Raw genomic sequence first — 56452 nt, 5'->3', positions numbered from 1 at the left:
CGGTACGGGCAAACAGCGTGTAGACATCAGCAATGCCGCCGTTGGAGATCCAGGTCTTCTCGCCGTTCAGCACGTAGCTGCCACCATCCAGCGCCGCAGTCATGGTGGAATTGGCCACATCCGAACCCGATTGCGGTTCAGTCAGGGCAAAGGCTGAAATCGCCTTGCCCGCCTGCGTCAAAGGCAACCACTCCTGCTGCTGCGCCTCTGTGCCAAACAACGAGATCGCCCCGGTGCCCAGCCCCTGCATGGCAAAGGCAAAATCCGCCAGCCCGTCATGGCGCGCCAAGGTCTCGCGGATCAGACACAGCGTGCGCACATCCAGCGGCTCGCCCGCCATGGCTCCGGAATGCTGCGTCCAGCCGCCCGCACCCAGTGCGGCCACCCGCGCCCGGCAGGCGGCATCGGTGTCGGAATGATCCATTCCCGCCAGCTGTGCTGCAGCCCAGGCTTCCAGCTCCTCCGCCAGCGCCCGGTGCCGCTCCTCAAAAAACGGCCAGTTCAGAAACGTCCTGTCCGCCATGATGCGGCCCTCCCAGTTTCATCTTTCCCCAAATACTCATATCCCGCCGCCCGCCAGGAAGCCTTGCCGCCAAAAGGGCGCTCCCACACTCTCCTCCGGCGCAGGCCCCAGCGATGTCACATTTCAATCGCCCTCAAACAGCGGCTTTTCCTTGTTCACAAAGGCATGAAAGGCACGCTCGAAATCTGCCGTCTGCATGCAGATTGCCTGCGCCTGCGCCTCCGCTTCGATCGCCTGTTCAATCGACATCGACCATTCCTGCGCCAGCATGGTCTTGGTCATCATATGGCCAAAGTTCGGACCTGCGGCGATCCGCTCTGCCCATGCCTGCGCCTCCGCTTCCAGTTCATCCGCCGCGACCAGCTTGTTGTGAAAGCCCCAGGCGTATGCCTCATCCGCGCTCATTGACCGGCCCGTATACAGAAGTTCCGCCGCCCGCCCCTGGCCGATGATCCGCGGCAGGATGGCACAAGCGCCCATGTCGCAGCCCGCCAGCCCGACACGGGTGAACAGAAACGCGGTCTTGGCCGCAGGCGTGGCAATCCGGATGTCCGAGGCCATGGCGATGATTGCACCGGCCCCAACGCAGATCCCGTCAATTGCCGCGATCACCGGCTTGCCACAGGTCACCATCGCCTTGACCAGGTCCCCGGTCATCCGGGTGAAGGCCAGCAGCTCCTTCATGCTCATGCCGACCAGCGGCCCGATGATGTCATGCACATCGCCGCCGGAACAGAAATTGCCACCGTTGGAAGCAAAGACCACCGCCTTGACGCTGTCGTCATAGTGCAGATCACGGAACCAGTTGCGCAGCTCTGCGTAGCTGTCGAAGGTCAGCGGATTTTTCCGGTCCGGCCGATCCAGCGAAATGATGGCAATGCCCTCTTTGATCTGGCACAGAAAATGCACAGGAGTCCGGTTTACCTTCATCGCTTGCCTCCGGCTTCCAGCCGCCGCGCCACCGCTTCCAGGCTTTCGGCAATGCCTTGCGCCTCATCCGCCGTCAGCCCGTCAAAGGCGGCGTTGATCCAGCCCTCATGCGCCTCGGCCTGACGCGAAAACTCGGCCTGGCCCGCCCCCGTCAGCCGCACCAGATTGGCGCGGCGGTCACCTTCGACCTTCTCGCGCTGCACATGCCCGTCCTCGACCAGCCGCTCGACGATGCCTGTGACATTGCCGTTCGACACTTTCAAAACGCCAGACAACTCACTCATCTTGAGCCCTTTTTCGTGCTGCATCAGGGCCGCCATCACGTCAAACCGCGGCAGCGTGGTTGCAAAATCCCGCCGCAGGTTCTCGCGCACGTCGCTCTCCACCGCCTTGGTGGCCTTCAGCACCTTCAGCCACAGGCGCAGCCGATCTTTTGATGTCGTGCTCAAATTTCCCCTCCCGACACACTCATTGCGTGCCCATTGATCGAAGCCGCGCCCTTGGATGCAAGGAAAACCGCCGTCGCGGCCACTTCCTCCGGCGCGATCAGCCGCTGCATCGGGTTGCCGCCTACCACCATATTCAGCGCCTTCTCCCTCGGGATGTCATGCCGGCTCATCAGCCCGGTGATGGCTGTTTCGGCCATCTCGGTATCGACAAACCCGGGGCAGATCGCATTGCAGGTGATCCCGCGCTTGGCCACGCTGTGTGCAACAGACCGTACCAGACCCAGCACCCCATGTTTGGACGCGGCATAGGCCGGGATATATGCTCCCCCCTGCAACGACGCCGTGGAGGCAATTGCCATCAGCCGCCCGCCCGGCTCCATGCCCGCCCGCAAGGCGGCCCGAAAGGTCAGGAAGGTGCCGGTCATATTCACCGTCAGCGTGCGCTGCCAATCCTCAAGCGCAACATCCTCGATCCGCGCGGCAACACCGGTGCCGGCATTGGCAATGACCACCTCATAGGGCGCATCAAACAGCGCCTCCACCTGCCCCTCATCCGTCACATCCGCCACACGGATCTCCATCCCCGGCCTGTCCGCCGCCGCCTCCAGCGGCGCCCGACGACGGCCCGCAATGGTGACATGGCAGCCATCGGCAGCAAAAGCCTGCGCTATTGCCCTGCCGATCCCGGTGCCGCCGCCTGTGACCAATACTCTGCGTGTCATGCCCGGATCACCTCCGCTTCACGGTCCGCCAGCCGCCAGGCCTGATCCCGGCCCGCATGATAGGGCAGCGGCCAGCCGCCATGCCGGTCACCGATCCGCGCGGCCTCGTGCAAGGTCCAATAGGGATCTGCCAGATGCGGGCGCCCCACGCAGACCAGATCCGCCCGCCCCGCCATCAGGATCGAATTGGCGTGATCCGCCTCGTAAATATTGCCCACCGCCATGGTGGCTATTCCCGCCTCGTTGCGGATGCGGTCGGAAAACGGCGTCTGGAACATCCGGCCATAGACCGGCTGTGCATCCATCGACGTCTGCCCGGCTGAGACATCTATGATATCCGCCCCGGCGAGGCCAAAGGCCTTGGCGATTTCCACGGCCTCCTCTGGCGTGACGCCTGCGTCACCGACCCAGTCGCTGGCAGAGATCCTGACCGACATCGGCTTATCCTGTGGCCAGACCGCACGCATCGCCTGGAACACCTCCAGCGGGTAGCGCAGACGGTTTTTCAGACTGCCGCCGTATTCATCCGCCCGAATGTTCGATTTTGGTGATATGAAGGAGGAAATCAGATACCCATGCGCCGCATGAAGTTCGATCATGTCAAACCCGGAACGCTCTGCCATCTGTACTGATGCAACAAATTCATCTCGAATTTGATCCATTTCACTTCGCGAAATTTCCCTCGGCACCGGGTTGTTTGCCGACCACGGAATGGGCGACGCGGAAACCGTTTCCCAATTGCCTTCCGGCAGCGGCGCGTCCATCACGTCCCAGCCCAGCTGGGTCGACCCCTTGCGACCCGAGTGACCGATCTGGCAGCAGATTTTCGCACGGGTCTCTGCATGTACAAATTCCGTCAGCCGCGTCCAGGCTGCCTCATGTTCCGGCGCATAAAGCCCCGGACAGCCGGGCGTGATCCGCCCCGTGGCCGAGACACAGGTCATTTCAGTATAGATCAGCGCCGCCCCGCCTTTGGCACGTTCGCCGTAATGGATCAGGTGCCAGTCACCGGGACATCCATCCACCGCCTTGTACTGCGCCATGGGCGAGACCACGATGCGGTTCTGCAGCTCCATCCCCCGCAGTTTGTACGGGGCAAACATCGGCGGCCGCACCGGCGCATCCGCAGAGGCGCCGGCCTTGTCCTGAAACCATTTCTCGGCGCTTTGCAGCCAGTCGGCATCCCGCAGCCGCAGGTTTTCATGGCTGATCCGCTGCGAGCGAGTCAGCAGCGCGTAATTGAACTGCACCGGATCCATGTCCAGGTAGCGTTCGACCTCCTCGAACCACTCCAGCGAATTGCGCGCCGCCGATTGCAGCCGCAGCACATCCAGCCGCCGCTCTTCCTGGTACCGTTCAAAAGCCTGCTCCAGCGTCGGCTCGGTGCTGACCAGCTCTGCCAGAGCGATGGCACTGTCAAAGGCCAGCCGCGACCCCGACCCGATGGAGAAATGCGCCGTCGCCGACGCATCCCCCAGCAGCACAATGTTCTCATGGTACCACTTTTCGCACAGCACCCTGGGGAAATTGATCCACACCGCCGCACCGCGCAGATGCGCCGCGTTCGACATCAGCGCATGGCCATCCAGATGATCGGCAAAGATCTCCTCGCATGTGCGGATGATCTCCTCCTTGCTCATGCGCTCGAAACCCCAGGCCTCCCAGGTCTCGGCAGAACATTCAACAATCACCGTCGCGGTGTCGGCATCGAACTGATAGGCGTGAATCCACATCCATCCATGCTGGGTCTTTTCGAAAATAAAGGTGAAGGCATCGTCGAATTTCTGATGGGTGCCAAGCCAGATGAACTTGCAGGGCCGCACGTCGATTTCCGGTTTAAAATGATCCGAAAACTCATTGCGAACATTGGAATTTAATCCATCGCACCCGACGACCAAATCATAGTCACTTTGATAGTCGGCCGCCGATTTCGCCAGGGTTTCAAACTGCAGATCCACGCCCAGTTCCCGCGCCCTGTCCTGCAGCAGCAGCAGCATCTTCTTGCGCCCGATCCCGGCAAACCCGTGACCGCCCGACACCGTGCGAGTGCCATTATGAACCACCGCAATATCATCCCAGTAAGCAAAGCTCTCACGGATCGCCGCGGCGCTTTTGGGGTCGTTCTCCGTCAGGTTCTCCAATGCGTCATCAGACAGCACCACCCCCCAGCCGAATGTATCATTCGCCTTGTTGCGCTCAATCACCGTGACCTCGGCCTCCGGCTGGCGCAGCTTCATTGAGATGGCAAAGTAGAGACCCGCAGGCCCTCCTCCCAAACAGGCGATTTTCATGATCATCCTCTCCCGCTCAGCGCACGTCCTTGCAGATCAGGATAAGCAGCTTGAAAGTAATTTCAAGCATAAAGTTTTAAGCTTGAAGTAACTGGATACACATGCCTTCACAGCCCCGTCGCAGAGGCACACCATGCCTCTGGCAACCGGCCAAGCAGCATCACAGGCTGCGCAGATACTCCATGACCGCTGGCCGCACCGCCTGATCGCCGCGGTGGCGGGCGTCCGCGATGATCTTGCGCAGCTCGCCCAGGTCCACCCGCAGCAGCAGCGATTTCACCGGCCCGATAGAGGCCGGACGCATCGACAGGGTGCGGATGCCCATGGCCGCCAGACAGACGGCCTCGACCGGGCGGCCCGCATCCTCGCCGCAGAAGCTGAGCGGCGTACCGGAAATCTCGCAGCGCTCCACAATCCGCTCAATGAAGCTCAGGAAGCTCACATTCAGCGTATCATAGCGGCGGCGCACCCGTTCATTCTCCCGGTCGGCAGCAAAGAAGAACTGCTTCAGGTCATTGCCCCCGATGGAGATAAAGGCCACCTCGTCGAAGAATTTCTGCGGTGCATAGGCCAGCGACGGCGTCTCAAGCATCGCGCCGACCTTTAGGTCGGCAGGCAGAACGTGGCCCAGAATGCGCTCCCGCTCGATGGTCTTATCAACCTCAGCCTTGGCTGCCCTATATTCTTCAAACTGCGCCACAAAGGGGAACATGATCGACAGGGGGCGCCCTTCGGCAGCCCGCAGCAGCGCCTGCAGCTGCATGCGCATGATGCCCGGCTTGTCCAGCCCTACACGGATAGCACGCCAGCCCAATGCCGGGTTCGGCTCATCCGTCGGCTTCATATAAGGCAGCACCTTGTCCGACCCGATGTCCAGCGTCCGGAACACAACCGGCTTGCCATGCGCCGCATCCAGAACCCGCTTGTACAGCGCCACCAGTTCCGAGCGTTTGGGCATCTGGTTGCGGACAAGAAACTGCAATTCCGTGCGGAACAGCCCGACCCCTTCGGCACCGGACGTATCCAAAGACGGCAGATCCGCCATCAGCCCGGCATTCATCACCATGTTGATGCGCTGGCCATCCGCAGTGACAGCCGACTTTTCGCGGATTGAGGCATAGCGCTCTTGCGCCTTGGTGTGCATTGCGATCTTGTCGCGGAAGGCGCCGACGACCGTGTCATCCGGGCGTAGATGCACCACCCCCTGGTCGCCGTCGACCATGATATGGTCGCCGTTCAGTGCCTCTGTGGTAACCCGCTTGGCATTGACCACCAGCGGAATAGCCAGTGCCCGCGCAACGATGGCCGCGTGAGAACCAACAGAGCCCTCCTCCAGAATAATCCCACGCAAACCGCGGCCATACTCCAGCAGATCTCCGGGGCCGATGTTGCGGGCAATCAGGATCGGATCGTCAGGCAGTTCAGCACCGGTATTGGCCCCCTGCCCGGTCAGAATCCGCAGCAGCCGGTTCGACAGGTCATCCAGATCGCTGAGACGTTCGCGCAGATAGGCGTCCTGCACCTGGCTCATCCGGGTGCGGGCCTGGGACTGTTCCTTCTCCACCGCCGCTTCGGCGCTCAGGCCACGGGCAATGTCTTCCTCCATCCGCCGCATCCAGCCCTTGGAGTTGGCAAACATCCGGTAGGCTTCCAGAACTTCCAATTGCTCTTTGTCGCCGTTGCGGGACACTTCCAGCATCTTGTCGACACCCACCCGCAGCTCTTCCACCGCATCCTTCAGCCGCTCCAGCTCCCGGACAGGATCATCAGCAATCGGATTGGTCACGATCACCCGTGGTTCATGCAACCAGACATGGCCTTCTGCCGCGCCCTCCTGAGCAGAAACACCATGTATCAGAACCGCCTGCTGGTGCAGCGGCGATAACGCCGCACCATCACCGACAAAGGCACCCAGCTCGGTCATCTCGGCGATCACCATCGCCACAACTTCCAACGCATAAACCGCGTCAGCGGAAAACTCGCGCGCTTCCTTGGATTGCACCACCAAAACGCCCAGCATCTCACCCAGGCGCTGCACCGGCACGCCTAGAAAAGAGGAAAACCGCTCTTCGCCGGTTTCCGGCATATAACGAAAGCCCTTGGCGTTGGGCGCATCCGGCGTGTTGACCACCTTGCCATATCTGGCCACCCGACCAACCAGACCCTCGCCGATTCGCATCCGGGTCTGGTGCACCGACTCGGTGTTCAGGCCTTCGGTGGCGCACAGCTCCAGCGTCTCGTCATCGCGAAACAGATAGACCGAGCACACTTCGGTTCCCATGCTGTCAGCGATCAGATGGGTGATCTTGTCGAGCCGCGCCTGACCAGCGTCATCACCCGCCATTGCCTCGCGCAAGCGGACCAGAAGCTTTCTGCTCTCGGATTCCGTATTATCGGCCATTTCCACCCTCTCCCGAGGTTTCTTCCCTGTAGACTGCCGCCCTGTCTGCTTCTCCAGGAAGAAGCTCCCCCCAGAGTAGTACGCCAGTGTTCTCTCCTCCACCCACTTGTCCCACCCCGGCGGAAAAAGTCCAAGTGTTTTTGCAGCATTGCCTGCAATCTAGCCATCCTGCAGCAGCCTGGTGCGAAAAACAGGTCGCCGCAGGGCAAACACAACAAAGGCGCCCAGAAGGCGCCCTTGCAAGGTTCATAATTTCCTTTCCAGCTAAGCGTTTAGCCGGCTTTTTCCAGTTCAAACGCATCATGCAGCGCCTGCACGGCCAGCTCCATGTATTTGCGGTCGATCAGCACCGAAATCTTGATCTCAGAGGTGGTAATGACCTTGATGTTGACGCCTTCATCCGACAACACCTTGAACATCTTTGCCGCCACGCCGGACTGCGAACGCATGCCGATGCCGACCACCGACACTTTGGCCACATCAATGTCGGCCAGCAGTTCAGCATAGTTCAGCTCGCCCTGCTCCTTGATCGCCAGCAGCGCTTTTTCGGCACGCGCCACCTGGTCGGTCGGACAGGAGAAGGTCATATCCGTGCGGCCGTCTTCCGAGACGTCCTGCACAATCATATCGACGTTCACACCCGCTTCGGACAGCGTGGTAAAGATGGTCGCCGCAATACCCGGGCGGTCTGCCACCGACTGCACGGTCAGCTTGGCTTCGTCACGGGAATAGGCCACACCGGCCACAACATTGGATTCCATGATTTCCTCCTCGTCGCAGACCAGGGTTCCGGCCTCGTCGGACTGTTCCTCAAAACTCGACAGCACGCGCAGCTTCACCTTATAGCGCATTGCCAGTTCAACCGAGCGTGTCTGCAGCACCTTGGCCCCCAGCGAGGCCAGCTCCAGCATTTCCTCAAACGCAATCTTGTCCAGCTTGCGCGCCTTGCCGCAGATCCGCGGGTCGGTGGTATAAACGCCGTCCACATCGGTGTAGATGTCGCAGCGTTCTGCCTCAAAGGCTGCTGCAAATGCTACGGCGGTGGTGTCAGAACCACCACGGCCCAGCGTGGTGATGCGGCCCTCGGGACTGATGCCCTGGAAACCGGCCACAACCGCCACTTTCATGCCTTCGGCAAACTTGGCGTTGATGTTCTCCGGCGGGATCTCCTCGATCCGGGCCTGGCTGTGCGCCGAGGTGGTCTTGAGCGGCACCTGCCAGCCCTGCCAGCTGCGCGCCGGGATATCCATCTCCTGCAGCGTCAGCGCCATCAGGCCTGCGGTCACATTCTCGCCCGAGGACACAACCGCGTCGTATTCGCGCGCGTCATACAGCGGCGAGGTCTCACCGACCCAGCCAACCAGTTCGTTGGTCTTGCCGGACATCGCCGATACGATGACGATCACGTCATAGCCCTTGGCCACCTCAACGCCCACACGTTTGGCGGCGCGGCGGATGCGGTCAAGATTGGCGACTGAGGTGCCGCCGAATTTCATCACAAGTACGGGCATGCGGAACGGGTCTCCCTGCGCTTGCGGGTTTCAGTCCCGAGCCTCATATGCGAGCGGCCCCCCAAGGGCAAGAGCATGCGCGCCTTACAGACAAGTAAGCTGCAGCCCCGCCCAGAAATTCAGTGCGGCAAAGCACCACAAGGCGCCGCTGACGCAATTTCTGGCAAACCCGCAGACTGCAGGGCAGCCCGCTGGCAGCATCCTTCAGGCGCGCCAGAACCGCAGGGTCAGGATCGCATAAACAGCCATCAGCTCCAGCCGCCCGATCAGCATCGCACCGCTCAATATCCACTTTGCCGGGTCGTTCAGGGAAGAGAAATTGCCCGCAGGTCCGATGATATCGCCCAGGCCGGGGCCGATATTGGCCATCGCCGTTGCAGCCCCGGAAACTGCCGTCACAAAATCCAACCCGGTCAGCGCCAGCATCCAGGCGACAATGCCCAGTGTCACCACAAAGAACATGAAAAAGGAGATCACCGAGCTGAGAACATCAGCATCCACCGGGCGGCCTTCATACCGCGTCAGGAACATCCCATGCGGCGACCGGATGCGCTGGATCTGCACCTTGATCGAGGCAAACAGCAGCTGGTACCGGAAAATTTTCACGGAACACGCCGTCGACCCCGCACAGCCGCCAATCAGCCCCGTGAAGAAGAAGATCATCACAAGGAAACTGCCCCACTGCATATAGTCCGCACTGGCATAGCCGGTGCCGGACATGATCGAGGTGATATTGAACAGCGCCGAACGCAGCGCCTCCTCGCCCCCATGCGGGCGGGCGTAGTACAGAACCCCTGTCGCCACTGCGACCAGCAACCCCAATGTCACCATGAACCCGCGGATCTGACTGTCGCGCAGCAAAGGGGTACCGTAGCCATTGATCAACTGCACATACCGCACAAATGGCAGCGCAGCCAAAATCATGAAAACAGAAGCGGCATATTCCACCGACCCGGAAAAGGCGCCAAAGGAGGCGTCGTAATTTGCAAAACCGCCGGTTGCGATGGTCGTCATCGCATGTACCAGCCCATCAAAGGGCCCCATGCCCATCATCATGTAAACCAGCATGCAGGCCATCGTCAGCGACACGTAGATCAGCGAAATCTGTTTGGCGATCGCCTGTGCACGGGGCAGAATTTTCCCAAAGGTATCAAAGCTCTCGGATTTGAAGATCTGCATCCCGCCAACCCGCAGCTCAGGCAGGAACACCATCGCAACCACGATGATGCCGATGCCGCCCAGCCATTGTAGGATGCCGCGCCACAGCAGCAGCCCACGCGGCAGATCATCAAGACCCGAGATCACGGTGGAACCGGTGGTGGTCAGCCCGGACATCGCTTCAAAGAATGCATCGACAAAGCGCAGCTCGGTTGCGCCCAGCATCAGCGGGATCGCCCCGAACAATGGCAGCGCCAGCCAGACCGTGGTGGTCAGCAGGAAGGTCTGACGGATGCTCAACCCCTCCTTAACACCGTTGGCGCAGCTCAGCGCCAGCAGACCGCCCACCAGAATGGTGAACACTGCGCTTTCCAGAAACACATGCCATTCCCCCCGGCCGTCATAAAGATCGACCAGCAGCGGGAACACCATCATGGCCCCCAGAATAACGACCAAAAGGCCGATGACATACCCAACCGGGCGCAGATCCAACATGCGGCGCAGCGTTGGCCCGCAGCGCCGCAAGTGTCAAGTCTGCGGTCTTATTCGTCGCTGTCGCCGGTGCCCGCAGCGTTGCGCGTCGGCATCTGCGGCGGCGTGGCGGGTTTGCGCGGCCGTTTTTGCGGTGTGTCTTTCATATTCTGCGCCTGATCCGCAGCGCTGCGACTGCCTGCTGAAACGCTAGAAGGTTCAGCAGGCGTAGCCTGAACAGCAGCAGCTTCGGTCCGGACTGCCGCTTTGGCAGCAGCGACAGGCTTTTCAGCCGAACCCGCTTTGGCTGCCGCATGTTTCACCGTTTCTGCCTGGCCTGCCGGTCCACCGGCCTGCGGCTTGGGCTTGGTAGCCGCCGCACTGGTTCCGGGCTTCAGCTGCTTGCGGTCAGGCGCCGTGCGGACAGCAGCCTGGCGGGCAGAGGTCTTGCGGGCAGCCGACTTGCGCTGCACCGGTTTTCTTGGCTGTGTGCCGACCTGCTTTTCCGCTACAGCATCCGCCGCAGCATCCGGCTTCTGAAGGTCTTGCGGAGCGGCCTCAGTTTCGCCCGCCGCTGCTGACATTCCCGCCTGCAACAGGCGCCGCTGAGCCTCCAGCATGGACCGGGCCAGCCGCATCTGCTGATAAGGCGCCTGCAGCGCGGCCTCAGCCGCCTGACGCCACAGCTTCACCTGCATACCGGCCGCAATTCCCGCCCATTCATGCATTCTTGCCGGCAGCCCGGCCATCTGATGTTTGCTCATCATCGGAATCTCCCTGAAATTTTGTGCTAGACGTGCTCCGGAACATGCTGCCCTGTTCGGACAACAACGACGGGAGCAGGCGCCGGAGAGCCTCCGGGCCGGATGCAGCGGAATTCGAGCCGTCCTTTTGCAGACACCAGCGCACAAGCTCCCTCCTCCGATGGAAGGTCTTTCCAAAGGAGTCCCAGAGCAGGCTAACATGGGTTTCTGCACAGCAGCATAAAACTTGCAGCAATGCAGAAATTGCCGCGGTTCAAACAGCCGCCCGCCTCATTTCCAGGCAAATTTTCAGGCAAATCCGGCGGGGTTTACCCCTGGTGGATCAGAGTCGAGAACAGCTTGGGATCCAGACTCATGGATTTGAACAGCGCACCTTGCGTCAGCACGCTGACCGCATCATGGCTGTGCAGGCTTTCCTGATGGCTTGCCACCACCCGGAAGTCACCGATCCGCGCATCGCCCTGCAGGGCTTGGCAGAACAGCCGCGCCGCGTCTTCGACAAAGATCGGATTGGCCGCGTTCAGCTCGGCAAAGGCCTGCTCATCCTCGCGTTTCACCATCACCTGGGTCTCGGTCGGCACCGCCTTGCGGCACAGTTCGATCAGGTCCTCGAACCACAGACAGTCGCTGCCCGGCACCGACTGCACCGAAATCCGTGCCACTGAGCGTTGCGAGTGCGGAGTTGCCAGCTGTCCACGCGCCTGGCGGGCATGCTCTGACAATTCCAACGAGCATGGGCAGGTCGAGGAATAGACATAATCCAGGTGCATGATCTTCTCACGCACACCGTCATGATCCACCAGTTCCAGCGCAAAGTCGTAATATTGATAGCCGCTCAGCCCCGAGCGCAGACTATTCACCCGCACCGGAAAGGAAAACCGCATCTGGATGCGCGCATCCGGGCTGTCCAGATCGCTCAGATAATCGTCCAGCGCGCTGGCCATCACCTCAAAGCTAAAGGTGCTTTCCGCGTGTTTGTAGAAGGTCCGCATGATCCGGGACATGTTGATGCCCTTCTTGCCCGCGTCCAGAGACACGGTGCCGGTCACGCTGGTTTCCAGCGTCAGATCACCGTCGTCGCGCGTATGAAACCGGATCGGCAGGCGGAAGTTCGAAATACCCACATGCTGGATCTGCTCCTTGGCGCCGCGGATCAGGCTGGTCGGCCCGTTCTGCAAATCCGGCAGCGTCGCACGATAGGTCTCATCCGACTGGAAGCCTTCAGGATATTGCCGCGACAGCTCGGGGTAATTGCCGACTTCACGGCCCGGCAGCAGCCGCGCCACCGCCGGATCCAGCTCGGCGACTTCGGTTTCCGTCACAGTTCCGGCCCAGGCCCGCAGCACCTTCAGCGCCGCAGCCGCATCCTCGCGGTCCGGCGCCTCGGCAGCGTCGCGGTTATGAATGTTCATCGGCACATCCCCCAGTGATACGGCCCATATAGAGACCGGCAGGCCACTCTCATATACTGTTACGCGGCAATTTTCAAAACGGATCCGCCATTTGCGGCAGTACCGGCGCCTTAACGGACCCCCAGCACCTCTGCAAGGGCTCGCAAGCGGCGGGATCGTGACTTGTAATGAGGGGTGACCAGTACGTAGGGGCGTGGCATTTCCAGCGCAGGGCCGTCCAGCCGGTGCAGCCTCCCTGCTCCGGTTTCGCTCTCCACCACCTGCTCCGGCAGCAATCCGATGCCCAGCCCCGCCTGCACCAGGGCGACCACCGATGGCACCGACTGCCCAATGGCCACCGCAACAGCATTTTGGCGCACAATCCCGTGCTGCTCGAAATAGTGCCGCCAGCCCGGCACCGACGTGATCGTCTCGCCCCAGCTCACTTCCACCAGCGGCGCTGTCCGGATCTCCATTTGGGGCTCCATGCCAACCGGCACCAGCCGGTCGGCAAACAGGTCCTGTGTCCGGTGTTCAGGGTGCTCACCGCCATAGGTCAGACGGGCGTCAATCCCCTCTGCTTCCAGGTCAATCCGGTCATCCTCAATCCTGAGCCGCACAGTCACATCAGGCCGTGCCTCTGCAAAGGCCTTCAGCCGCTGCGGCAGCCACAGAAGCGCCAGAGCAGGCGTGGCGGAAATCACCAGCGGCCGGCGAGAGCCGCCATCGGTCAGCGCCTCGGTGAAACTGGCGATCTCGGCCAGCGCTCCGGCCGCCTTCTGATAATACCCGCGCCCGGCATCGGTCAGCCGCACCCGGTTGGCCCGGCGGGTGAACAGCTTGAGGCCCAGCCAGTCCTCCAGGTTCTTCACCTGCATTGACACCGCAGCAGAACTGACACCCAGTTCCGCCCCCGCAGCCGAAAAGCTGCCGGTGCGGGCGGCGCATTCAAAGGCGCGCAGGGCGTTCAGTGGTGGCAGCTTCATAGTGGCACATTGTAAGAAATTCTTATGCTCGCCAAGATATTTTATAGTGGTCAGATCACGACCCAGCACGCAGGTTTCCGACAAACCTCAGGAAACACCAAGGAACACCCGATGCACGGCATTCTCGATCTCGACCGTTACCCGCTCGACCGCCCCGGCACGCCAGAATGGCAAGCCCTGGTGGACCGCTGCCGCGCTGAGCTGGCAGCGGACGGTATGTTCAGCCTTGCCGGGCTGATGAAACCGGACGTCGCCCAGAGTGCTGCCGATGCGCTGAAGGGAAAGTTCGAAACCGAAAGCTTTCACCACAAGCGCTGGCACAACATCTATTTCAAGGACGCAGTCGACGGCCTGGCGCCGGACCACCCGGCGCTACAAAAGGTCGAGACCTCGAATTTCACCCTTTGCGCTGACCAGTTCCCGGACTCGCCGGTGTTGCGGCTTTATGACTGGCCGCCTTTTGCCCAGTTCCTGGCCGCCACCATGGACAAGCCTGCGCTCTACACTATGGACGATCCGCTGGCGCGGCTGAACATCATGTCCTACGGTGCCGATCAGGCGCTGAACTGGCATTTCGACCGCTCCGAATTCACCACAACCATGCTGCTGCAGGCTCCGGACGAAGGCGGCGAGTTCATCTACAGCCCGGAACTGCGCACGGACGATGACCCAAATTACGAAGGGGTTGAGCGGCTGCTGGCGGGGACTGATCCGAACATGCGCTCAATCACCCTCGATCCCGGCACTCTCAATATTTTCCGCGGCAAGAACTCGCCCCACCGGGTCGGCACGGTAAAAGGATCAAAGACACGGGTGATCGCGGTTTTCACCTTCTATGAAAACCCCGGCGTGCGGTTCTCGGACGAGGAAAACATCGGCTTCTACGGCCGGGCCTCCTGACCCGGCATCTGTCCCAAAAAAGAGAGGGGGCTGTCTGCCCCCTCTTGAGCCTGCGGCTCAATTCACCCCCGAGGATACTTTCGGCCAGATGAATAAAGGATCTTCCGACTGAAGTGGTGCTACGCCTGCGAAATCTCCAGCGCAGCCTTCAAATCGGCGATCAGGTCGTCCGCATCTTCCAGCCCGACCGAAAAACGCACCAGACCGGGGGTAATACCCAGCTCTTCCTTCAATTCATCCGTCAGCCGCTGATGGGTGGTGGTCGCCGGATGGGTGGCGATGGATTTTGCATCGCCCAGATTGTTGGAGATTACCGGAATGGTCAACGCATTCAGACACTTGAACGCCGCCGCCTTGCCGCCCTTCAGATCCAGAGACAAGACGGTACCGCCCTTGCCGCCCAGTTGGCTCTGCACCAGCGCGCTCTGCGCATGGCCCGGCAGACCCGGGTAGATGGTGCGCTCCAGCGCCGGATGGCCATCCAGAGCCTCGGCAATCTTCAGCGCGCTTTCAGCCTGTGCGTTGACACGCAGATCAATCGTCTCCAGTCCCTTCAGCATCACCCAGGCATTGAACGGGCTGAGGCTGCCGCCGGTATGCTTCATATAGGGTTCCAGCGTGCCGCGGATGTAGTCCTTGGTGCCCAGCACCACACCGCCCAGCGCCCGGCCCTGGCCATCAATATGCTTGGTCGCGGAATAAATCACCACGTCGGCGCCCTGCGCGATGGCCTCCGAGAACACCGGGGTCGAGAACACATTGTCCACCACCACTGTTGCCCCAACAGCATGCGCGATCTCTGCGACGCCTGCGATATCGATCACCTCCAGCGTCGGGTTCGACATGCTCTCGAAAAACACCGCCTTGGTGTCCGGACGCACCGCCGCCTTCCAGGCCTCCAGATCGGTGCCGTCGATAAAGGTCACCTCGACTCCGAAACGGCCCAGAACATCGGCCAGGATATAGTTGCAGGAGCCGAACAGCGCCTTGGCTGACACAATGTGATCACCCGCCTTCACCAGCGAGGTCAGTGCGCCGTTCACGGCCGCCATGCCCGACGCGGTGGCAAAGGCATCCTCTGCCCCTTCCAGCGCCGCGATACGCTTTTCGAACATGTCTACAGTGGGGTTGCCATAGCGGGCATAGATGAACTCATCCGGGCCGGTCTCGATGAACCGCGCCTCTGCCTGCTCGGCGTTGTCGTAGACAAAGCCCTGGGTCAGGAAAATGGCTTCGCTCACCTCATTGTACTGGCTGCGCCGGATGCCGCCGTGGACCAATTTGGTGCGCTTGTTCCAATTCTCGCTCATAGTCTGTCTCCTAGCGCCCTCAGCGCACAAAAAAACCCCAATCGGCCAAGCGAAAGGGGGTCCTTCACGTCCTGACCTCTTTAGCGGTGTGTTTAACGTGGCCCGCAATCCGGTAACAAATCGCCACGATGTGATGCCCGGGCTTTACGCAGTTTGCGGGATTCGGTCAAGCATCAGCAGAAGCGTTCGTTTCAAATAACACCGAAGTCAGCCCCCCATGCCCTTGCCTGCCCACAGGCGCCTGTGGTCCTGTAGCCACGCAATCTGACGGAGAGTTCACATGCAGGATATGATCCAGCTCTATTACTGGCCTACGCCCAATGGCTGGAAAACCTCCATTGCGCTGGAGGAAATGGGCCTGCCATACGAGGTAACGCTGATCGATATCTCCAAGGGTGATCAGTTCGCGCCAGATTTTCTGGAAATTTCACCCAATAACAGAATGCCTGCGATCACCGACCCGGATGGGCCCGATGGCGCACCGGTATCGCTGTTCGAGAGCGGCGCCATCCTGCAATATCTGGCCCGCAAGACAGGCCAGTTTTATGGCACGGATGAGCGCAGTCGGCTCAAGGCAGATCAATGGCTGATGTGGCAGATGGGCGGCGTCGGTCCGATGGCCGGCCAGGCGCATCATTTCCTGAAATATGCGCCCGAGGACTTGCCTTACGCCAAAGACCGCTACCGGGCGGAGGTCGCCCGCCTCTACGGTGTGCTGGACCGTCAGCTGGCTGAGAATGAATATGCAGCCGGACCGGAGTATACGATTGCCGACATGGCGATCTGGCCCTGGGCCTCGCTCTGGGAGGGTCAGCAGCAAACACTTGAGGACAAGCCGCATCTGTGCCGCTGGCTGGAGCTGATGTGGGCCCGCCCCGGCGTCGTGGCCGGGCGGGCGCTGCATGCGGATCTGCGGGCGGACCGCTCGGATACCAAAGCGCAGCAGGTGATTTTCGGAAAATGACCCGATACGGCGCCTAACGCGCCGTGCCTTCGGCGAGGGTATTTGAGACCAGAAAGAAGCGGGACCGCAGCACACCGCAGGGGGGCTGCCATGCCCAAGGCTTTTTCTCTCATCTATGATGAGAGGCAAAGGCGCGGGAGCACGCCCTTGCCACCCGGGTTACTCCGCCGGGCCGGTTTCTTCCTCAACGCTGTATTTTTGCAGCAGCTGGCCTTGAAACATGAAGAAGGCGAACATCGCCACAGGCAAGCCGAAAGTCTTGAAGTAAACCCAGGTCTCAGTGCTTTGGCTGCGCCAGATCAGCTCATTCGCAACGGCAAGGCCAAAAAAGAAGCCGCACAGGCGCCGGGTCAGAACCATCCAGCCCTCCTGCTGCAGCGGCATCAGTTCCTCCATCACAACTTTCAGCCAGCTTTGACCGCGCAGGAGGCCGATACCCAGCAGGCCGCCAAACAGCAGATACAGTATCGTCGGCTTCATCTTGATGAAACGGTCGTCATTGAACCAGACCGACATGCCGCCGAACAGCACCACCAGGACAAGCGTGGCAAACTGCATCCGCGACAGATGGCCGGTCAGCTTCCACAGCGCCAAAGTGGACGCCGCGATCAGCGGAATGAAGGCCGCAGTGATGACGATAAAGCCCTTGTACTCGCTGCCACCGATCAGGAACACTTCATCTTTCAGCTTCAGATAGCCGATGAAGAACAGGACAACCGGGCCCAGCTCCAGCACCATTTTCAGGGTCGGGTTGATTTTCTTTCCGGCCATGGGGCCTCCTGTCTGCTCTGCTTGCGGCGGTCTCAGCCGCCCATTTCCACTATCACGGCGCCCAGCGCGATCAAAGCCATCAAGGCAATCCGCCGCGGACCCACGGTTTCCTTAAGCACCAGCCAGCCGATGAGAGCCGCAAACACGGTCGAGGTCTCGCGCAGCACCGCCGCCTCGCCCACCTTGTCCAGCCTGGTGGCCAGCATGATCCCCCCGAAAGAGGCAAAGGCCAACAGACCGCCAAAGACCCCCTTGGCCATCAGCGCCCCCCGCGCCTGCGGCTCCGTCATGCGGCGCCAGCGCGCAAAAGCAATAGCGGGAAACACCAGCCCGTCGATCATGAAAAACCACGCAAGGAAGGTGAAGGGATCCGCCGTCGCGCGGATGCCATAGGCGTCATACGTGGTGTAGCCTGCTACAAACAACCCGGTCACCACCGCCAGCCCCAGCGCTATTCCCAGCGTCTCGCGGTTCGTAGTTAAGTAGCGGTAGTTATATCCCGCAAGGCCAAAGATGCCGGCCAGCAGCACCGCCACCCCCAGCCATTGCACTAGCGTGAACACCTCGCCGAACAGGAAAAAGGAGCCAATGACGGTGAACAGCGGCCCGGTTCCGCGCACCACCGGGTAGACTACCGTATAGCTGCCCTTGGTATAGGCCATCGCCTGAAACAGCTTGTAGAAAACGTGGATCACCCAGGCGCTGGCAAAGATCAGCCACATATGCGGCTCTGGCCAGGGCACCACAAACAGCGCAAAAGGCGCCGCCATCACACAGTAGGAAAAATCGATCGCCCCGCGCGACAGCCAGGGATCATGTCTGCCCTTTTGCAGCGCACCGAAAACCGCATGCAGAAAGGCGGCCCAGATGGCCAGAAACAGCGCCGCCTGATGTCCCGTCTCAGTGCCTTCCAGGGAGATCAGCCAATCGCTCACTTCAAATACCTTTGCGCCGGGTGAGGGCACCGGGGGCCAGCCCCCGGACCCCCGGGATATTTTCAGTCAGAAGAATGACGGATCAGGATTTCTCCAGTCCCGTCAGCGCCGCGGCAAATTCCTCGGGATCAAACGGCGCCAGGTCGTCGATCTGCTCACCCACACCGATGGCGTGGATCGGCAGGCCGAACTTGTCCGCCAGCGCCACAAGAACGCCGCCCTTGGCAGTGCCGTCCAGCTTGGTCATCACCAGGCCCGACACATCCGCCAGCTGCTGGAAGGTGCCGACCTGGCTCAGCGCGTTCTGGCCGGTGGTGGCATCCAGCACCAGAAGCGTGTTGTGCGGCGCGGTCTCGTCCTTCTTGCGGATGACGCGGACGATCTTGGCCAGCTCCTCCATCAGGTCTGCCCGGTTCTGCAGCCGCCCGGCGGTATCGATCATCAGGAGGTCAGCACCGTCTTCCTGGGCCTTGGTCATGGCATCAAACGCCAGTGACGCCGGGTCGGAGCCTTCTGGCGCAGTCAGCACCGGCACGCCGGCGCGATCGCCCCAAACCTGCAGCTGTTCGACAGCCGCAGCGCGGAAGGTGTCACCCGCGGCAATCACCACCTTCTTGCCAGCGCCTTTGAACTGGCTTGCCAGCTTGCCGATGGTCGTGGTCTTGCCCGAGCCATTCACCCCCACCACCAGCACCACCTGCGGGCGCTTGGCATAAATCGGCAGGGGTTTGGCCACCGGTTCCATGATCCGCGCAACTTCCTGCGCCAGCAGTTCTTTGATCTCGCGGCTAGAGACCTTCCTGCCCATCCGCCCTTCGGCCAGGTTCGCAGTTACACGCAGCGCTGTGTCCACCCCCATGTCGGCGGTAATCAGCAGCTCTTCCAGCTGTTCCAACATGTCGTCATCCAGCGCCCGGCGCGGCTCAGCCGCAGCAGAGCGGCCCATCAGCCGTCCCAAGAGGCCCGGGGATTTCTTCTCAGACACTGGCGCAGGCTGAGGTGCTGGCGCGGACCTAGGAGCCGCTGTGGAATGCGGCTCGGGTTCGGGCGCGGGCTCCGCAATAGGTTCGGGCTGCGGAACCGGCGCAGGCTCAGTCTGTTGCGGCGTTAGGGCCTGGGCCTCCGCCGTCTCCGCCGCAGCGCTCTCCGCCCCGTCCTCGACAATCGCATCAAGCCCCTGCTCGAGCTTGGACGAGGATTTGAACAGCCGCTCCTTGAGCTTTGAAAAAAACGCCATCTTGGTCTCCACAGGGAATGGGCACAGGGGTTTCAACCCACCTAATGCGGAAATGCCGGAAGTGCAAAGCGCAAGCGGCGCTGAACATCAGGAAAAAATAGCCACAAAGCCTGCCTGCGCGCCCCAGTAGAGCGGCCAGACAGCATAAGGTGTGATCCGGCGCAGCGGATGGGATTGTCCCAGCACAAAGGTTTCCGCCGCCAGCACCATGTCCGACAACATGAAGGCACAGGCCGCGGCAAAGACCCAAGTGCCAAACGGCAACGTCAGCGCCGCCGCCCCCATGCCAAGGATGATCGGGATATAGGCAAGGACTGGCCCCTGCAATTCCCCGGCCCGCGGCGCCAGGACGCGGGCCATGATCAGCCCCAGCACCATGAGCAAGACCAGAACACCCGCTCCCGGCATCTGGATGAGCAGGCCTACGTTGCTTTCTGCCCGCGTCAGGAACAGCCCCGCATAGACCAGATGGCCCGCGGCAAAGGCTGCAACCCCGGCCCTGAAGGAGGCATCCCCTTCCCGCGACAGGAAAAAGTCCCCCAGCGCGCACAGCCCCAGCGCCGCCACCAGAAGCAGCGGTGCATCGCCCAGCAGCGCCGCCAGCGCCAGGGCCGCAACAGATGCCGTCTTGGTGATGCTGCGGACAGATCCAGGCTGCTGCGCGGTTTGAAACAGATAGACCAGCGCGCAAACCGCTGCTGCCGCCCAAAGCCCTGTTTCCATCACCATGTTCCGCTTGCCGCACCGTTTTACCGCCATTCTGAACCTGGCCGCAGAGCTGCGTCAAAGATGACCCAGCGGGAACCGCCGCAAAAAATTTGGCGCCAGCTGCGGCCTCTGCCACAATGACCACATGCGCTTTGTGATGATTCTCCTGTTGGCCGCCCTGCCCGCCCCGCTGCTGGCGGGAGAACCGCTTAGCGCCAGCGAGTTCGACCGCTACACCCAGGGCCGCACGCTGTTCTATGGCTTTGGCGGTGCCATGTACGGGGTGGAACGCTATCTGCCGGGCCGCCGGGTGATCTGGTCTTTCCTGGATGGCAAATGCCAGGAAGGCAGCTGGTACGACAAAGCGGGCCAGATCTGCTTTGTCTATGAGAACCGCAACGACCCGCAGTGCTGGACCTTTGAACTGGGCGCCCGTGGGCTGACCGCCCGTTTTGGGGACGACCCGACCGCCACCGAGCTGTATGAAGCCGAAGACATCGGTGAAGATATGCTGTGCCACGGCCCGGACGTCGGAGTCTGAGGCAGGCCGCAGCGCAATCGGCAGTTAAGAAATGGGTATTTAAGACCAGAAAGAAGCTAGAACAGCGAGCCCTGCCCGGCACCGCCTTCGGCCGGTGGCGTCGCGCCAGCTTTCTTTGGCGCCGGGGCGACCCCGCCCTCCAGATCAAGCCTGCCGTCGGCAAATTCGATCTGCAGCGCGCCTGCCTTGGCGGCGGCGGATTTGGTGGTCAGGATTTCCTCACCCGAGCGCACCACGGCGTAGCCGCGCTCCAGCGTCGCCTTGTAACTCAGGATGTCCAGCTGCCGCCCGGCAGCATCCAAGCTCTGACGCTGCCGGTCGATACGCTGCTTTTGCGCGGCATCCAGCCGTTGCGACAGCCGGGCCAGAGCTTCCCGCTGCGCCGTCATTTCCCGCTGGATCGGCCGCAATGTCAGGCGTGCGGACAGGTTACACAGCCGGTCGCGGCGCCCCTGCACCAGTTGCCGCAATGCCGCAGGACGCAAGGAGGCTGCGGTTTCGCTGAGATGCACCCGGCGCCGCTGCACGCCGGATATCAGCGCCCCCGGCAACCGGTCCGAAATCCGGTCCAGCCGCTGGCGCGGGGTTTCCAGCAATGTATCTGGCTTGGGCAAAGCACGCGCCAGATCATTCAGACGCTGGCGCCGCATTTGCACCGCCTGTCCCGCCGCCCTGGTCAGCCGCGCGCCCTGGGTCTCGGCCCAGGCCATCAGCTCCAGCCGCACCGGCACCGCCAGTTCAGCCGCTGCAGTCGGGGTCGGCGCCCGCCGGTCAGAGACAAAATCGATCAGCGTGGTATCGGTTTCATGCCCCACCGCTGAGATCAGCGGAATGGCTGAAGCTGCCGCCGCACGCGCGACGATCTCCTCGTTGAAACCCCACAAATCCTCGATCGCGCCACCACCGCGGGCAACGATGATCAGATCCGGGCGTGGCAGCGCACCACCCGGTGTCAGCTGGTTGAAACCCTCGATGGCTCGGGCGACCTCTGGCGCGCAATTCTGCCCCTGTACCGCAACCGGCCAGACCAGCACCTTGCGCGGGAACCGGTCGCGCAGCCTGTGCAGGATATCGCGGATCACCGCGCCCGATGGCGATGTGACCACCCCGATGATCTGCGGCAGATAGGGTAGAGCCTTCTTGCGCTCAGATGCAAACAGGCCCTCTGCTTCCAGCTGCTTCTTGCGTTTTTCCAGCAGCGCCATCAGCGCACCCTGGCCTGCAACCGCAACCTCATCGACGTTCATGTTGTATTTGGACTGGGCCCCGAACGCGGTCAGCCGACCGGTGACCACTACTTCCAGCCCTTCCTCCGGCACCACGGACAGGCTGGCGACCTGCCCCTTCCATGTGGTGCAGGCCAGAACCGATCGGTCGTCTTTGATATCATAATAAAGATGCCCAGAGCGCGCCTTGAACACCCGGCCTACCTCACCCTTCACGCGGATGCGGCCGAATGTGCCCTCCAGCGTGCGTTTCACCTCGCCGGATATCTCGGAAACCGTGAATTCCGGGGCGTTCTGTCCGGGTCGGTCAGAGGGGGCTGGGTCGTCAAACAGGTCGGACATCGGGGGCTGCTCTCCTGCGGCCTTAGGCCGGTCTTGTTTTGAAGTCGCGCGCAGCATAGAACGCGCGGCAAGCAAGGCAAGCCCCGGGTCGCGGCCCGCGGGCCACAGGGCTCAGGCAGATCGGAGAATACGCCAATGAACATTCTTATCCTCGGCAGCGGCGGGCGTGAACATGCACTGGCCTGGGCCGTGATGCAGAACCCCAAATGCGACAAGCTGATCGTGGCGCCGGGCAACGCTGGCATCGCCCGGATCGCCGATTGCGCCTCTTTTGACATTGAGGATGGCGGCGCAGTGGCCGCCTTCGCCGCGGAAAACGCCATCGATTTCGTGATCATCGGCCCCGAGGCGCCGCTGGCTGCCGGTGTTGCCGACCGCCTGCGCGAGGCGGGTCTCTTGGTCTTTGGCCCGTCGGAAGCCGCAGCCAAACTGGAAGCCTCCAAAAGCTTCACCAAGGAAATCTGCGACGCTGCCCAGGCCCCAACCGCAGCTTACGGCCATTTCACTGATGCAGAGGCCGCCAAGGCCCATATCCGCAAGCACGGCGCCCCCACCGTGGTCAAGGCCGACGGGCTGGCCGCCGGCAAGGGCGTGATCATCGCCATGACCGAAGACGAGGCCTTTGCGGCCATCGACGACATGTTCGGCGGCGCCTTTGGCGGCGCCGGTGCCGAGGTGGTGATCGAGGAATTCATGGAAGGCGAGGAAGCCTCGCTGTTTGTGCTGGTTGACGGCGAAGATGTTCTGGCGATCGGCTCTGCCCAGGATCACAAGCGTGTCGGCGAAGGCGACACCGGCCTCAACACCGGCGGCATGGGCGCCTATTCCCCCGCCCCGGTGCTGTCGGCAGAGGTCGAGGCAAAAGCAATGGAAGAGATCGTGAAGCCCACCATGCGGGTGATGACCGAACGCGGCATGCCGTATCAGGGCGTGCTCTATGCCGGTTTGATGATCAAGAACGGCCAGCCGCGGCTGGTGGAATACAACGTCCGCTTTGGCGATCCGGAATGCCAGGTGCTGATGATGCGCCTCGGCGCCCAGGCGCTGGATCTGATGCACGCCGCCGCCGAAGGCCGCTTGGGAAGCGCACAGGTGAACTGGGCAGAGGATCACGCCATCACCGTGGTGATGGCGGCGAAGGGTTACCCGGGTTCTTATGAAAAAGGCTCTGTCATCAACGGGCTGGACGCGCTGCCCGAGGACAGCAGCAACATGGTGTTCCATGCAGGCACCAGGGCAGAGGACGGCAAGGTGCTGGCAGTTGGCGGCCGGGTTCTGAACGTGACTGCCCGCGGCGACACCCTGCAGGAGGCCCGCGACCGCGCTTATGCGATGGTGGACGGGGTCGACTGGCCACAGGGGTTCTTGCGCCGCGATATCGGCTGGCGCGCGCTGACATAACCCGCCCCGAGCCCCAACAGGCTTGTCGGGCACTCCCGCCTACTTCCGGTCAATCAAAGATTGCCCGCCGCAGTTGGGCGTAGCCGGGCGCTGATGCGCCCGGCTGTCCGCGAGCCAGCAAGCGCGGCAGGACAAAGGCCCATGGCACCGCACCCTGCAACGGCTTGCCGCTGCCGCAGAGGCGGAGTTTCCTGCCGCTGAAGGAGGCCAGGCCATGACCCGCGCATCTGCGCTTCTCCTGGCACGCCAGGGCCTGACACACGGTCAGCGGCAAACCAGAGGACAGTGGCCATGACAGAGCCTCGCCGTCCCGGCCCCGATGATCCTTGTCTTGCCGAGGTGCTTGCACTGATCCGCCGCAGCTTCGGCTATATGGATGAGCGCATCGACCCGCCTTCCTCCATGCACCGCCTGACGCTGTCAGCCCTGCAGTAGCAGTGCCGTAGCGGGGATATCCTTGTCATAGGCACGCCGCCCAGGGCTTCTGTGTTCCTGACGCCCCGGCCAGACTGCCTTTATCTGGGCAAACTGACGGTGGACGACGCACAGCGCGGCAGAGGTCTGGCCCGATTGCTGGTCAAGCATGCCAGCGCCCGCGCAAGAGCGCTTGGCCTGCCAGTGCTGCTCGAGACCCGGATCGAACTGATTGAGAACCACGCGGCCTTTGCCCGGCTGGGGTTCTGCAAAACAGAAGAAACCGCGGGCTGACGTGGACGGATGAACCACAGCAGATCCGCCGCTGAACCTTTGCTGCGCTGATACGGATGGCAGCCAACCCTGCCCCATCCGACCAGCCGCAGCGGACAGTTTACACAAGGAGATCCAAAGCTTCCCGGCAGGCAAGTTCAGCTCTTCTTGCAAGATGCTGCGACAGCGGTTGCCGTCCAATGGCACTGCGGCGGCAGACAAGGTTCTCTGCCTATCGCGGCTATGTGGTGACCCGGAGTGTTTTTGGGGCAGGACCCACGAAACATCTAATTGGGCATGAAGGCCCGAAAACCTTCGACTTCCATGCAGGTAAGCAGCTACCCGGATCGAAAAAGTACAGCTGAGCGCCGCAGTCACCGGCCCAGGCATCAAACGAACGCCTGCGCAGTTCTGTGCCGTTTTCAACGACAAGAATGTCAGGCTATTCCCTTCTCGTGCGCCCCGGTTCAGTAATTCCACAACCCGTTCACCCGGCAGCGAGAAGTCCACCTCGATGGCCGGGGCACGTGCCGGTGCAATCATCTTTGAGGTTCACCGTTCGGAACTTACACCCATTCGCCAGCGCGTCACTGGTGCAATCGAAAGACCACTGTTGGTTAGCTGTGATCGGGCACCAGCCACTCTCACGGCCTTGCCTGGGGATCTTCTTTCGGTTTGCGTCGCTTGATACCCATATTTGATCCTCCGTTTCTTAACTATAATGGCGGGCCACTTCACTGGGAGAGGATCAAGCCGCCGACGTTCCCGTATTGGATCCACATGGAGGACTACGGGATGAGATTGTTTGTCGGATTGGACGTGTCATTGGCCAAGACCGCGATCTGCGTGATCAGCGAGCACGGCAAGATCATGAAAGAGGCTGAGGCTGAGAGCGAACCTGAGGTTCTGACGCACTGGCTGGGCGATCTGGACGGCAGCATAGTCGCGATTGTCCTGGGGGCTGGGCCATTGTCGCAATGGCTGCACCGAGACCTCACCGAAGCCGACCTTGATGCTGTGCTCATGGAAACGCGTCAGGTGAAAGGCGCGCTAAAAGCCATGCCGATCAAGACGGACCGCTGGGACGCTGAGGGGATTGCGCGCCTGCTTCACGTTGTTTGGTTCCGTCCGGTCCACTGCAAATCAATTTCGGCACAGGAGTTCCGCGCCGTTCTCGGCGCCCAGAAAGCCATTCAACAAAACATGATCGCCTTAGAAATGTCGTTGCGAGGACTGTTGCAGAACTTTGGCCTCAAGGTCGGCGCAATCTCTCGCGGCAGGTTCGAAAACCGTATTCGGGAACCGGCGGATGGAAACCTCATGCTGGAAACAGCGACAGGGCCGAAGCTGCGCGCCAGAGCATCCCTGCGTCAGGAACTTGCCACTCTCGAAAACAAGTTTGCCAGCTCGCTCAAAATGATCCTGTTTGCCACCGCCTGATGACGATGCCAGGGATTGGGGCTGTTGTGGCACTCACCTTCTGCTCCGCCGTCGATGATCCGGTGCGCTTTTCCTCTTCGAAAAGAGTTGGACCTTGGGCGGGCCTCACACCTTCGCGCAACCAATCCGGCGAACGCGATGTATCGGGCGGCACCACCAAGGCAGGGGATGCCAACCTGAGGCAGGCACTGTGCCAGGCCGCAACGGTGATGATGAACCGAGGCAGATCGACATGGCTGAGAAAATGGGGAGCCCAGCTCGCACAACGCCGTGGACGCAAGTGCGCGATGGTTGCCTTGGCTCGCCCCTCCCGCGTTCGCCACATGGAAGATCAGCAGGTTCAGTCGGCAAAGCCGCCTGAACCTGCATATTAGCTTTGATTTTTCGGCAAAGGTGTCAGATAAAACGTAACAAAACACATGAGCTGAAGGCGCGACTTGGATCACAAATCAGAAAGAAAGATCCGTTTAATTTGGCATTCGGCATTCCTCCGTCCAGACCGTAGTGTCATCAGATGTAAAACTTCAGACTTGATCTGACGGACAACTCGGCTTTCTGTGCTGAGAATGGGGTGCTGACTGTCCGAAGTCTCGGAAGCCCTGATCGTCTTGTCCCTGGCAATATATACTGTTTCGCGGAAGGCCTGCATAGGCGTCTTGCCTGTAGCAGTCTCTTCCCGAGTGCGGGCGCTGCTCGTTGTATTTGGCCAACCAGGCATCCAGGTCCACCTGCAAATCCTCCACCGACCGGTGAAGCTTCTTGCGGAAGGTGATCCCATAGAACTCGTCCTTGATGGCCCGATGGAAGCGCTCGCAGATCCCGTTGGTCTTGGGAGCTGTTCGCCTTGATTCTCGTGTGATCCACCTCCTCGACAGCCAGGGAGAGCTGGTAGGCATGGTTTTCAACTTTGCCGCAATTTTCGGTGCCACGGCCCGTCAGGATACGCAGCAGGCTGATGCCGGGTTCGGCAAAGAAGGAGTTACCCCTGTCATTCGGCAGGTCGGCGGCAGTGATCGCAGTTTTCTCGGTGTTGAGCTTGCAGGCCGCCACCCGCGCATAGATATCGATGAAGGTCTGCTAGTAGATGCGTCCTACGGCTTTCATCATGCCCACGTAACAGGTGTCCTAGCTGCCGAGATAGCCCGGAGAGAGGCTCTCGATTTCACCATGCGCCTCCTTCTTCTGTTGGGCCTTCTCCAGCACGGCCATCTGCGGCTCGGTGAGCAGGATGCCGTCCTGGGTGGCACGGGCCTCCAAGGCCTTCAGCCGCTTCTTCATGGTTTCCAGATCGTTCCGTAGCCAGATCGAGCGGGCGCCGGAAGAAGACACCATGATGCCCTGCTGCTGAAACTCCCACGAGGCGCGTTTCTGTCCCAGCCCAGAGTTTTCGACCGCCAGTTCGATTACCCGCACGCTCTACATGCTCCGGCACCCGGTTCTTCAGGGTCGGCTTCCAGCAGCCGAGGTCCATCAGCGCCTGCTCGCCGCCCTGTTCATAGAGTTCCTTGAAGCGGTATAGCTGAACCGGCTGTACCCCATCACCCTGCAGGCCTACGAGACGCTGCCGAGCTGCTTGGCAAGTTCCAGCAGCCCCAGCTTCCGTTTGATGATCTTATCCTGAATACTCGTCATTGATCGACACTCAGATACTGCCGAGATCCGTCATCAGCAGGAACCGCCTGCGGAATTCGTCAAGCTTATCCGGCTCCAGAAGATCCGCCGGATGTGACACGCCGAAGGCTCTTTCCGTTCGGTCCTGCAGCTCTACCAGCTGGCGCTCAATATCCAGCTGGGCAAAAGTGGACGGCAGCGCCAATGCGGTTTCAAACACGGTTCGCAACGGTTGGGAGCCGATGATGTTGTACCAATGCGCATCCTCACTGCCCCCCTCATCCGCCACCGACTGCAGCTCGCGTTCCAGCGCCAGCGCCAGCCGCATGTTGGGATCCGAGTTTCCGATTTCGATTTCGAACTGGCGGGTGGTGTAGAGATCAGCCAGCTCCTCGGCAAACCCGTCCGGATACACCTTTGCCTCTTCCCCCTTGTTGAAGGAGAAAGCGTAAGCCATTGCCTTCATGTTGTTGTCGTGGTGCAGATTCGCATAAGAGATCTCTGACGAGAGGTCGGAATCCAGCGTCTTGGTCATCACATTGAAGTCGCCGCTCCGGTGCCCCAGCCCGAACAGGTCCAGCGAAGCCTCAAACAGGCTGAGGTCCAAAACCACATCCCGTGCCTGGGTCATACTGTCCAGCTTGTCGGTGATCTCATCAGAAAACACCTGCATCTTGCTGACATGCTCCGGCCAGGTGCTGGTCTGGAAGGCCTCGGCGAAATCGTAGTAGGCAATGTTCTCTGGCTGATTCACAAAGGAGTTCGGATCGCTCAGGTCGGATTCCAGCACCTGCCGCAGGAAGGTTTCGCCGCGGTCGCTGACATTGAACTGGTCCAATGCATCCGCCAGAAGATCCGGGTTCAGCAGCAGCTCATCCGGATCGGTCATCGCATTGATATCCGGATAGCCGAAGCCAAACGCCTTTGAAACATTCAGATACCGCGTATCCTCCAGCTGGTTCACAAAGGAGTCAGGATCCGTAGTGTCCGAATTCAGCACCCGCCGCAGGAAATCCGTGCTGGTCCGCTCCAGATCAAAGGTCTCGATCACCGCCTGCAGCAGCTCCTCGTCCTCCAGCAGGTCATCGGCGCTGGCCAGACCCTCTGTGTGCTGGTTGAATTCCGTGACCAGCGCCTGGATGCTGTTGTTGTATTCCTGCGGTTTGTTGAATTCGAACTGACGGGCGAAATCTGCAATGCGGGTGTCGGTGAGCTTGTTGGCAAAAGACTCCGGATCACTCAGATCAGACTCCAGCACCTTCTGCAGGAAGAACTGGTTGTTTTCCATTCCCTTGAGGCCAACGTTGTCCAGCGCCTTGGTCAGAAGCGTTGAATTGGACAACAGATCGTCCGGCGTGGATATACCCGCAAATTCACTGCCTGCCCCGGCGCCGGGCAGCTGCGGCCCGTCCGGGCTGTTGAAGCCAAAGGTTTTTGCCAGCGCCAGGTAGCGGCTGTCGTTGAGGCGGTTCACAAAGGATTGGGAATCGCTCGTGTCGGACTCCAGCACCTTCTGGAGATAGGCGCGGTTATTGATGTCCTCATCCAGGCCAAAGGCGCCCAGTGTCACTTGCAGTAGGCTGTAATCATCCAGCAACTCTTCTGGACTCTGGATGCTTGTGATGCGCTCTTTGAAATTCTGCACCTGGCGGTCCAGAATAGGTGATTTTTCATAGACTTCCTGCTGCTGGGCCTGAGTCCGCTGCAGGAAGGACCAGCCGGAAATACCGGTGCCGAACACATAGGGTGTAAAACTCACGCGCGTGTCTCCTGTGACAACTTGCCCCGCCCGGCGCCGCCGGACCTTTCCCATTTGCCGCAGGCTATCTGAAGGGAGTGAAGATTTCGGAAACGCCCGTCAGCAGATGTCTTGGACCTGCCCGAAAAGAGGGCTGGCAGCTGCCCTCGCGCAGCGCTCCCGCCTGCTTCATCCCCCTCGGAGATGGGGCGCGCAGTTGGGCCGGGCGCCGCGCAAGGCGCGGCGCGGGCAGAAAAAGGCACCCGCTGCCTTCACCGGCAGGCCAGAGCGTCCGCCAGCCTGGTTTCAGGATCAAAAGGGCCGATGTCCCGGGCAGTGACTTTGCCATCCCGCAGCCGCGCGGCCATGATCCGGCGCCAATCGCCGCTGGCCATCAGCAATTCCGGCCCCGCACCGCAATCGCGGATGCCGGAGGTGATGAAATCCTCGCCGATCCGATGATTGGTCAGACCGGGCTTGCTGGCGACCTCATGCAGCGCGCCATCCCGGAACCGCCATATCCGCAGAGTTTTTGCCAGATGCGGCCGGTCGACATAGGCGATTTCCACATGCCCGTCACCATCCAGATCCGCAGCGCCGACAGGGGCCAGCCAGCGGTTGCGGGTGCCGACATGCGGGGTTTCCGCGATCTTTTCACCCAGCGCGTTGTAAATGGCCAACTGGGCGCCCGCTGCCGCATCGGTCTCGACCACCAGAACCTCAGGTTTGCCATCGCCGTCCACATCTGCCAGCCGCGGCGCAATGTCTTCAAAGACGTGATCCAGCGGCAGACGGATCAGGATTTCAGACTTTTGGTAGACGGCTTGGGCGAACACACCTCCGGGCCCGGTGTTTTCCACCTTCAGCACCAGCGCCCCGTATTCCACATCATCTCCCAGCACCGCATGGCCGTAGCGGGTGGTGGGCTCGCTGTAGCGCGCCGAGACAATCCGGTCTTCCGCCGCCAGCACAGACGGGCTGGCCATGGCCAACCCCAAACACAACATCCGCCAAACGCGGCGGGTGAAACGGAGCCGGCTGCGCAACGGAAGACGCCGCGCTACCGCCCCCGCAGCCATCAGATCTGCTTTTCAGGCATATGCACCACAAGACCGTCCAGCGCATCGCTCACCTTGATCTGGCAGGTCAGGCGCGAGCGGGCCGGATCGGGCTCATAGGCGAAATCCAGCATGTCTTCTTCCATATCGTCCTTGGCGGGCAGCTTCTCGACCCAATCCGGCGCAATGTAAACGTGGCAGGTCGAGCAGGCGCAGGCACCGCCGCAATCGGCTTCGATGCCGGGAATGTTGTTGTCGCGCGCGCCTTCCATCACGGTCAGCCCATTGGCGACATCCACGACATGGCTTGTGCCGTTGTGCTCGATGTAGGTGATCTTTGCCATTGTCAGCTCTCTTCCCTTTTCCGGTACTCGGGCGACTGTGTAGCCAAGCGCCTGCGCAGGCGCTACCCCCAATTGCGACCCCCTGCGCCGCTGCTGGACTTTCCCGCCAAATGTTCTACATTTGTTCGGGTCAAAAAATTCTCAACCGCAAGGCCGTTTTCCTCATGCCAGCCCCCCTCCAGGCCGCTGCGGCCATCGCCGCCCCACCCGGTCCGACCGATCCGCACAGCAGCCCGTGCCCCTGGCCGCGCCCGCCCCATTGCCTGCCCGCCGCCCGCCTGCAGGAGCCGCCGCAGAATGCCCGCATCACCGTCGCCGGGCTGGTGATCCTGCGCCAGCGCCCCGGCACTGCCAAAGGCGTGATCTTCGTCACGCTCGAGGATGAGACCGGCATCGTCAACGTCATCGTCTGGCGCAAGATCTACGAGAGCTTCCGCCGCGCGGTGATTTCCGGGCGGATGCTGCGGGTCACCGGGCGGCTGCAGCGGGCCCATTCGGTCACCCACGTGATCGCAGAAACGGTGGAGGACATCTCGCCGATGCTCGACCTCTTGCTGGCGGACCCGGCCCGCTAGCCTCCCGCCTCATTCATCCGACCCAAGCGACAATCCAGCCTTTGCGGACGGATAAGAACTCGGCTAGTCTGCCGCGAAAGCAGCGGTGTGCGGTTCCAGCAAGGAGCCAGGCAAGGGCACCGGCAAGAGGCAAACCGGCATGACGCCACCCAGATCCCTCCTTCGCGGGCGCCAGGCCCCGACCCTGCTGCTGGCTCTGCTCGCAACGCTGGCGGCATGCGTGCAGCCGCAGCCCGGCGGCCCTGGTTCCGAAACCGGTCGCTACGCCCCGCCCGGCGCCGCCCCCGGCACCTGCTGGAGCAAACACACCGCGCCCGCCGTCATCGAAACCGTCACCAGACAGGTGCTGGCCGAACCGGAACAGCAGGATGCCAACGGCCGGGTGATCCGCCCGGCAACCTTCCGCACCGAAACCAGACAGGAAATCGTGCGGCCGCGGCAGGAACAATGGATCGAAATCCCCTGCCCCGCCATGATGACCCCGGACTTCATCCGCACCATTCAGCGGGCGCTGACCGCGCGCGGGCTCTACCGCGGTCCCGTGCATGGCCGCATGGACGCGGCCACCCGCAGGGCCGTACAGCGCTACCAGGCGCCGCTGGGGCCGGACAGCGGCACTCTGACACTCACCTCGGCCCGCAGGCTGGGGCTGGTTGCTGTACCCGGCTGAACCACCCGGTTCCGCTGCCCGGTTCCCAGCTGCCCAACCCTCTGCTAAGCTCCGCACACCGGGCTATCGCAACAAGTGAGACAGACATCATGCTGACCACCCGCCTGCCGGACACCGGCTTTCTATCCGGTGCCTCCGGCCCGCTGCGCCGGATGCTGGAAAGCCAGGCCGCTGAGGTGAACCTGCGCCAGGGCGAAGTGCTGTTTGAACAGGGCGATGCCGGTGATGCGCTCTATGCCATTGCCGAAGGCGCACTGGAGTTTTCGGTGCTGTCCGCCTCGGGCCGCAAACTGTCACTCGACATGATGCGCCCCGGCGCGGTGTTTGGAGAAATCACCCTGTTTGATCCCGGTGAGCGCACTGCCACCGCCATTGCCGCCGAACCCAGCCGGGTGCTGCGCCTGCGCAGTGGGGATGTGCTGGCGCAAATCCGCCAATACCCCGACCTGGCCGCCGACCTCCTGCGGCTGGCCGGCCAGCGGATGCGCTGGATGAACACCCAATTGAACGAGCAGGTGTTCCTGCCGATGCCGGTGCGGCTGGCGCGCAAGCTGTTGTATCTGGCCCCCGAAGGCCGCGACGGGCGGGTCGCCCTGTCGCAAGCTGAGCTGGCAGAATTTGTCGGCGCCACCCGCGAGGCGGTTTCAAAAACCCTAGCAGCCTGGAAGCGCAACGGTCTGGTCAGCATCAGCCGCGGCGGCGTCCAGATCCTCGACCGCACGGAACTGGCGGTCCTGGCCGAGCCGGACTCGATCTGACCACGCCCGCAGGCACGATACCTGCGAGTTTCTGCAACCAAATCCGCTCTCTGTAATCCGGATCACAGACCCCGGCGCCTCGCTGCGCCAAAATTCCCCATAGACAGCCATTATCCGTTCCATCCCAATGGCTGCCTGTCCAACAAGAGCCATGTGCCCGCCAGCGCATGGCTCTTCCCTATCGCGGGCCTAGCCCGCCGGACAGCGCATCATGCCTTCCAGAACAACCTGCTCCAGCTGGCCTCGAGAGCTTTTACGCCGTTTCAATCTGTTCAGTTTCCGGGTGTCTTCAGTCCCGGTCCACCATGATTCCAGCAGGAATGCTTTGACCTTTTTATCCGTGCGGCTTTCGACAATGCCGTACAGGCACTCACATTTCGGAACGGTGGACATCACGCCCTCTACGGTCTCATGGTGAACAATCTGGGCGCAGTATTCTGCCTTGTTGTCCGGCATATCCTCTGCCAAGGCAGGCGACACCAGCACACAGGCGGCAAAGCCTGCAAAAACATTCATTCGAATCATAAATTAAATCCTTGTATCAATCCCTTAGATCGATACTCCTGCGTCGGCCAAGCTGCAACGCCCCCCCAGGCACCGCGCCATTCTGCCAAAACCTCTCTGCCCGGCAGCAGCCAAAGTTTTCTGAAAACTTCTGCCAGGAGGCTTCAAAAGTCATGCACCACCCGTTGAACGGACATGGCCGGGCATCTGCCCGGCCACTGCCACTTTATCCAGCTCTGCCTCCCGGCCGTTACTGCGTCAGGTTCAGCGCCACAAAGCGTGGCTCGCCGCCGCGGCGCACCAGGAGAAGCAGCGACTTGCGCCCGGCCTCTTTGGCCTCGCTGACGCGTGCCTCCAGATCACTGATCGCTGCAACCTTCTGCTGGCCCGCCTCGGTGATCACATCCCCGGCCCGCAGACCTTTCTCCCAGGCTTCCGAGGTCTCGTCCACCGACAGAACTGCCAGCCCCTGGACGTCTTCTGCCACGTTCAGCTCAGCGCGCATCTGGTCAGTCAGCACGCCAACCGACAGCCCAAGCAGTTCCTTCTCGGTGCTGCCCGGTGCCTCGCCGCTGCCGCCGTCGCCCGAAGGTCCGCGCTCGGCGTCCTCGCGGCGCCCCAGGGTGATCCGCAGCGTCTCAGTCTTGCCTTCCCGGTAGACCACCACGCGCACGGTCTTGCCGACCTCAGCGTTGCCAACCTGACGCACCAGCCCGCGCGTGTCCTTCACATCGGTGCCGTCAAAGCTGACAATCACGTCCCCTGCCAGCACGCCGCCGTCCTTGGCCGGGCCGTCCGGAACATCCGTGACCAGTGCGCCGTTGGCCTTGTCCAGCCCCATCGCTTCGGCCAGATCCGCATCCACATCCTGGATTTTCACCCCCAGCCAGCCGCGGCGGGTCTCGCCGAATTCCTTCAGCTGCTCAACCACCTTGACGACCACGTTGGACGCCATCGAAAACCCGATGCCGATCGAGCCGCCGTTGGGCGACAGGATTGCAGTGTTCACGCCGACAACATCGCCATCCATGTTGAACAGCGGCCCGCCCGAGTTACCCCGGTTGATCGCCGCATCGGTCTGGATGTAATCATCATAAGACCCCGACAACTCTCGGTTGCGGGCCGACACAATGCCCGCAGAGACAGAGAACCCCTGCCCCAGCGGGTTGCCCATGGCCACCACCCAGTCGCCAACGCGGGCGGTGTCGCTATTGCCAAATTTGACGAATTTCAACGGCATCGGCGCCTCGACCTTCAAAAGCGCGATATCGGTATTGGGATCAGTGCCGATCACCTTCGCAGGCACCAGATTCTTGGGCTGGCCTTCGCCGGGGAAAAACTCAATCTCGATTTCATCCGCCCCGTCGATCACATGGTTATTGGTGACGATAAAACCATCCTCGGAAATCACAAAACCGGACCCCAGCGCCGAAGAGCGGCGCGGCCGGTTGCCATTGCCGTTTCCATTGCGGTCCTGGAACTCGCGGAAGAAATCCTCAAACGGCGACCCTTCCGGCACAATACCCTGCGGCCCTGAGCGCCCCTCGACGACGGTGCTGGTGGTGATGTTGACGACCGCCGGGCTGACCTTATCGGCCAAGGGGGCCAGGCTTTCGGGCCGGGCCATTGCGCTGACGGCCTGCATCAGCAACACTGCCGCGGCCAGCACAACAAACCAGGCCAGCCGGATCCACCCACCGCTGCCGTCTGCCCGGCCGGAAATTGCAATTGCCTGTGGCTGCACGGATCTACTCCTTGTGTTATTCAATTCTTCTCCCCTGTCCGGCCGGCGCAAACGCCACAACTGCCGGGCAAAGTCTTCTCCACCCAATGTAGGAACTCTTCCCCAACCCGCAACAAATGTTGCACGGAATAAACCCGCTGTGTGTCACACCGCTGTGATCGGTTGCGCGAGAGAGGCCCTGCTGATGCCATCCTAGCAGGGAAATATTACGGTTTCGCTGAAAAATTACGGGGAAAGCGCCGCTCTAAATCCCCAGTCGGAACGCCAGCCATACCAAAACCAGTCCCAGCGCCAGCGCCGCCAGCCCGGCATTGCGGCGCTGCTCTTCGCTCAATCTGCGCAGCATCTCCAAGAGCTGCTCCACAAGCGAAGGGGCCAGTGCGTACACCAGCCCCTCTGCAATCAATACCAGCCCGAGGGCCAGGAGGATGACCCCCATTACTGCCCTGCCGACTGGCCGTCCGAGGACTTCAGATAGTTGAAGAACTCATTGTCAGGCGACAGCACCATGGTGGAATTCCCCGCCAGCAGCGAATTCGCATAGGCATTGAGCGAACGGTAGAATTCAAAGAACTCAGGATCCGCGCCATAGGCTGCAGCAAAGATACTGTTGCGCTCGGCATCTGCCTCACCGCGGATGATCTCTGCCTCGCGCTGTGCTTCGGAAACCAGCTCCACCACCGTCCGGTCGGCCTGCGCCCGGATCCGCTGTGCCGCCTCGTTACCTCGGGCGCGCTCGTCAGTGGCTTCGCGCACACGCTCGGCCCGCATCCGTTCAAACGTGGCGTCCAGGTTTTCCGCCGGCAGGTCGGTGCGCTTCAGACGCACGTCGATGATGGCAATGCCCAGCGCACGGGCATCGGCAATCGCACCGTTGCGGATGCGCAGCATCAGTGCCGCCCGGTCGGACGACAGGATGTCGTTGGAGCTGACTGAGCCCAGCACCTCACGGGTCTGCGCCCGCAGGATCGAATCCAGACGGTTTTCCGCAGTGGCGATACCGCCAGCACCAACCGCCTGACGGAACCGGTTCACGTCCACGATCCGATAGCGCGCAAAGGCGTCGACCACCAGACGCCGGTCATCCGACGGGGTGATTTCCAGCGGATCAATGTCACGGCTCAGGATACGGTCGTCATAGCGCACCACTTCCTGAATTACCGGGATCTTGAACGCCAGGCCCGGATCTTCCTTGACCGAAACCACCCGGCCGAACTGCAGCACCAGCGCCTTTTCACGCTCATCCACGATGAACACCGACGACAGGGCGGCAATGGCGGCAATCACCAGAACCGGCAGCAAAAGAGTTGTCTTGCGCATCAGTTGCTTCCTCCGCGACGCAGTTCATTCAGCGGCAGGTAAGGCACAACGCCCTGGCCTTCGCCAGACTGCTCGTCAAGAATGATCTTGTCGACCCGGCCCAGCACCTCTTCCATGGTTTCCAGGTACAGACGCTTGCGGGTCACTTCGGGCGCCTTCTGGTATTCGGTCAGAACCGCGCTAAAGCGGCTGGCTTCACCCTGGGCTTCGTTCACAACCTGTGCGCGGTAGCCTTCGGCTTTTTCCAGCAGCTCTGCAGCCTGGCCGCGAGCCTCCGCCAACGCATTGTTGGCATAGGCGTCCGCTTCGTTCTGACGACGGTCACGTTCCTGCTCAGCAGCCTGCACATCGCGGAAGGCCGCAATCACGGATGCCGGCGGGTCGGCCTTGTCAAAGTTCACCCGGATAATGTTGATGCCGCTGTCGTAATCATCCAGCGTAAACTGGATCAGCTCCTGCAGCCGCGACGCAATCGACCCACGATCGCGGTTCAGGATCGGCGCCAGCTCGGACTGGGCGATAATCTCGCGCATCGCCGATTCCGACACTGCCCGGATGGTGGTGCGGGCGTCGCGCAGGTTGAACAGGAACTTCGCCGGATCGCTGATGTTCCAGACCACCTGGAAATCGATATCGACGATGTTCTCGTCTCCGGTCAGCATCAGCCCGGCATCCGAACTGCGACCACCGCCCACACCGATATCTTCGGTCTGTTCACGAGTCACCGGCAGGATTTCCTTGGTCACCAGCGGCCAGGGCGCAAAGTTCAGGCCCGGCTGCCCGGTCGACGAATATTCCCCCAGGAACAGTTCAACCGACTGCTCTTCCGGCTTCACCGTGTAAAAGCTGGCAAAGCCCCAGAGCACTGCGCCGGCGATCACCGCCAGACCCAACGTGCCCTTGGTAAACATCGGGGCTCCGCCGCCCGAGCCACCGCGCCCGCCCCGGCCGCCGCCGGAACCGCCGCGCCCGCCCATCAGGACGCGCAACTGCTCCTGGCCTTTCTTGACCAGCTCATCAATTTCAGGAATCTGGGGATCTTCCGGCTTACGGCCGCCGCCGTTATTGCCGCCGTTATTGCCCCGGTTGCCTCCGCCGCCAGAGGAGCCACCGCCCCCCCAAGGGCCACCGCTATTGCCCGCCATATGTCTCCTATCCATCTGCTGCCGCCCGTGATGAGCAGCATAAGTTCTCATTCGTGCCGGTCTGTCCGCTCAGGTCGCGCGCACCGGGGTTTTCAGTGTTACCAACTCTTCCGACATTGTCGGGTGCACCGCAACAGTGCGGTCGAAATCTTCCTTGGTTGCGCCCATCTTTACCGCAATTCCGGCCAGCTGGATCATTTCTCCTGCGCCAGGTGCGACGATATGGCAGCCCAGCACGCGGCGGTTAGCCTTGGAGACCACCAGTTTCATCAGCACTTTCTGGGCGCGGCCTGCAAAGGCCTGCTGCATCGGCTTGAAAGAGGTGGAATACACTTCAATCGCTTCCTGCGCGGCGGCCTCTTCCTCGCTCAGGCCCACGGTGCCCATTTCCGGCTGGGTAAAGATCGCGGTCGGGATCAGGTCATGATCCGGGCTGGTCGGGTTGCCTTTGAACACGGTCTCAACAAAGGCCATGCCCTCGCGGATTGCCACCGGCGTCAGGTTCACCCGGTCGGTGACATCGCCAACGGCAAAGACCGACGGCACAGCAGTCTGGCTGTAGGCATCCACCACAATGGCGCCATTGCCACCGCGCGCAACGCCGATGTCCTCAAGCCCCAGATTGTCCGCATTCGGCGCCCGCCCGGTGGCATACATCACCTTGTCGAACAGATGTTCCTTGCCATGGGTGTCAAACACCCGGATCTTGCCGCCCTCTGCGCGCATTTCCGTGACATTGGTGTTCAGCTGCAGGTCCACCCCGGCCTCTGCCATGCCTTCGGCCACCACATTGCGGGCTTCCTCGTCAAATCCGCGCAGGATCTGCGCACCACGGTAGAACTGGGTCGTCTTCACGCCCAGCCCGTTCATGATCCCCGCAAATTCGCTGGCGATATAGCCGCCGCCAACAATCAGGATCGACTCCGGCAGCGCGTCCAGATGGAAAATCTCGTTTGAGGTGATCGCCAGTTCCGCTCCCGGGAACTCCGGCACCGTGGGCCAGCCGCCGGTCGCGATCAGGATATGTTTGGCGGTCTTGCGAGTGCCGTCTGCCAGCTCAACCGTATGCGCATCCGCCAGTTTGGCGCGCTGATCAAAGCTTTCAACACCGTTGTTTTTCAGGATGTTCCGGTAGATGCCCTCCAGCCGGTCCAGCTCTGCATGCAGCTTGCCCTTAAAGGCATCCCAGCTGAAACTACCTGCCTGAATGTCCCAGCCATAGGCCTGCGCGTCCTCGACCATGCCGGCATATTCCGAGGCAAAAACCATCAGCTTCTTCGGCACGCAACCCCGGATCACGCAAGTCCCGCCGTAACGGTCCTCTTCCGCCAGCGCCACCTTGACGCCTTCCTGTGCCGCAACCCGTGCTGCGCGCACCCCGCCCGAACCGCCGCCGATGACAAACAGATCGTAATCAAAGCTCATGTATTTCCGCCCTTTGCAATTCTTGTGGAGGTATATCCCATAACGGGCCGCCAAACGCCATATGCCCAAGTGGGCGTTATTATGCAGCTTTCAACCTTTTGCAGCGGATTTGCGCAGGGTTGTGAAGCAAAAGATCCCACTGCAGGGCCAGGATATGAGGGAAGCGGCTGTCCACGGCCGGAACCAAAATGCCCGGCTTGACGACCGTGCGCTGCATTCACAACCGAACGCAGTTCAATCCATCAGATCGGTGAACAGGTTTTCCGTCTCGACAAAATCCAGCTTGTCCGTCTCAACCGTGCCTTCGTTGATATCGCGCACTTCGACGCGCCCGTCGCCATAGCCGATCACCACCGTATCGCAGATATCGATGAACAGCCCGTTTTCGATCACCCCGGGGATCTGGTTCAAGACCAGCGCCAGCTGGCGGGCATTGCCGATCCGGTTCAGATGCAGGTCCAGAATATAATTGCCCTCGTCGGTGACAAACGGCGCGTCGCCGTTCATCCGCAGGGTCGAATTGCGCCCCATCACATCCATCGACACCAGCGTCTCTTCCAGCAGCGCCTGGCTGCTCTGCCAGCCGAACGGCAGCACCTCTACCGGCAGCGGAAAGGCCCCCAGTGTTTCAACCGATTTGCTGGCATCGGCGATCACCACCATCTGATCCGAGGCGGTGGCCACGATCTTCTCCTGCAGATGCGCACCGCCGCCGCCCTTGATCAGGTTCAGATCCGGGTCGAACTCATCCGCGCCGTCAATGGTCATATCCAGCCATTTGGCCTCATCCAGCGAGACCACATGAATCCCCACATCCCGCGCCAGCGCCGCCGTGCGGCTGGAGGTCGGCACTGCGGTGATCCGCAGCCCCTCGCGGCTCACCATCTCGCCCAGGCAGCGCACCAGCCAGGCTGCGGTCGAGCCGGTCCCCAGACCAACCCGCATGCCGTCCTCAACCAGTTCAGCCGCCCGTTTGGCAGCAACGAATTTCGCCTTGTCGATAGGGGAAAGCTCTCCGCTCATCAGGGTGCTCCATGAATGGCTGTCCTGCCAGTTATAGGCGGTAAACTGCCCATGCGCGAGGGGCATTTGCCGCCTCTGGCCACCCGTCTGCTGGAAATTTTCAGCCGCCAGGCGTATGGTTGAAGTTCCGAGGGACGTGCCATGCTGCAATTCGACGAGGACACCGCCCGCGTTCTGGAGGACGCCTATCAAGGCGCTGACATCTCCCGGCGCAGAAGGGCAAGCTTTGACGCTCTGTCGCCCCTGCCCGGCGACCACATTCTGGATCTGGGCTGCGGCAACGGGCTGCTGACACTGGAACTGGCCCGCGCTGTCGGCGCCACGGGCCATGTGGCCGGGTATGACGCCAGCCCCGAGATGCTGGCCGCCGCCCGCAGCCGATTGGAAGATCGCGACAACGTCACCCTGACCGAAGGCGAAGCCTCGAATCTGCCCTATGAGGCGGAAAGTTTCAGCAAGGCTGTTGCGCTTCAGGTGCTGGAGTATATCACCAGCCGCCGCCCCGTGCTGCACGGGCTGCACCGGGTACTCCAACCTGACGGCCGTCTGGTGATCGGAGATGTGCATTGGGACACGCTGGCCTGGCACAGCGACAACACCGCCCGCATGCAGCGGTTTCTGGGGGTCTGGGACAACCACATGGCCGAGCGCGCCGTTCCGGCCCGGCTGCCAGAGGAGCTGCGCAGCTGCGGCTTTACGCTGGAGACCCTTTGCCCGCTGACCATCTGCGACACAGCGCTGCGGCCTGACGGGCTGGCGGCGATGATGATCCGGCTGATTGAAGCCTATGCCCGGCAGTCCGGCGTCGTGGATGAAGACGACGCCGCCGCCTGGGCGCAGGAGCAGCAGGAACTGGCCCAGGAAGGCCGTTTCTTCTTTGCTCTGACGCATTTCATCGTTACTGCTCGGCGGCAATAACACCAAGACCCGAACACAGCCCTCGGCTGCACGTTCTCTACCCGGAAGAAATCATGTATCACAAAGGCGGGTTTCCAATAGGAAACGCCGGAAATGGACACCCCGGAAACGGCATTGCGACATATTCTTGCGCCATGACACAGGACTACCGCCTTCATTACGCGCCAGACAATGCTTCACTGGTCATCCGGCTGGCGCTGGAGGAACTTGGCCAGCCCTATGAATGCGTGCTGGTCGACCGGCGGGCAGAGACGCAGAACAGCGCCGGATACCGGGCGCTGAACCCAAACGGGCTGATCCCGGTTCTGGAAACCCCGGACGGACCCGTGTTCGAGACCGCGGCCATCCTGTTGTGGCTGGCTGACCGGCACGGTGCAATGGCCCCAGCAACGGACAGCCCTGACCGTGCGGCCTTCCTGAAATGGCTGTTCTTTGCCTCCAACACCCTGCACGCCGACCTGCGGATGCTGTTTTACCCGGACAAATACATCGGCGACGCCAAGGCCGATCAGGATCAGCTGCAAACCGTGCTGCGCCAGCGCCTGCATCAGCATCTGGCCAATCTCGATCAGGCCGCCGCCCAGCGCCCCGGCTGGCTCGGCGCGCCGCAGCCCTCGGTTCTGGACTGTTACCTTGCCTGTCAGATACGCTGGATGGCGCTCTATCCTGCGCAAGCTGACAAATCCTGGTTCACCCTGACCCGTTACCCCAGCCTGCTGCGGATCTGCGCCGGGCTGGAAAACCGCCCCGCTGTTGCCAAAGCGCAAGAGGCCGAGGGCCTCGGCGCCACCCCTTTCACATCCCCGGCCTTCGCCAATCCCCCAGAAGGATCAGCCACCTAATGTTCCTCTCCGTTTTCGACATGTTCAAAGTGGGCATCGGCCCGTCGTCCTCCCATACCATGGGTCCGATGGTCGCCGCTGCGCGCTTCCTCGATTTGATGCGCGCCTCGCCCTTTGAGTTCCACGGGCTGCGCGCCTCGCTTCACGGCTCGCTCGCCTTTACCGGCGTCGGTCACGCCACCGACCGTGCCACCATCCTCGGCCTTGGCGGCTTTGTCGCCCATGACTATGACGACACAAAAGCCGAGGCGTTTCTGGCCGAGCTGGCCAAGACCCATACCATGCACCCCGAAGGTCTGGGCGCGCTGCATTTCGATCCCAAGGCGGATATGATCTTTGACTATGATCACGCGCTGCCCGGCCATTCCAACGGCATGATCCTGATGGCCACCGACGCCCAGGGCGACGTGATCCTGCGCCAGGTCTATTATTCGATCGGCGGTGGCTTTGTCGTGACGGAGGAAGAACAGGCCCAGGGCAAGGCCACCGACGAAGGTGACCCCGTCCCCTTCCCGTTCAAATCCGCGGCAGAGATGCTGGAGATGGCCAAATCCAGCGGCAAGTCGATTGCCGAAATGAAGCGTGACAACGAGATTTCCCGTGGCTGCTCCGAAAGCCTCGCAAAAGGCACCGCCCGGATCTGGCAGGTGATGAACGACTGCATCAACCGTGGCCTGGAGCGCGACGGCATCCTGCCCGGCGGCCTCAAGGTGCGCCGCCGCGCGAAGGGCATCTATGACGCGCTGATGGCCGAACGCGGCATGAACCTGACCGCACCGCACACCATCAACGACTGGATGAGCGTCTATGCGATGGCAGTGAACGAGGAAAACGCGGCCGGCGGCCAGGTGGTGACCGCGCCCACCAACGGTGCCGCAGGCACTCTGCCTGCTGTGATCCGTTATTACCTCGACCACGTGCCCGGCGCCTCGCAAAACCATGTCGAAGACTTCCTGCTGACCGCCGCCGCCATCGCCGGGCTGGTGAAATACAACGCATCCATTTCGGGGGCCGAGGCCGGCTGTCAGGCCGAGGTCGGCTCAGCCGCCGCGATGTCCGCCGCAGGCCTCTGCGCCGTCATGGGCGGCACGCCCGAACAGGTCGAAAACGCCGCCGAGATCGCGCTGGAGCATCACCTGGGCATGACCTGCGACCCGGTCAAAGGTCTGGTGCAGGTGCCCTGCATCGAGCGCAACGGCCTTGCGGCAATCAAGGCGGTCTCTGCCGCATCGCTGGCGCTGCGCGGCGACGGCCAGCATTTTGTGCCGCTGGACGCCTGCATCGAGACCATGCGCCAGACCGGCGCCGACATGCACGACAAATACAAGGAAACCTCGCTTGGCGGTCTTGCGGTGAACGTACCGAACTGCTGAGCTTTCACAGCAGCGCACCGCAGGCGGATCTCCCCCTGCGGTGCTCTTTTTCTCCCTATCATCAACGCCAAGTCACCAGACCGTCCATCTGCCCGCTTTTGACACTGACAGATGCCCGCTTCTCTGCTTAGCTGATCCCAGCCAGCCAGGAGGAGCACCATGCAGGGACATTGTTTATGCGGCGCGGTCCAGTTCGAGGCCGATCCCCCGGCGCTGGCCTGCGTCACCTGTCACTGCGACAGCTGCAGGCGGCAGTGCGCGGCTCCGATGACCGCCTATTTCGGGGTCCGGGACGGCCAATGGCGCTGGACCGGCGAAACCCCCAAACGCTTCCACTCTTCCCCCGGTGTCGAACGCAATTTCTGCGGCAAATGCGGCTCGCCGGTGGCCTTCCGCTCCACGGCGATGTCGGATGTGCTGCATCTCTATGTGGCGCTGCTTGACGATCCTGAACAACTGCAGCCGACGCTGCATGTGGCGTATGAGGAAAAGCTGAACTGGCTCAGACTGAATGACGGTCTGCCATTCTGCATCGGCCCCGACTACACCAAGGCGCAGCCCCTGCCCGGCGGCTGACCCGCCGCAGTGCCTTAGCTGGCGCAACTTTGCACATCCTCCCCTTGCCCCGCCCGCCCGCGGCGCCTAGCCTGCGTGGATGACACAGGACCGCCCGCTTCTTGGCATCGCCCTGATGCTGGGCTTTTGCATGGTGATTCCGCTGGGAGACGCCATTGCCAAACTTTTGACCAACCGGGTGCCGGTCGCCCAGATCGTCTTCATCCGCTTTGCCGCACAGGCCGCGATCCTGCTGCCGCTAGCGCTGGCTCTGCGCCTGCCGCTCGACCTGTCGCGCCAGGTGGCGCCGCTTTTGCTCCTGCGCACCTTGCTGCAGATGGGCGGCATCGCCGCCATGTTCACGGCCTTCCGCTACCTGCCGCTGGCCGATGCGGTGGCCATTGCCTTTGTCATGCCCTTCCTGATGTTGCTGTTGGGCAAATACGTCCTGAACGAAGACGTCGGCCTGCGTCGCCTCGGCGCCTGCGCGGTGGGTTTCACCGGCACTCTCTTGGTCATTCAGCCCAGCTTTACCGCCGTTGGCTGGAACGCGCTCTGGCCTCTGTTGGTGGCGGTGATCTTTGCCCTGTTCATGCTGATCACCCGCAAAATCGCCAAGGAGACCGACCCCCTTTCCCTGCAGGCAGTGTCCGGCGCCATGGGCACCGTGCTACTGGCCCCGGTTTTTCTGCTCGGCGACACCGTCGGCCTGCCCGCCCTGTCCGCTGCTCTGCCGCCTCAGGATACATGGAGCCTGTTGGCCACCGCCGGCGCTCTGGGCACCTTGGCGCATCTGATGATGACCTGGAGCCTGCGGTTTGCCCCGACCTCAACCCTGGCCTCGATGCAATATCTGGAAATCCCGGTAGCCGTGTTCTTCGGCTGGCTCATCTTTGCGGAATTCCCAAACACCCTCGCCGCCTTTGGCATCCTGCTGACCATCGGCGCCGGTCTCTATGCGGTGATGCGCGAGCGCAATGCCGCTGAAACCGAAGAGCGCATCAACCCGGCCTGAACTCTATCGGTCCAGCCGAACCGCCGCCAACACATCCGCCAGCAGCCGCCGTGGCACGATCGCCAGCAGCCCCGGCCCCTCCGGCTCCAGCCGCACCGGCCCGGTGGCCCGGTTCGAGGTGCCGATCCGCCCCACCGGCGACATCCGCAACCCCGCGATAGGCCACTCCAGCCCCTCCGAGCGCCCCGTCACCTCCTGCATCGGAAACAGCGACACCACTTCACCCGCACGGGTCGGCAGCTCTACCGCATGGGTCAGATGAAAGATCACCTCTGTCTCCCCCAGCAGTACACAGGGGGTCTCATGCCCCTGCACCAGCGTATTGAACGCCGCCAGCTGATGGTCCACCCGCGCGCCCAGAAACCCCACCGCCAGCACTGCCGGTGCCGCAATCCGCCGCAGCGCCTTGTCAAAATCCGTGCTGTCCTGCTCTGCCACCCGGTGCAAAGCCTCGGGCGGCAGCTGTGCCCGCACCTCCTGCGTCAATGAGTCAAAGTCACCGATCACCGCCTGCGGCATATGCCCCTCTGCCAGCGCCGCCGCAGCGCCACCGTCCGCCGCCGCCAGAACCGGCGCCAGCGCCAGCGCCTCGGTCAGCGCGCCCGCTGCCACCTCACCGCCGCCGATCAGGGTGATTGGTTCCATTGCGTCAACAATCGCTGCGCTCATGAGCGGCTTTCCTGCCTGTTTTGGAAACAAGCCATATTGTGAACACAAAATAATACGATCAATTGCACGGATTCGAGCAAAATTGGTCCTTCCTGCCTCTATAGTGGTTGACAGCAGATGTGACGAAGACGAGCGAGCTGATGGTACATAACAACAAAGTCTTGACCGTATCCTATGGAACCTTTTCCTGCACTTTGGAAGGGTTTGAGGATTCCTTCGACACGATGAAGGCGATTGCCGAGTATTTCCGAGACCTGGCTGCCGACGACCGCTACTTCGGCGCCGAACCGCCGCAGCCGGACGCCGACATGCTGGCCCGGATCGCCCAACGCGAGATTGCCCGCCAGGTAGAAGCCCGCACCAGCGAAGGTGGCATCCACCTGCGCGCCGCCACCCCGGCGCTTGCTGCTGCCGCCGCCGAAACTGCCGCTCCGGCACCGGCTGTGGCACCAGTTGCCGAACAGCCCGCAGCTGCCGCAATCCCCGAAGAGAAAACAGCTCCCGCAGTGGAACAGGTTGCTGAAGCCGCAGCCGAGCAAGCCGCTCCGGCAGCCGGAATTCCGGACTCTGAAGTTGAGTTCTTTGACCCCGCAACTGAAACCGAAGCCGCCGCCGAGACAGCAGCGGAAGAGGAAGCAGTAGCCGAAGCCGAAGCCGAAGCCGAAGCCGAAGCCGAAGCCGAAGCCGAAGCCGAAGCCGAAGCCGAAGCCGAAGCCGAAGCCGAAGCCGAAGCCGAAGCCGAAGCCGAAGAAACCATCACCGCTGTGCTGACAAGCGCAAGCGAAGAACAACCGGCGCCCGCAGTTGAACTGCTGGAAACCACCGAGGCCGGCACCGAAGCAGAAGATCTGCAAGCCGAAGCGGACGCGGAAGTCGCCGACACTGCCCACTCTGAAACTCCTGCCGCGGACAGTATTGCCGCCAAACTGCAGCGCATCCGCGCCGTTGTGGCAAAAACCCCCGAAGAAGACTTCAGCGAAGACGAGCATGCCGACGACGTGCTGGACAGCGCCGCCGAAGACATCAGCAGCGCCCTGCTGGAAGACGACGATGCGCCGGATTTTGACGACGAATCCGACGATGAAATCGCCCGTGCCCTTGACCGTTTGGACCTGACCTCTGCCTCAGCCGACGTCACCCCTGAAGACGAAACTGCCCAGGCAGATCCAGAAGACGGTATATTCTCCAGCCTCGGCAGCCAAGCAGAGCCTGCAGAGGACACGGCTGAAGAGGACACGACTGAGGCCGACAGCAACCTGCTGGCTGCTGACGCAGAAGAGCCCCCCGCAGCACCGGCCCGTGTCCGCATCACCAAGATCAAACGCGCCGCCTTCGAAAAGGCGGTCGCCTCCGGTCGCCTGCAGGCGACAGACAGCGATGAAGCCCCCGCAGAAGCAGAGCCAGCGCCGGAACAGGCCGCTCTGTCGGACGAGGACGAAGCCGAGCTGCTGCGGGAACTGGCCGAAGTGGAAGCGGAACTCCTGGCAGCCTCCGAACAGCCTGAGGTCGACGAAACAACCGACATTTCCGAAGTAACCGACATTTCCGACGCAACCGACATCCCCCCGGCACAGGCCGAAGCCGAAGCCGCCGCCGGATCCAGCCTGGCCGACAGTGACGTGTCCCGTCTGATGGCGGCCGCGGATGAAAAGCTCGAGGACCCGGAAACTGCCTCCTCGCGTGAGGCCTACAGCCAGCTGCGCGGCGCCGTTGCTGCCGCCAAGGCGGACGGACAGGCCGACGGCAGCGACAATGACGAGGCACAGCCCTACCGCGATGATCTGGCCAGCGTGGTGCGCCCGCGCCGCCCCGAAGCCCGCCAGAGCGCCTCTGCGCGCCCGGCCAGCCCGGCAGCCCGCCCGGCACCGCTGAAACTGGTTGCCGAACAGCGCATCGACGAAGGCCCAGCCGCCGCCGCAGCCCCCCAGCCGGTGCGCCCGCGCAGAGTGTCGGCCACGGTGCTCGAAGATGACAGCGGCAGCGCAGGCGGCGGCTTTGCCGCCTATGCCGAGGACCGCGGCGCCGCCGAATTGCATGAACTGCTGGAAGCCGCCGCCGCTTACATGCGCTTTGTCGAAGGCCTCGACCATTTCTCGCGCCCACAGCTGATGAACAAGGTGCGCAGCGCCGGCAGCAGCGACTTCAACCGTGAAGACGGGCTGCGCTCCTTCGGCCAGCTGCTGCGCGACGGCAAGATCGAACGCTCCGGCAACGGCCAGTTCACCGCCTCCGGCGACATCGGCTTCAAGCCCCGGCGCGCTGTCGGCTGAACAGAAAAAGACCAACAAAAAAGGGCGGACCTGCGGGGCCGCCCTTTTCCATTCTGCCGACCGCAGCCAGCTTCTTTCTGGTCTCAAATACCCCGGGGTGAATTGACCGTCAGGTCAAGAGGGGCAGCGCCCCTCCGGCTCATTCTTTTCCAGCGTCCGGATCTTCCTTGCCAACGCCGCGGAACACGAATTTGAACGGCAGCACCCAGGCAATGCCCAAGGCCACATAGACAATCAGCTCCAGCCACAAGGGCGGCCGGTCCAGCCAGTTCATCACCGTGACAGCCGCCACAATGTAAAGCGGCATCCCGACCAGCAGGATCACCAAGGCCCAGCGCCGCCGGGCCTTGTAGCTCAAGCCTTGCGTCCCTGCCATCAGTCGGCGAACGGGTCGGTCACCAGAATGGTGTCGTCCCGCTCCGGGCTGGTGGACAGAAGCGCGACAGGGCATTCAATCAGCTCTTCCACGCGTTTCACATATTTGATCGCATTGGCGGGCAGGTCGTTCCAGCTGCGCGCGCCTTCCGTCGACTCGCTCCAGCCCGGCATGTCCTCATAGATCGGGGTGCAGCGTGCCTGGCTGTCTGCAGCAGTTGGCAGATAGTCCAGCCGGGTGCCGTCCAGATCATAGCCGGTGCAGATCTTCAGTGTCTCGAAGCCGTCCAGAACGTCCAGCTTGGTCAGACAGATGCCCTTGATGCCGGAGGTCGCACAGGTCTGGCGCACCAGTGCCGCGTCAAACCAGCCACAGCGGCGCTGGCGGCCAGTGGTGGTGCCAAACTCATGGCCGCGGGTGCCCAGACGCTCACCATCCGCATCCGGCTTGCCCGCTGCATCCAGCAGCTCGGTCGGGAACGGGCCTTCACCGACGCGGGTGGTATAGGCTTTCACGATGCCCAGCACATAATCGATCGAGCCCGGGCCGATGCCGACCCCGGTGGCCGCCTGGCCTGCAATCACATTGGACGAGGTGACAAACGGATAGGTGCCGAAATCGATGTCCAGCAGAGCTCCTTGCGCACCTTCAAACAGGATCCGCTTGCCCGCCTTGCGCTTCTCGTTCAGCACCTTCCAGACCGGCGCCGCATAGGGCAGGATCTTGGGTGCAATCTCTTTCAGCTGTTCGATCAGCGCATCGCGGTCGATTGCGTCAACGCCCAGCCCCTTGCGCAGCGGGTCATGATGCTGCAACGCCCGGTCAACCCGGGCAATCAATGTGGCCTCATCCGCCAGATCGGCCACCCGGACCGCACGGCGCCCCACTTTATCCTCATAGGCCGGGCCAATGCCGCGGCCGGTGGTGCCGATCTTGGTCCCCTTAGAGGCCGCTTCCTCGCGCGCCCGGTCCAATTCGCCATGCAGCGGCAGGATCAGCGGTGTGTTTTCCGCGATCATCAGCGTCTCGGGAGTGATCTCGACGCCCTGTTCGCGGACGGTCTCGATCTCCCGCAGCAGGTGCCAGGGGTCCAGCACCACACCATTGCCGATGACACTCAGCTTGCCGCCGCGCACCACGCCCGAAGGCAGCGCATGCAGCTTGTAGACTTTGCCGTCAATGACCAGCGTATGGCCGGCGTTGTGGCCGCCCTGAAAGCGGGCGATCACATCCGCACGCTCGCTGAGCCAATCCACGATCTTGCCTTTACCCTCGTCGCCCCACTGGGCGCCGACTACGACGACATTGGCCATATCCGGTCCTTTACAGTCTTTGGTTCAAACCCACGCTCATATAGCGATGCTGCGCAGGCAGGGGAACCGCAAATTCGCCGCAGATGATGGCTTAGCCAAGGTTTTCGCCCTGTCGTATAGGGCCGCGCCTGCCTGGGAGGGCGCGAATGCGCCTGCCGGGGGGCAACCAGGCGCAGCCCGGCGGTGCTGCGCACCTTGATTCCGGGCGGGGATTCCGGGTGAGGTGTTGCGCACCCGCCGTACGCCCCCTTCACGCAATCCTCATGCCGCTTTGTGATACTCCACAAATGATCGCGATCTACCGCCATGGCTCCGCGCATGGGCCATGATACGAGGCGCAGGCATCTATGGGCTGCCTGCGCGACACCCCGGAACCGGCCCTGATAAAAAGGGGGTCGTCCAGGATATCCTGTCCGAGCAGGCCCCCCGTGGGGTTCTGTCCACCTCCACCCGGCGGCGCCGCCCCCTTAATTGGGACACAGCGCATAAATGGCACGAAGCGACCGAAACACCATGTAACACAAGGAAATAAAATAAGAAAACCGCCCCGGCCCAAACGGCCCCGGCGGCCAAAGCTGCCCGCGCTAGCCCTGCAGTCGCACCGGCGCGCCATGCGGCGTGGACAGATACGCCTCCTCCCAGCGGCTGCGCATTATTTCAGCTTCGGCGCGGCTGGCCGCGCCATCCTCTGCCAGAAACCCTTCCAGTGTCTCCAGCCAGGCGCGGAAATAATCCTCGCCTCCGTCCAGCTCACGGCTGAGCCCATGGCGTTTCAAAGTGGCCGAGAACCGCTCCACCCACTCTCCCCAGCTGAACCGCCCGGCCTCGTTCAGATGGACTGTCAGGGCAAAGACCTGCGCATGCCAGGGTTCGGCAAAGGCCGGTTCCGGTGCGGAGACTTCGGCACAGTCACTCATAGCGGCTCCAGATAGCTTTGCCACAGGTCCAGAATCACCTCGTCATCGGGGTGCTCGGGATGCGCCCACAGGGTGCTGGCATGGAACCGCACCGCATAGAGCGGCTCCGGCGCCTCGCCCAGCCCATGGGCGCTGCTGTCGGGCAGCACATGGGTGCCATGCAGCCGCAGGATATAGCCCTGCGCCCCCGCAGCATACTGCGGCAGCCGGGTGTGTCCGCCGTCTGCCAGCGCGTTGTCCGCAGGCAGCCGTGTCCGTACCGCCTGCCCCGGATGGAACCGCACCGCCGGTCCGCCATCGCGGTCTGCCGGGCCGCCCCTGGCCAGCGCTTGTGCAACATTCTGCGCCTTCAAGGCGCGCTCTGCCAGCGCATGCAGTCCCGCAGCGCCCTGACCTGCCAGGTCTTCGCGCGTCAGCACGCCTTTCTCCACCAACAGATCCGCCAGCGCCGAGATCCATTTCTCGTAATAGGAAAACCGGGTGTAATCCCGGGGCGACAGCCGTTCGCGGGCATGGCGCGAGGTGTCGATGTTCCATTGCCCCAGCGCACCACAGGCCAGCGTCACCGCCAGCGCCCTTGCGTGCCAGTCCTCGGCAAAAACCGCTGCGTCCGCGGCCTCGGGCAGCACCGGCCCGTCGCCGAATCGCCCGCCCATGTCATGTACCCGGGTCATGCCGGCACCTGGGCAAGACCAGTGCCGATCATGCTGTCGCGGGTGACCAGCGCCGCCAGCTCATCCTCACCAAGACCTTCCGTTCCCTCCGGCCGCATCGGCAGCACCAGATAGCGGACCTCAGCCGTCGAATCCCAGACCCGCACGGATGTGCCCCCCGGCAGCGTTACGCCGAAATCCGCCAGCACCTTGCGCGGCTCGCGCACCGCGCGGGCGCGGTAGGCGTCGGATTTGTACCAGCCGGGCGGGATGCCCAGCAAAGGCCACGGGTAGCAGCTGCACAGGGTGCAGACGACCATATTGTGCTGCGCCGGGGTGTTCTCGACCACCACCATATGCTCGCCCTGGCGGCCGTAATATCCCAGCTCTGCCAGTACCGGATCAGCATCAGCCAGCAGCGCCGCCTTGAAGACCGGATCGCTCCAGGCCTTTGCCACCACCCTTGCACCGTTCTGCGGGCCGATCCTGTTCTGGTAGGTGTCGATGATCTCCTCCAGCGCTGCCGGGTCGATCAGGCCTTTCTGAACAAGAATCGTCTCCAGCGCTTTCACACGCAGAGCGGGTTCGGGCGGCAGAAGGGTGTGCGGGTGGTCGGGATGATCATGGGGCATAGGCCCATGCTGCGCCGGTACGACCGGCCCTGTCCAGTCACGTTTCCTGATGCAAACAATCACGTTGCGTGACCTGCCGGTGCTGTTCTCGGCTGCAGGCCAACTCCGCCCTTGCCCCCCCGGGCAATCTTGCCTATTTACCGCCCGGTACTTAGCCAATCGCCGCAGGGACCCATGGAAAACGTTGTTCTGATCATCCATCTTCTTTTGGCTCTCGGCCTGATCGCTGTTGTGCTCTTGCAGCGCTCCGAAGGCGGCGGCCTGGGCATGAGCGGTGGCGGCGGCGGTGCGGTTTCCGGCCGCGCGGCAGCCACAGCGCTTGGCAAGCTGACCTGGCTGCTGGCGATTGCCTTTATCTGCACCTCGATCACCCTGACCATCATGGCCGCGCAGAAATCCGCAGGCGCCTCTGTGGCAGACCGGATCGGCGTGCCGCAGGCACAAGACGGTGGCGAGACTCCGGCGGTTCCGGCTCTTGGCAGCGATCTTCTGCCGCCCGCCGAAGGCGACAACGCTCCGCTGGTTCCCAGCGCAGACTGATCCACTACACCTTGAGAGGGTTTTAGGAGCCGCAACAGCATCTTGCGGTTCCCTTGCGCTGTATGCGCGAATCCTATATATATGAAGTCCCGTGATGCAGCGGTTTTTGGACTGATTCCAATCATCGCCGGGCAGCTGAAATCTGACTTCTCACGGGGGCAGCCGAACACAAATGGCGCGTTTTATCTTCATCACCGGCGGTGTTGTTTCATCTCTGGGCAAAGGCCTGGCTTCGGCCGCACTTGGCGCCCTTCTGCAGGCGCGCGGCTATTCCGTGCGACTGCGCAAGCTGGACCCCTATCTGAACGTCGATCCGGGCACCATGAGCCCGTTTGAACACGGCGAGGTCTTTGTCACCGACGACGGCGCCGAGACCGATCTGGACCTTGGCCACTACGAACGTTTCACCGGGGTTCCGGCACGCAAGACCGACTCGATCTCCTCGGGCCGGATCTACACCAATGTGCTGGAAAAGGAGCGCCGCGGTGATTACCTCGGCAAGACCATTCAGGTCATTCCGCATGTCACCAACGAAATCAAGGACTTCATCTCCATCGGCGAGGATGAGGTTGATTTCATGCTCTGCGAAATCGGTGGCACCGTCGGTGACATCGAAGGCCTGCCCTTCTTCGAGGCAATCCGCCAGTTCGCCCAGGACAAGCCGCGCGGCGAATGCATCTTCATGCATCTGACGCTGCTGCCCTACATCAAGGCGTCGGGCGAGCTGAAAACCAAACCGACCCAGCACTCCGTGAAGGAGCTGCGCTCGATCGGCCTGGCCCCGGACATCCTGGTCTGTCGTTCCGAAGGGCCGATCCCAAAGAAAGAGCGCGAAAAGCTGGCGCTGTTCTGCAACGTGCGCCCCGACAGCGTGATTGCTGCGCAGGACCTGAAGTCCATCTATGAGGCGCCGCTGGCCTACCACCGCGAGGGCATGGACCAGGCGGTTCTGGATGCCTTTGGCATCTCCCCTGCGCCCAAGCCGAACCTGGCCCGCTGGGAAGATGTGGCCGACCGCATCTACAACCCCGAAGGCGAAGTGCGGGTGGCCATCGTCGGCAAATACACCCAGCTGGAAGACGCCTATAAATCCATCGCCGAGGCGCTGACCCACGGTGGCATGTCGAACCGTGTGAAGGTCAAGATCGAATGGGTCGATGCCGAGCTGTTCGACAAAGAAGACGCCGCCCCCTATCTGCAGGGCTACCATGCAATTCTGGTGCCCGGCGGCTTTGGCGAGCGTGGCACCGAGGGCAAGATCAAGGCGGCGCAATATGCGCGGGAGAACAAGGTGCCATACCTTGGCATCTGCCTTGGCATGCAGATGGCGGTCATCGAAGCGGCGCGCAATGTGGCGGGCATCACGGAAGCCGGCTCGGAAGAGTTTGACCACGAGGCCGGCAAGAAACGGTTCGAGCCAGTGGTCTACCACCTGAAGGAATGGGTGCAGGGCAACCACAAGGTCAGCCGGAAATCCGACGATGACAAAGGCGGCACCATGCGCCTTGGCGCCTATGACGCGGCGCTGCAGGAAGGCTCGAAAGTGGCAGAAGTCTATGGCGGCACCCATATCGAGGAACGCCACCGCCACCGCTATGAGGTAGACATCAAATACCGCGAGAAACTGGAAGCCTGCGGGCTGAACTTCTCTGGCATGTCACCGGACGGCCGCCTGCCAGAAATCGTCGAATGGACCGACCACCCGTGGTTCATTGGCGTGCAGTATCACCCGGAACTGAAATCCAAACCTTTCGCACCGCATCCGTTGTTCGACGATTTCGTCCGTGCAGCCAAGGACGCCTCGCGACTGGTGTAACCAGGCAGGCAGGGAACTCCCGCCCGTTCCGGATCAATCAAAGATTGATCCATCCCGGTTGGGCCCGGCGCCGCTGCGCGGCGCTGGGAGAAAACTGAAAAAGGCGGGCCAACGGCCTGCCTTTTGCATTTTGATTGATTGAAACCCTTCCGGATCAGAACCCGTGCATCCGATTGGCCCATTGATAGGCCACCACCAGCCCCTTCATCCGCGGCAACATGTAGAGCGACGCGCCGACCGTGATCACCGACATGATGATCGCCAGCGTCCAGGGGTCCGGGCGCAGCTGGGTGTAGACGATGTGCAGCGCAAAGCCGAGGATATGGCCCACCACCAAAATGGTCAGATATGCCGGCCCGTCATCGGCACGCTGATGATGCAGCTCCTGACCGCATTCCGTGCAGCTGTCATTCACCTTCAGATAGCTGTGCAGCAATTTGCCCTCGCCGCAATTGGGGCAGCGCAGCCGCAGGCCCTTCCACAACGCAGGTTTCAGCTCCCGCTGGTCCTCTGGCATCACGTCTGCCCCGCTCATCACACATCTCCTCGTTTGTCGCCTGATACAGTGATTCCCAAATTGACTGCAATCAATTTGAAATCATTAATGTTGCATTTATTGCCGCACCCTGCCATTGAACCAATCAATATTAACACAATACGCCGGGCTGTCGGCGGGAGATACAGCACATGAAACAGTGGGTCCCGGCCCCCCGGAACAGCGGCAAGCCCCGCTATCTGGAAATTGCCGAAGCAATCAGGGAAGACATCGACGCAGGCGTGCTGGCGCCCGGCGACCGGCTGCCGCCGCAGCGGCGGGTGGCCCAGGAGCTGGGGGTCGACTTCTCCACCGTGTCACGCGGTTACGCCGCAGCCGTACGGCGCGGCTATATCGAGAGCTTTGTCGGCCGCGGCACTTTTGTGAAAGCGCTGGACGCCCTTCCCGAACGCCCCGATCCGCGCCGGGCGCTGGAAGAAGACCCGATGATGAACATGCCGCCCGAACCGGACGATCCGGTGCTGCTGGCGCGGATGCAGAAGGGGCTGGAGCATGTCTCGGCAAACCTGCTGCCGCTGCTGCGCTACCAATCCGTCACCGGCAACCCGCAGGACCGAGCGACCGCTGCAGAATGGATGCAGACCAATGGGTTACATTGTGCTCCCGAGCAGCTGGTGATCACCCCTGGCTCCCACGCGGCCCTGTATGCGATCCTGACAGTTCTATGCGAACCGGGTTCAACAATCCTATGCGAAGATGTGACCTATCCCGGCCTGCGCTCCATTGCAGCGCGGCAGGGGGTACGGCTGATCGGTTTGACAAGCGACAAGGATGGTGTCCTGCCGGAAGCGCTGGAGGAAGCCATCACCACCCATTGGCCCGCCGCGCTCTATCTCAATCCGACACTGCAGAACCCGACCACAAGAACCATTCCGTCCAAACGGCGGCAAGAGATTGCTGCGGTGCTGCAGGCACATGATCTGACATTGATCGAAGACGATGCCTATTGCTTTGTCGACAATGGCGCGCCTTCGTCCATCACCAGCCTGATCCCCGATCTGGGCTGGCATATCGCGGGGCTATCCAAGTGTTTTGGCGCCGGGCTGCGGCTGGCCTATACCACTGTGCCCAAACGTTCCCTGCTGGGGCAGTTCAGCCAGGCGCTGCGGTCGATGCATGTGATGGTGTCGCCCTTGAACCTGGCGCTGCTCAGCCGCTGGATCGAGGATAGCACCGCAGCGGAACTCCAAAGGTCGGTCCGCAAGGCCGCGGCAGAACGGCAGGCTCTGGCGGCAGAGGTGCTGCAGGAATGTGCCACCACCAGTGATCCGCTGGCGTTCAACCTGTGGCTCACCCTGCCCCGCGGCACTAGCCGGGCCGAGGTGATGGGCCGGATGGCCGGGCGCCAGATCGGTATCATGCCCAGCGATGCCTTCACCGTCACCGGCCTGCCCCAGGAAGCGGTGCGGGTGTGCCTGGGTGGCCCGATCAGGCTGGAAGAGCTGCACGAGGATCTGATTGCGCTGAATGATGCGGTGACCCGCAAAGACTGGTTGGGGTGAGGCCGGGCCGGTAACGTAGAACGTCAGTCAAAACTGCCTCAATGCGAGCCCTTTCCTGGGGAAAATGACCTACACTCGCCAGGCATTTCCACCCCATGTGTCAAACCTTTCTGACCCAAACTCAACCTTCACCGCGAGCCAGGCAAAGGCTGACAGGCGGGACAAACCAGCCGTTCGCCGCACACGCAGTCTGGACGGCCCAGAGTGTCCGCATTGCAGCTATTGCGGACTTTGCGAAGTCTGTCTGATCATGCGCCTAAAGCGGTTTGGAGAACGTCAGCTTCCTGCGGCAAAACATACCCCCTAGGTCGAAGTTCACTTAAGACAACAGGTATAGGTTGCGCAGGGGGATCTGCCTGCCGTACATGCCTTTGCGTGAAACCTGACGAATGGATCCCTTATGAGGCGTTGTTGCGCAACTCGTTTTGAGGACGAGCTTCCCCTTTCCGCGGCGGATTCATCCATCACACACGATCTCGGCGGTGCCGAGGGCCGAGAATCGGTTCATGAGAGCGATGCGGATGTGGATTT

The 56452-nt window shown here is 62.0% G+C and carries 52 protein-coding genes, 2 pseudogenes and 1 riboswitch (1 of these 55 cut by a window edge); of the genes and pseudogenes, 19 read left to right on the top strand and 35 right to left on the bottom strand.

The features are described from left to right. The 11 genes from ACP151_RS14930 to ACP151_RS14880 form a co-directional block, all read right to left on the bottom strand. Positions 1-523: the beginning of an acyl-CoA dehydrogenase family protein gene (locus ACP151_RS14930; RefSeq protein WP_424979700.1), read on the bottom strand. Its footprint begins 638 nt before the window's first position; the window shows 523 of its 1161 coding nt (coding positions 1-523); the start codon lies at positions 521-523; its stop codon lies beyond the left edge, outside the window. Between the two features lie 123 nt (positions 524-646). Next, positions 647-1453 (bottom strand): enoyl-CoA hydratase family protein, encoded by an 807-nt coding sequence (locus ACP151_RS14925; protein ID WP_424979699.1) that lies wholly within the window; start codon positions 1451-1453, stop codon positions 647-649. After that, positions 1450-1902, bottom strand: a complete 453-nt coding sequence (locus ACP151_RS14920; protein WP_424979698.1) for a MarR family winged helix-turn-helix transcriptional regulator — start codon at positions 1900-1902, stop codon at positions 1450-1452. The genes ACP151_RS14925 and ACP151_RS14920 overlap by 4 nt, the downstream gene beginning before the upstream one ends. Then, complete coding sequence (locus ACP151_RS14915; protein ID WP_424979697.1) at positions 1899-2624, bottom strand: SDR family NAD(P)-dependent oxidoreductase; 726 nt, start codon at positions 2622-2624, stop codon at positions 1899-1901. The genes ACP151_RS14920 and ACP151_RS14915 overlap by 4 nt, the downstream gene beginning before the upstream one ends. Next, the gene (locus ACP151_RS14910; protein WP_424979696.1) at positions 2621-4915 is read right to left on the bottom strand and encodes a bifunctional salicylyl-CoA 5-hydroxylase/oxidoreductase; all 2295 of its coding nucleotides are present in this window, start codon (positions 4913-4915) and stop codon (positions 2621-2623) included. The genes ACP151_RS14915 and ACP151_RS14910 overlap by 4 nt, the downstream gene beginning before the upstream one ends. Positions 4916-5075: 160 nt before the next feature. Beyond that, a complete protein-coding gene (ptsP, locus tag ACP151_RS14905) occupies positions 5076-7316 on the bottom strand; it encodes a phosphoenolpyruvate--protein phosphotransferase (protein ID WP_424979695.1) in 2241 nt (746 codons plus the stop codon). A gap of 272 nt (positions 7317-7588) precedes the next feature. Continuing rightward, a complete protein-coding gene (locus ACP151_RS14900) occupies positions 7589-8827 on the bottom strand; it encodes an aspartate kinase (protein ID WP_424979694.1) in 1239 nt (412 codons plus the stop codon). Between the two features lie 204 nt (positions 8828-9031). Beyond that, entirely contained in the window at positions 9032-10480 is a 1449-nt protein-coding gene (locus tag ACP151_RS14895; RefSeq protein ID WP_424979692.1) for a TrkH family potassium uptake protein, read from the bottom strand. Positions 10481-10527: 47 nt separating this feature from the next. Then, complete coding sequence (locus tag ACP151_RS14890; RefSeq protein ID WP_424979691.1) at positions 10528-11220, bottom strand: hypothetical protein; 693 nt, start codon at positions 11218-11220, stop codon at positions 10528-10530. Between the two features lie 308 nt (positions 11221-11528). Next, positions 11529-12632, bottom strand: a complete 1104-nt coding sequence (gene folE2, locus ACP151_RS14885) for a GTP cyclohydrolase FolE2 (RefSeq protein WP_424979690.1) — start codon at positions 12630-12632, stop codon at positions 11529-11531. 110 nt (positions 12633-12742) lie between these two features. Then, positions 12743-13597 carry a LysR substrate-binding domain-containing protein gene (locus tag ACP151_RS14880; protein ID WP_424979689.1) on the bottom strand — a complete coding sequence of 285 codons (855 nt, stop codon included), beginning with the start codon at positions 13595-13597 and terminating at the stop codon, positions 12743-12745. Positions 13598-13708: 111 nt separating this feature from the next. Between ACP151_RS14880 and ACP151_RS14875 the strand changes: the two genes are divergently transcribed. Beyond that, positions 13709-14497, top strand: coding sequence for a HalD/BesD family halogenase (locus ACP151_RS14875; RefSeq protein WP_424979688.1), 789 nt, complete (start codon positions 13709-13711; stop codon positions 14495-14497). Positions 14498-14616: 119 nt separating this feature from the next. Here ACP151_RS14875 and metZ read toward each other — a convergent pair whose 3' ends face one another. Further along, complete coding sequence (metZ, locus tag ACP151_RS14870; protein ID WP_424979687.1) at positions 14617-15807, bottom strand: O-succinylhomoserine sulfhydrylase; 1191 nt, start codon at positions 15805-15807, stop codon at positions 14617-14619. 59 nt (positions 15808-15866) lie between these two features. Further along, a riboswitch (SAM riboswitch) is annotated at positions 15867-15944 on the bottom strand. A gap of 143 nt (positions 15945-16087) precedes the next feature. On the opposite strand from metZ, the gene ACP151_RS14865 reads away from it, so the two are divergent. Beyond that, complete coding sequence (locus tag ACP151_RS14865; RefSeq protein ID WP_424979686.1) at positions 16088-16771, top strand: glutathione S-transferase N-terminal domain-containing protein; 684 nt, start codon at positions 16088-16090, stop codon at positions 16769-16771. Between the two features lie 159 nt (positions 16772-16930). Here the strand turns inward: ACP151_RS14865 and ACP151_RS14860 are convergent, their stop codons facing one another. The 4 genes from ACP151_RS14860 to ACP151_RS14845 form a co-directional block, all read right to left on the bottom strand. Further along, positions 16931-17542, bottom strand: a complete 612-nt coding sequence (locus tag ACP151_RS14860) for an inner membrane-spanning protein YciB (RefSeq protein WP_424979685.1) — start codon at positions 17540-17542, stop codon at positions 16931-16933. Positions 17543-17574: 32 nt separating this feature from the next. Then, complete coding sequence (locus ACP151_RS14855; protein WP_424979684.1) at positions 17575-18477, bottom strand: EamA family transporter; 903 nt, start codon at positions 18475-18477, stop codon at positions 17575-17577. Positions 18478-18559: 82 nt separating this feature from the next. Next, entirely contained in the window at positions 18560-19714 is a 1155-nt protein-coding gene (gene ftsY, locus ACP151_RS14850) for a signal recognition particle-docking protein FtsY (protein ID WP_424979683.1), read from the bottom strand. An 87-nt stretch (positions 19715-19801) separates the two neighbouring features. Continuing rightward, the gene (locus ACP151_RS14845) at positions 19802-20473 is read right to left on the bottom strand and encodes a lysoplasmalogenase family protein (RefSeq protein ID WP_424979682.1); all 672 of its coding nucleotides are present in this window, start codon (positions 20471-20473) and stop codon (positions 19802-19804) included. A 94-nt stretch (positions 20474-20567) separates the two neighbouring features. Here ACP151_RS14845 and ACP151_RS14840 point away from each other — a divergent pair, with 94 nt between their 5' ends. After that, positions 20568-20963 carry a hypothetical protein gene (locus ACP151_RS14840; protein WP_424979681.1) on the top strand — a complete coding sequence of 132 codons (396 nt, stop codon included), beginning with the start codon at positions 20568-20570 and terminating at the stop codon, positions 20961-20963. A 56-nt stretch (positions 20964-21019) separates the two neighbouring features. On the opposite strand, the gene xseA is transcribed toward ACP151_RS14840, so the two are convergent. After that, positions 21020-22531 (bottom strand): exodeoxyribonuclease VII large subunit, encoded by a 1512-nt coding sequence (gene xseA / locus ACP151_RS14835; protein ID WP_424979680.1) that lies wholly within the window; start codon positions 22529-22531, stop codon positions 21020-21022. Positions 22532-22666: 135 nt separating this feature from the next. Between xseA and purD the strand changes: the two genes are divergently transcribed. The 4 genes and pseudogenes from purD to ACP151_RS14815 form a co-directional block, all read left to right on the top strand. Beyond that, positions 22667-23932, top strand: coding sequence for a phosphoribosylamine--glycine ligase (gene purD, locus ACP151_RS14830; RefSeq protein WP_424979678.1), 1266 nt, complete (start codon positions 22667-22669; stop codon positions 23930-23932). 291 nt (positions 23933-24223) lie between these two features. Next, positions 24224-24367 carry a hypothetical protein gene (locus tag ACP151_RS14825; protein WP_424979676.1) on the top strand — a complete coding sequence of 48 codons (144 nt, stop codon included), beginning with the start codon at positions 24224-24226 and terminating at the stop codon, positions 24365-24367. A gap of 51 nt (positions 24368-24418) precedes the next feature. Beyond that, positions 24419-24640 (top strand): GNAT family N-acetyltransferase, encoded by a 222-nt coding sequence (locus ACP151_RS14820; RefSeq protein ID WP_424979675.1) that lies wholly within the window; start codon positions 24419-24421, stop codon positions 24638-24640. Between the two features lie 774 nt (positions 24641-25414). Continuing rightward, positions 25415-26364, top strand: a pseudogene (locus ACP151_RS14815) (IS110 family transposase); the annotation flags it as partial. Positions 26365-26660: 296 nt separating this feature from the next. Here ACP151_RS14815 and ACP151_RS14810 read toward each other — a convergent pair. The 4 genes and pseudogenes from ACP151_RS14810 to ACP151_RS14795 all read right to left on the bottom strand — a co-directional run. Continuing rightward, positions 26661-27691, bottom strand: a pseudogene (locus ACP151_RS14810) (integrase core domain-containing protein); the annotation flags it as partial. Positions 27692-27701: 10 nt separating this feature from the next. Continuing rightward, positions 27702-29429 carry a DUF1217 domain-containing protein gene (locus ACP151_RS14805; RefSeq protein ID WP_424979674.1) on the bottom strand — a complete coding sequence of 576 codons (1728 nt, stop codon included), beginning with the start codon at positions 29427-29429 and terminating at the stop codon, positions 27702-27704. Between the two features lie 251 nt (positions 29430-29680). Next, positions 29681-30487 carry an FG-GAP repeat domain-containing protein gene (locus ACP151_RS14800; protein ID WP_424979673.1) on the bottom strand — a complete coding sequence of 269 codons (807 nt, stop codon included), beginning with the start codon at positions 30485-30487 and terminating at the stop codon, positions 29681-29683. Next, complete coding sequence (locus tag ACP151_RS14795; RefSeq protein WP_024089409.1) at positions 30487-30810, bottom strand: 2Fe-2S iron-sulfur cluster-binding protein; 324 nt, start codon at positions 30808-30810, stop codon at positions 30487-30489. Before ACP151_RS14795 ends, ACP151_RS14800 begins: the two co-directional genes overlap by 1 nt. 164 nt (positions 30811-30974) lie before the next feature. Between ACP151_RS14795 and ACP151_RS14790 the strand changes: the two genes are divergently transcribed. From ACP151_RS14790 to ACP151_RS14780, 3 genes are all read left to right on the top strand, one after another. Beyond that, on the top strand, positions 30975-31385 hold the full coding sequence (locus ACP151_RS14790; RefSeq protein WP_424979672.1) for an OB-fold nucleic acid binding domain-containing protein: 411 nt from the start codon (positions 30975-30977) through the stop codon (positions 31383-31385). Positions 31386-31524: 139 nt separating this feature from the next. After that, positions 31525-32055 carry a peptidoglycan-binding domain-containing protein gene (locus ACP151_RS14785; RefSeq protein ID WP_424979671.1) on the top strand — a complete coding sequence of 177 codons (531 nt, stop codon included), beginning with the start codon at positions 31525-31527 and terminating at the stop codon, positions 32053-32055. 89 nt (positions 32056-32144) lie between these two features. Further along, positions 32145-32813 (top strand): Crp/Fnr family transcriptional regulator, encoded by a 669-nt coding sequence (locus ACP151_RS14780; protein WP_424979670.1) that lies wholly within the window; start codon positions 32145-32147, stop codon positions 32811-32813. A 189-nt stretch (positions 32814-33002) separates the two neighbouring features. On the opposite strand, the gene ACP151_RS14775 is transcribed toward ACP151_RS14780, so the two are convergent. From ACP151_RS14775 to rpiA, 7 genes are all read right to left on the bottom strand, one after another. Then, a complete protein-coding gene (locus ACP151_RS14775; RefSeq protein WP_424979669.1) occupies positions 33003-33329 on the bottom strand; it encodes a hypothetical protein in 327 nt (108 codons plus the stop codon). Between the two features lie 238 nt (positions 33330-33567). Further along, positions 33568-34962 carry a Do family serine endopeptidase gene (locus tag ACP151_RS14770; protein WP_424979706.1) on the bottom strand — a complete coding sequence of 465 codons (1395 nt, stop codon included), beginning with the start codon at positions 34960-34962 and terminating at the stop codon, positions 33568-33570. Between the two features lie 343 nt (positions 34963-35305). Next, positions 35306-35500, bottom strand: coding sequence for a DUF2065 family protein (locus tag ACP151_RS14765; protein ID WP_424979668.1), 195 nt, complete (start codon positions 35498-35500; stop codon positions 35306-35308). After that, a complete protein-coding gene (hflC, locus tag ACP151_RS14760; RefSeq protein WP_424979667.1) occupies positions 35500-36381 on the bottom strand; it encodes a protease modulator HflC in 882 nt (293 codons plus the stop codon). Before hflC ends, ACP151_RS14765 begins: the two co-directional genes overlap by 1 nt. After that, positions 36381-37526 carry an FtsH protease activity modulator HflK gene (gene hflK, locus ACP151_RS14755; protein ID WP_424979705.1) on the bottom strand — a complete coding sequence of 382 codons (1146 nt, stop codon included), beginning with the start codon at positions 37524-37526 and terminating at the stop codon, positions 36381-36383. Before hflK ends, hflC begins: the two co-directional genes overlap by 1 nt. 69 nt (positions 37527-37595) lie before the next feature. Further along, on the bottom strand, positions 37596-38951 hold the full coding sequence (gene gor / locus ACP151_RS14750) for a glutathione-disulfide reductase (RefSeq protein ID WP_424979666.1): 1356 nt from the start codon (positions 38949-38951) through the stop codon (positions 37596-37598). Between the two features lie 234 nt (positions 38952-39185). Beyond that, entirely contained in the window at positions 39186-39974 is a 789-nt protein-coding gene (gene rpiA / locus ACP151_RS14745) for a ribose-5-phosphate isomerase RpiA (protein WP_424979665.1), read from the bottom strand. 141 nt (positions 39975-40115) lie between these two features. Between rpiA and ACP151_RS14740 the strand changes: the two genes are divergently transcribed. The 5 genes from ACP151_RS14740 to ACP151_RS14720 all read left to right on the top strand — a co-directional run bounded on the left by ACP151_RS14740 (position 40116) and on the right by ACP151_RS14720 (position 44677). Beyond that, positions 40116-40892 carry a methyltransferase domain-containing protein gene (locus ACP151_RS14740; protein ID WP_424979664.1) on the top strand — a complete coding sequence of 259 codons (777 nt, stop codon included), beginning with the start codon at positions 40116-40118 and terminating at the stop codon, positions 40890-40892. Between the two features lie 134 nt (positions 40893-41026). Further along, the gene (locus tag ACP151_RS14735) at positions 41027-41734 is read left to right on the top strand and encodes a glutathione S-transferase family protein (protein ID WP_424979663.1); all 708 of its coding nucleotides are present in this window, start codon (positions 41027-41029) and stop codon (positions 41732-41734) included. Then, on the top strand, positions 41734-43107 hold the full coding sequence (locus ACP151_RS14730) for an L-serine ammonia-lyase (protein WP_424979662.1): 1374 nt from the start codon (positions 41734-41736) through the stop codon (positions 43105-43107). Before ACP151_RS14735 ends, ACP151_RS14730 begins: the two co-directional genes overlap by 1 nt. A 159-nt stretch (positions 43108-43266) precedes the next feature. Next, entirely contained in the window at positions 43267-43683 is a 417-nt protein-coding gene (locus ACP151_RS14725; RefSeq protein WP_424979661.1) for a GFA family protein, read from the top strand. Between the two features lie 79 nt (positions 43684-43762). Continuing rightward, positions 43763-44677 carry a DMT family transporter gene (locus ACP151_RS14720; RefSeq protein ID WP_424979660.1) on the top strand — a complete coding sequence of 305 codons (915 nt, stop codon included), beginning with the start codon at positions 43763-43765 and terminating at the stop codon, positions 44675-44677. Between the two features lie 3 nt (positions 44678-44680). On the opposite strand, the gene ACP151_RS14715 is transcribed toward ACP151_RS14720, so the two are convergent. After that, positions 44681-45346, bottom strand: a complete 666-nt coding sequence (locus ACP151_RS14715; RefSeq protein WP_424979659.1) for a thiamine diphosphokinase — start codon at positions 45344-45346, stop codon at positions 44681-44683. Between the two features lie 119 nt (positions 45347-45465). Here ACP151_RS14715 and ACP151_RS14710 point away from each other — a divergent pair, with 119 nt between their 5' ends. Further along, on the top strand, positions 45466-47616 hold the full coding sequence (locus ACP151_RS14710) for a chemotaxis protein CheA (protein ID WP_424979658.1): 2151 nt from the start codon (positions 45466-45468) through the stop codon (positions 47614-47616). 139 nt (positions 47617-47755) lie between these two features. Here the strand turns inward: ACP151_RS14710 and ACP151_RS14705 are convergent, their stop codons facing one another. The 5 genes from ACP151_RS14705 to nthA all read right to left on the bottom strand — a co-directional run bounded on the left by ACP151_RS14705 (position 47756) and on the right by nthA (position 51507). Further along, complete coding sequence (locus ACP151_RS14705) at positions 47756-47992, bottom strand: DUF2842 domain-containing protein (RefSeq protein ID WP_424979657.1); 237 nt, start codon at positions 47990-47992, stop codon at positions 47756-47758. Beyond that, on the bottom strand, positions 47992-49305 hold the full coding sequence (locus ACP151_RS14700) for an adenylosuccinate synthase (RefSeq protein ID WP_424979656.1): 1314 nt from the start codon (positions 49303-49305) through the stop codon (positions 47992-47994). The genes ACP151_RS14705 and ACP151_RS14700 overlap by 1 nt, the downstream gene beginning before the upstream one ends. A 584-nt stretch (positions 49306-49889) precedes the next feature. Beyond that, positions 49890-50222 (bottom strand): nitrile hydratase accessory protein, encoded by a 333-nt coding sequence (locus tag ACP151_RS14695; RefSeq protein ID WP_424979655.1) that lies wholly within the window; start codon positions 50220-50222, stop codon positions 49890-49892. Continuing rightward, positions 50219-50896 carry a nitrile hydratase subunit beta gene (nthB, locus tag ACP151_RS14690; RefSeq protein ID WP_424979654.1) on the bottom strand — a complete coding sequence of 226 codons (678 nt, stop codon included), beginning with the start codon at positions 50894-50896 and terminating at the stop codon, positions 50219-50221. Before nthB ends, ACP151_RS14695 begins: the two co-directional genes overlap by 4 nt. Further along, entirely contained in the window at positions 50893-51507 is a 615-nt protein-coding gene (gene nthA / locus ACP151_RS14685) for a nitrile hydratase subunit alpha (RefSeq protein WP_424979653.1), read from the bottom strand. The genes nthB and nthA overlap by 4 nt, the downstream gene beginning before the upstream one ends. Before the next feature lie 174 nt (positions 51508-51681). Between nthA and secG the strand changes: the two genes are divergently transcribed. Both secG and ACP151_RS14675 read left to right on the top strand, forming a co-directional pair. Further along, on the top strand, positions 51682-52047 hold the full coding sequence (gene secG / locus ACP151_RS14680) for a preprotein translocase subunit SecG (RefSeq protein WP_424979652.1): 366 nt from the start codon (positions 51682-51684) through the stop codon (positions 52045-52047). 172 nt (positions 52048-52219) lie between these two features. Further along, on the top strand, positions 52220-53863 hold the full coding sequence (locus ACP151_RS14675; protein WP_424979651.1) for a CTP synthase: 1644 nt from the start codon (positions 52220-52222) through the stop codon (positions 53861-53863). A 154-nt stretch (positions 53864-54017) separates the two neighbouring features. Here ACP151_RS14675 and ACP151_RS14670 read toward each other — a convergent pair whose 3' ends face one another. Further along, a complete protein-coding gene (locus ACP151_RS14670) occupies positions 54018-54398 on the bottom strand; it encodes a DUF983 domain-containing protein (RefSeq protein ID WP_424979650.1) in 381 nt (126 codons plus the stop codon). A 152-nt stretch (positions 54399-54550) separates the two neighbouring features. Between ACP151_RS14670 and ACP151_RS14665 the strand changes: the two genes are divergently transcribed. Continuing rightward, positions 54551-55921, top strand: a complete 1371-nt coding sequence (locus ACP151_RS14665) for a PLP-dependent aminotransferase family protein (protein WP_424979649.1) — start codon at positions 54551-54553, stop codon at positions 55919-55921. Positions 55922-56452 lie beyond the last annotated feature (531 nt).

It is taken from the genome of Leisingera sp. S232 (assembly GCF_049800895.1).
Classification (GTDB): domain Bacteria; phylum Pseudomonadota; class Alphaproteobacteria; order Rhodobacterales; family Rhodobacteraceae; genus Leisingera.
Note: the sequence above shows the minus strand (reverse complement) of the source record. Positions and strands in the feature narration are given on the sequence as shown.

Excerpts from the sequence above, each read along its gene's own strand:
- ACP151_RS14880 (WP_424979689.1), bottom strand. The coding sequence starts at position 13,597 with ATGAAGCTGCCACCACTGAACGCCCTGCGCGCCTTTGAATGCGCCGCC.
- ftsY (WP_424979683.1), bottom strand. The coding sequence starts at position 19,714 with ATGGCGTTTTTTTCAAAGCTCAAGGAGCGGCTGTTCAAATCCTCGTCC.
- ACP151_RS14665 (WP_424979649.1), top strand. The coding sequence starts at position 54,551 with ATGAAACAGTGGGTCCCGGCCCCCCGGAACAGCGGCAAGCCCCGCTAT.
- ACP151_RS14770 (WP_424979706.1), bottom strand. The coding sequence starts at position 34,962 with ATGCAGGCCGTCAGCGCAATGGCCCGGCCCGAAAGCCTGGCCCCCTTG.
- ACP151_RS14695 (WP_424979655.1), bottom strand. The coding sequence starts at position 50,222 with ATGAGTGACTGTGCCGAAGTCTCCGCACCGGAACCGGCCTTTGCCGAA.
- xseA (WP_424979680.1), bottom strand. The coding sequence starts at position 22,531 with ATGTCCGACCTGTTTGACGACCCAGCCCCCTCTGACCGACCCGGACAG.
- ACP151_RS14775 (WP_424979669.1), bottom strand. The coding sequence starts at position 33,329 with ATGAATGTTTTTGCAGGCTTTGCCGCCTGTGTGCTGGTGTCGCCTGCC.
- hflC (WP_424979667.1), bottom strand. The coding sequence starts at position 36,381 with ATGCGCAAGACAACTCTTTTGCTGCCGGTTCTGGTGATTGCCGCCATT.
- ACP151_RS14860 (WP_424979685.1), bottom strand. The coding sequence starts at position 17,542 with ATGGCCGGAAAGAAAATCAACCCGACCCTGAAAATGGTGCTGGAGCTG.
- ACP151_RS14895 (WP_424979692.1), bottom strand. The coding sequence starts at position 10,480 with ATGTTGGATCTGCGCCCGGTTGGGTATGTCATCGGCCTTTTGGTCGTT.
- secG (WP_424979652.1), top strand. The coding sequence starts at position 51,682 with ATGGAAAACGTTGTTCTGATCATCCATCTTCTTTTGGCTCTCGGCCTG.
- ACP151_RS14740 (WP_424979664.1), top strand. The coding sequence starts at position 40,116 with ATGCTGCAATTCGACGAGGACACCGCCCGCGTTCTGGAGGACGCCTAT.
- ACP151_RS14700 (WP_424979656.1), bottom strand. The coding sequence starts at position 49,305 with ATGGCCAATGTCGTCGTAGTCGGCGCCCAGTGGGGCGACGAGGGTAAA.
- ACP151_RS14925 (WP_424979699.1), bottom strand. The coding sequence starts at position 1,453 with ATGAAGGTAAACCGGACTCCTGTGCATTTTCTGTGCCAGATCAAAGAG.
- ACP151_RS14780 (WP_424979670.1), top strand. The coding sequence starts at position 32,145 with ATGCTGACCACCCGCCTGCCGGACACCGGCTTTCTATCCGGTGCCTCC.
- ACP151_RS14675 (WP_424979651.1), top strand. The coding sequence starts at position 52,220 with ATGGCGCGTTTTATCTTCATCACCGGCGGTGTTGTTTCATCTCTGGGC.
- ACP151_RS14715 (WP_424979659.1), bottom strand. The coding sequence starts at position 45,346 with ATGAGCGCAGCGATTGTTGACGCAATGGAACCAATCACCCTGATCGGC.
- ACP151_RS14795 (WP_024089409.1), bottom strand. The coding sequence starts at position 30,810 with ATGGCAAAGATCACCTACATCGAGCACAACGGCACAAGCCATGTCGTG.
- nthA (WP_424979653.1), bottom strand. The coding sequence starts at position 51,507 with ATGCCCCATGATCATCCCGACCACCCGCACACCCTTCTGCCGCCCGAA.
- purD (WP_424979678.1), top strand. The coding sequence starts at position 22,667 with ATGAACATTCTTATCCTCGGCAGCGGCGGGCGTGAACATGCACTGGCC.
- ACP151_RS14910 (WP_424979696.1), bottom strand. The coding sequence starts at position 4,915 with ATGAAAATCGCCTGTTTGGGAGGAGGGCCTGCGGGTCTCTACTTTGCC.
- metZ (WP_424979687.1), bottom strand. The coding sequence starts at position 15,807 with ATGAGCGAGAATTGGAACAAGCGCACCAAATTGGTCCACGGCGGCATC.
- ptsP (WP_424979695.1), bottom strand. The coding sequence starts at position 7,316 with ATGGCCGATAATACGGAATCCGAGAGCAGAAAGCTTCTGGTCCGCTTG.
- ACP151_RS14845 (WP_424979682.1), bottom strand. The coding sequence starts at position 20,473 with ATGGCGGTAAAACGGTGCGGCAAGCGGAACATGGTGATGGAAACAGGG.
- ACP151_RS14840 (WP_424979681.1), top strand. The coding sequence starts at position 20,568 with ATGCGCTTTGTGATGATTCTCCTGTTGGCCGCCCTGCCCGCCCCGCTG.
- ACP151_RS14800 (WP_424979673.1), bottom strand. The coding sequence starts at position 30,487 with ATGGCTGCGGGGGCGGTAGCGCGGCGTCTTCCGTTGCGCAGCCGGCTC.
- ACP151_RS14915 (WP_424979697.1), bottom strand. The coding sequence starts at position 2,624 with ATGACACGCAGAGTATTGGTCACAGGCGGCGGCACCGGGATCGGCAGG.
- rpiA (WP_424979665.1), bottom strand. The coding sequence starts at position 39,974 with ATGAGCGGAGAGCTTTCCCCTATCGACAAGGCGAAATTCGTTGCTGCC.
- hflK (WP_424979705.1), bottom strand. The coding sequence starts at position 37,526 with ATGGCGGGCAATAGCGGTGGCCCTTGGGGGGGCGGTGGCTCCTCTGGC.
- gor (WP_424979666.1), bottom strand. The coding sequence starts at position 38,951 with ATGAGCTTTGATTACGATCTGTTTGTCATCGGCGGCGGTTCGGGCGGG.
- ACP151_RS14875 (WP_424979688.1), top strand. The coding sequence starts at position 13,709 with ATGCACGGCATTCTCGATCTCGACCGTTACCCGCTCGACCGCCCCGGC.
- ACP151_RS14720 (WP_424979660.1), top strand. The coding sequence starts at position 43,763 with ATGACACAGGACCGCCCGCTTCTTGGCATCGCCCTGATGCTGGGCTTT.
- ACP151_RS14825 (WP_424979676.1), top strand. The coding sequence starts at position 24,224 with ATGACAGAGCCTCGCCGTCCCGGCCCCGATGATCCTTGTCTTGCCGAG.
- nthB (WP_424979654.1), bottom strand. The coding sequence starts at position 50,896 with ATGACCCGGGTACATGACATGGGCGGGCGATTCGGCGACGGGCCGGTG.
- ACP151_RS14900 (WP_424979694.1), bottom strand. The coding sequence starts at position 8,827 with ATGCCCGTACTTGTGATGAAATTCGGCGGCACCTCAGTCGCCAATCTT.
- ACP151_RS14670 (WP_424979650.1), bottom strand. The coding sequence starts at position 54,398 with ATGAGCGGGGCAGACGTGATGCCAGAGGACCAGCGGGAGCTGAAACCT.
- ACP151_RS14765 (WP_424979668.1), bottom strand. The coding sequence starts at position 35,500 with ATGGGGGTCATCCTCCTGGCCCTCGGGCTGGTATTGATTGCAGAGGGG.
- ACP151_RS14865 (WP_424979686.1), top strand. The coding sequence starts at position 16,088 with ATGCAGGATATGATCCAGCTCTATTACTGGCCTACGCCCAATGGCTGG.
- ACP151_RS14785 (WP_424979671.1), top strand. The coding sequence starts at position 31,525 with ATGACGCCACCCAGATCCCTCCTTCGCGGGCGCCAGGCCCCGACCCTG.
- ACP151_RS14735 (WP_424979663.1), top strand. The coding sequence starts at position 41,027 with ATGACACAGGACTACCGCCTTCATTACGCGCCAGACAATGCTTCACTG.
- ACP151_RS14890 (WP_424979691.1), bottom strand. The coding sequence starts at position 11,220 with ATGAGCAAACATCAGATGGCCGGGCTGCCGGCAAGAATGCATGAATGG.
- ACP151_RS14730 (WP_424979662.1), top strand. The coding sequence starts at position 41,734 with ATGTTCCTCTCCGTTTTCGACATGTTCAAAGTGGGCATCGGCCCGTCG.
- folE2 (WP_424979690.1), bottom strand. The coding sequence starts at position 12,632 with ATGAACATTCATAACCGCGACGCTGCCGAGGCGCCGGACCGCGAGGAT.
- ACP151_RS14705 (WP_424979657.1), bottom strand. The coding sequence starts at position 47,992 with ATGGCAGGGACGCAAGGCTTGAGCTACAAGGCCCGGCGGCGCTGGGCC.
- ACP151_RS14790 (WP_424979672.1), top strand. The coding sequence starts at position 30,975 with ATGCCAGCCCCCCTCCAGGCCGCTGCGGCCATCGCCGCCCCACCCGGT.
- ACP151_RS14725 (WP_424979661.1), top strand. The coding sequence starts at position 43,267 with ATGCAGGGACATTGTTTATGCGGCGCGGTCCAGTTCGAGGCCGATCCC.